40 protein-coding genes and 1 riboswitch are annotated in these 45903 nt (G+C 68.3%); of the genes, 22 read left to right on the forward strand and 18 right to left on the reverse strand.

Annotated elements, in window-relative coordinates; translation table 11 throughout:
* The coding region (locus ACWDUA_RS19540; protein WP_449752667.1) for a hypothetical protein at nt 1-307 on the reverse strand (307 nt) is incomplete at its 3' end.
* A gap of 127 nt (nt 308-434) precedes the next feature.
* Between ACWDUA_RS19540 and ACWDUA_RS19545 the strand changes: the two genes are divergently transcribed.
* Both ACWDUA_RS19545 and ACWDUA_RS19550 read left to right on the forward strand, forming a co-directional pair.
* Nucleotides 435-1175 carry a hypothetical protein gene (locus ACWDUA_RS19545; protein WP_449752704.1) on the forward strand — a complete coding sequence of 247 codons (741 nt, stop codon included), beginning with the start codon at nt 435-437 and terminating at the stop codon, nt 1173-1175.
* Nucleotides 1175-2866: a DNA polymerase Y family protein gene (locus tag ACWDUA_RS19550; RefSeq protein WP_449752668.1), complete on the forward strand. Its 1692-nt coding sequence runs from the start codon at nt 1175-1177 to the stop codon at nt 2864-2866. The genes ACWDUA_RS19545 and ACWDUA_RS19550 overlap by 1 nt, the downstream gene beginning before the upstream one ends.
* Nucleotides 2867-2886: 20 nt before the next feature.
* Here the strand turns inward: ACWDUA_RS19550 and ACWDUA_RS19555 are convergent, their stop codons facing one another.
* Nucleotides 2887-4074 carry an alanine racemase gene (locus ACWDUA_RS19555; RefSeq protein ID WP_449752669.1) on the reverse strand — a complete coding sequence of 396 codons (1188 nt, stop codon included), beginning with the start codon at nt 4072-4074 and terminating at the stop codon, nt 2887-2889.
* Between the two features lie 251 nt (nt 4075-4325).
* Here ACWDUA_RS19555 and ACWDUA_RS19560 point away from each other — a divergent pair, with 251 nt between their 5' ends.
* The 3 genes from ACWDUA_RS19560 to ACWDUA_RS19570 all read left to right on the forward strand — a co-directional run bounded on the left by ACWDUA_RS19560 (nt 4326) and on the right by ACWDUA_RS19570 (nt 9306).
* Nucleotides 4326-5738 carry an nSTAND1 domain-containing NTPase gene (locus ACWDUA_RS19560; protein WP_449752670.1) on the forward strand — a complete coding sequence of 471 codons (1413 nt, stop codon included), beginning with the start codon at nt 4326-4328 and terminating at the stop codon, nt 5736-5738.
* Between the two features lie 67 nt (nt 5739-5805).
* On the forward strand, nt 5806-9063 hold the full coding sequence (locus ACWDUA_RS19565; RefSeq protein ID WP_449752671.1) for an error-prone DNA polymerase: 3258 nt from the start codon (nt 5806-5808) through the stop codon (nt 9061-9063).
* A gap of 15 nt (nt 9064-9078) precedes the next feature.
* Nucleotides 9079-9306, forward strand: a complete 228-nt coding sequence (locus ACWDUA_RS19570) for a DUF167 domain-containing protein (RefSeq protein WP_449752672.1) — start codon at nt 9079-9081, stop codon at nt 9304-9306.
* Nucleotides 9307-9414: 108 nt separating this feature from the next.
* On the opposite strand, the gene ACWDUA_RS19575 is transcribed toward ACWDUA_RS19570, so the two are convergent.
* The gene (locus ACWDUA_RS19575; protein WP_449752673.1) at nt 9415-9879 is read right to left on the reverse strand and encodes a tRNA (cytidine(34)-2'-O)-methyltransferase; all 465 of its coding nucleotides are present in this window, start codon (nt 9877-9879) and stop codon (nt 9415-9417) included.
* A 251-nt stretch (nt 9880-10130) separates the two neighbouring features.
* On the reverse strand, nt 10131-11087 hold the full coding sequence (locus tag ACWDUA_RS19580) for a serine/threonine dehydratase (protein ID WP_449752674.1): 957 nt from the start codon (nt 11085-11087) through the stop codon (nt 10131-10133).
* Nucleotides 11088-11157: 70 nt separating this feature from the next.
* On the opposite strand from ACWDUA_RS19580, the gene ACWDUA_RS19585 reads away from it, so the two are divergent.
* The 3 genes from ACWDUA_RS19585 (at nt 11158) to ACWDUA_RS19595 (ending at nt 14061) form a co-directional block, all read left to right on the forward strand.
* Nucleotides 11158-12021 carry a bifunctional methylenetetrahydrofolate dehydrogenase/methenyltetrahydrofolate cyclohydrolase gene (locus tag ACWDUA_RS19585; RefSeq protein ID WP_449752675.1) on the forward strand — a complete coding sequence of 288 codons (864 nt, stop codon included), beginning with the start codon at nt 11158-11160 and terminating at the stop codon, nt 12019-12021.
* A gap of 77 nt (nt 12022-12098) precedes the next feature.
* Entirely contained in the window at nt 12099-12431 is a 333-nt protein-coding gene (locus tag ACWDUA_RS19590) for a DUF3017 domain-containing protein (RefSeq protein WP_449752705.1), read from the forward strand.
* Nucleotides 12432-12540: 109 nt separating this feature from the next.
* Entirely contained in the window at nt 12541-14061 is a 1521-nt protein-coding gene (locus tag ACWDUA_RS19595; RefSeq protein ID WP_449752676.1) for an Hsp70 family protein, read from the forward strand.
* A 101-nt stretch (nt 14062-14162) separates the two neighbouring features.
* Here ACWDUA_RS19595 and metX read toward each other — a convergent pair whose 3' ends face one another.
* Both metX and ACWDUA_RS19605 read right to left on the reverse strand, forming a co-directional pair.
* Nucleotides 14163-15311, reverse strand: coding sequence for a homoserine O-acetyltransferase MetX (gene metX / locus ACWDUA_RS19600; protein ID WP_449752677.1), 1149 nt, complete (start codon nt 15309-15311; stop codon nt 14163-14165).
* An 18-nt stretch (nt 15312-15329) separates the two neighbouring features.
* Nucleotides 15330-16640 carry a bifunctional o-acetylhomoserine/o-acetylserine sulfhydrylase gene (locus tag ACWDUA_RS19605; RefSeq protein ID WP_449752678.1) on the reverse strand — a complete coding sequence of 437 codons (1311 nt, stop codon included), beginning with the start codon at nt 16638-16640 and terminating at the stop codon, nt 15330-15332.
* Nucleotides 16641-16702: 62 nt separating this feature from the next.
* Nucleotides 16703-16824: riboswitch (SAM riboswitch) on the reverse strand.
* 379 nt (nt 16825-17203) lie between these two features.
* Here ACWDUA_RS19605 and ACWDUA_RS19610 point away from each other — a divergent pair.
* Nucleotides 17204-18481 carry an MFS transporter gene (locus ACWDUA_RS19610; RefSeq protein ID WP_449752679.1) on the forward strand — a complete coding sequence of 426 codons (1278 nt, stop codon included), beginning with the start codon at nt 17204-17206 and terminating at the stop codon, nt 18479-18481.
* 66 nt (nt 18482-18547) lie between these two features.
* Here ACWDUA_RS19610 and bfr read toward each other — a convergent pair whose 3' ends face one another.
* A complete protein-coding gene (gene bfr, locus ACWDUA_RS19615; protein WP_449752680.1) occupies nt 18548-19033 on the reverse strand; it encodes a bacterioferritin in 486 nt (161 codons plus the stop codon).
* A gap of 100 nt (nt 19034-19133) precedes the next feature.
* Nucleotides 19134-19316 carry a (2Fe-2S)-binding protein gene (locus ACWDUA_RS19620; RefSeq protein WP_449752681.1) on the reverse strand — a complete coding sequence of 61 codons (183 nt, stop codon included), beginning with the start codon at nt 19314-19316 and terminating at the stop codon, nt 19134-19136.
* Between the two features lie 147 nt (nt 19317-19463).
* On the opposite strand from ACWDUA_RS19620, the gene ACWDUA_RS19625 reads away from it, so the two are divergent.
* From ACWDUA_RS19625 to ACWDUA_RS19635, 3 genes are read left to right on the forward strand one after another with little or no spacing between them, the layout of a single operon-like run.
* A complete protein-coding gene (locus ACWDUA_RS19625) occupies nt 19464-20309 on the forward strand; it encodes an exodeoxyribonuclease III (RefSeq protein WP_449752682.1) in 846 nt (281 codons plus the stop codon).
* 23 nt (nt 20310-20332) lie between these two features.
* A complete protein-coding gene (trpS, locus tag ACWDUA_RS19630; protein ID WP_449752683.1) occupies nt 20333-21376 on the forward strand; it encodes a tryptophan--tRNA ligase in 1044 nt (347 codons plus the stop codon).
* Between the two features lie 14 nt (nt 21377-21390).
* Complete coding sequence (locus tag ACWDUA_RS19635) at nt 21391-22452, forward strand: YhjD/YihY/BrkB family envelope integrity protein (RefSeq protein WP_449752684.1); 1062 nt, start codon at nt 21391-21393, stop codon at nt 22450-22452.
* An 18-nt stretch (nt 22453-22470) separates the two neighbouring features.
* Here ACWDUA_RS19635 and ACWDUA_RS19640 read toward each other — a convergent pair whose 3' ends face one another.
* Both ACWDUA_RS19640 and ACWDUA_RS19645 read right to left on the reverse strand, forming a co-directional pair.
* Nucleotides 22471-23736 (reverse strand): serine hydrolase, encoded by a 1266-nt coding sequence (locus ACWDUA_RS19640; RefSeq protein ID WP_449752685.1) that lies wholly within the window; start codon nt 23734-23736, stop codon nt 22471-22473.
* 60 nt (nt 23737-23796) lie between these two features.
* Nucleotides 23797-24309: a hypothetical protein gene (locus ACWDUA_RS19645; RefSeq protein ID WP_449752686.1), complete on the reverse strand. Its 513-nt coding sequence runs from the start codon at nt 24307-24309 to the stop codon at nt 23797-23799.
* A 201-nt stretch (nt 24310-24510) separates the two neighbouring features.
* Between ACWDUA_RS19645 and ACWDUA_RS19650 the strand changes: the two genes are divergently transcribed.
* Genes ACWDUA_RS19650 through ACWDUA_RS19665 form a run of 4 tightly spaced genes read left to right on the forward strand, consistent with a single transcriptional unit; the run spans nt 24511 to nt 30414 of the window.
* Complete coding sequence (locus ACWDUA_RS19650; RefSeq protein WP_449752687.1) at nt 24511-26280, forward strand: amidohydrolase; 1770 nt, start codon at nt 24511-24513, stop codon at nt 26278-26280.
* Complete coding sequence (locus ACWDUA_RS19655; protein ID WP_449752688.1) at nt 26277-27392, forward strand: ABC transporter ATP-binding protein; 1116 nt, start codon at nt 26277-26279, stop codon at nt 27390-27392. The genes ACWDUA_RS19650 and ACWDUA_RS19655 overlap by 4 nt, the downstream gene beginning before the upstream one ends.
* Entirely contained in the window at nt 27389-28564 is a 1176-nt protein-coding gene (locus ACWDUA_RS19660; RefSeq protein ID WP_449752689.1) for a polyamine ABC transporter substrate-binding protein, read from the forward strand. The genes ACWDUA_RS19655 and ACWDUA_RS19660 overlap by 4 nt, the downstream gene beginning before the upstream one ends.
* Nucleotides 28561-30414: an ABC transporter permease subunit gene (locus ACWDUA_RS19665; RefSeq protein WP_449752690.1), complete on the forward strand. Its 1854-nt coding sequence runs from the start codon at nt 28561-28563 to the stop codon at nt 30412-30414. The genes ACWDUA_RS19660 and ACWDUA_RS19665 overlap by 4 nt, the downstream gene beginning before the upstream one ends.
* Nucleotides 30415-30645: 231 nt before the next feature.
* Here the strand turns inward: ACWDUA_RS19665 and ACWDUA_RS19670 are convergent, their stop codons facing one another.
* Nucleotides 30646-32016 carry an aspartate aminotransferase family protein gene (locus ACWDUA_RS19670; RefSeq protein ID WP_449752691.1) on the reverse strand — a complete coding sequence of 457 codons (1371 nt, stop codon included), beginning with the start codon at nt 32014-32016 and terminating at the stop codon, nt 30646-30648.
* On the reverse strand, nt 32013-32474 hold the full coding sequence (locus ACWDUA_RS19675) for an Lrp/AsnC family transcriptional regulator (protein ID WP_449752692.1): 462 nt from the start codon (nt 32472-32474) through the stop codon (nt 32013-32015). Before ACWDUA_RS19675 ends, ACWDUA_RS19670 begins: the two co-directional genes overlap by 4 nt.
* Before the next feature lie 110 nt (nt 32475-32584).
* Between ACWDUA_RS19675 and ACWDUA_RS19680 the strand changes: the two genes are divergently transcribed.
* Complete coding sequence (locus ACWDUA_RS19680) at nt 32585-34102, forward strand: gamma-aminobutyraldehyde dehydrogenase (protein WP_449752693.1); 1518 nt, start codon at nt 32585-32587, stop codon at nt 34100-34102.
* Complete coding sequence (locus tag ACWDUA_RS19685) at nt 34099-35514, forward strand: NAD(P)/FAD-dependent oxidoreductase (RefSeq protein ID WP_449752694.1); 1416 nt, start codon at nt 34099-34101, stop codon at nt 35512-35514. Before ACWDUA_RS19680 ends, ACWDUA_RS19685 begins: the two co-directional genes overlap by 4 nt.
* 162 nt (nt 35515-35676) lie before the next feature.
* Here ACWDUA_RS19685 and ACWDUA_RS19690 read toward each other — a convergent pair whose 3' ends face one another.
* The 4 genes from ACWDUA_RS19690 to sdhC are packed head-to-tail and all read right to left on the reverse strand — an operon-like array spanning nt 35677 to nt 39125.
* Entirely contained in the window at nt 35677-36465 is a 789-nt protein-coding gene (locus tag ACWDUA_RS19690) for a succinate dehydrogenase iron-sulfur subunit (RefSeq protein ID WP_449752695.1), read from the reverse strand.
* A complete protein-coding gene (gene sdhA / locus ACWDUA_RS19695) occupies nt 36465-38219 on the reverse strand; it encodes a succinate dehydrogenase flavoprotein subunit (RefSeq protein WP_449752696.1) in 1755 nt (584 codons plus the stop codon). The genes ACWDUA_RS19690 and sdhA overlap by 1 nt, the downstream gene beginning before the upstream one ends.
* Before the next feature lie 33 nt (nt 38220-38252).
* On the reverse strand, nt 38253-38705 hold the full coding sequence (locus ACWDUA_RS19700) for a succinate dehydrogenase hydrophobic membrane anchor subunit (protein WP_020793412.1): 453 nt from the start codon (nt 38703-38705) through the stop codon (nt 38253-38255).
* A gap of 12 nt (nt 38706-38717) precedes the next feature.
* Nucleotides 38718-39125, reverse strand: a complete 408-nt coding sequence (gene sdhC / locus ACWDUA_RS19705) for a succinate dehydrogenase, cytochrome b556 subunit (RefSeq protein WP_449752697.1) — start codon at nt 39123-39125, stop codon at nt 38718-38720.
* A gap of 224 nt (nt 39126-39349) precedes the next feature.
* On the opposite strand from sdhC, the gene ACWDUA_RS19710 reads away from it, so the two are divergent.
* Genes ACWDUA_RS19710 through ACWDUA_RS19720 form a run of 3 tightly spaced genes read left to right on the forward strand, consistent with a single transcriptional unit; the run spans nt 39350 to nt 42206 of the window.
* A complete protein-coding gene (locus ACWDUA_RS19710; RefSeq protein ID WP_449752698.1) occupies nt 39350-39766 on the forward strand; it encodes a cytidine deaminase in 417 nt (138 codons plus the stop codon).
* On the forward strand, nt 39763-41079 hold the full coding sequence (locus ACWDUA_RS19715) for a thymidine phosphorylase (RefSeq protein ID WP_449752699.1): 1317 nt from the start codon (nt 39763-39765) through the stop codon (nt 41077-41079). The genes ACWDUA_RS19710 and ACWDUA_RS19715 overlap by 4 nt, the downstream gene beginning before the upstream one ends.
* On the forward strand, nt 41076-42206 hold the full coding sequence (locus ACWDUA_RS19720; protein WP_449752700.1) for an adenosine deaminase: 1131 nt from the start codon (nt 41076-41078) through the stop codon (nt 42204-42206). Before ACWDUA_RS19715 ends, ACWDUA_RS19720 begins: the two co-directional genes overlap by 4 nt.
* Nucleotides 42207-42239: 33 nt before the next feature.
* Here the strand turns inward: ACWDUA_RS19720 and ACWDUA_RS19725 are convergent, their stop codons facing one another.
* Nucleotides 42240-42890, reverse strand: a complete 651-nt coding sequence (locus ACWDUA_RS19725; protein ID WP_449752701.1) for a TetR/AcrR family transcriptional regulator — start codon at nt 42888-42890, stop codon at nt 42240-42242.
* A gap of 78 nt (nt 42891-42968) precedes the next feature.
* Between ACWDUA_RS19725 and ACWDUA_RS19730 the strand changes: the two genes are divergently transcribed.
* Nucleotides 42969-44351: an MFS transporter gene (locus tag ACWDUA_RS19730; protein ID WP_449752702.1), complete on the forward strand. Its 1383-nt coding sequence runs from the start codon at nt 42969-42971 to the stop codon at nt 44349-44351.
* 27 nt (nt 44352-44378) lie between these two features.
* Here ACWDUA_RS19730 and ACWDUA_RS19735 read toward each other — a convergent pair whose 3' ends face one another.
* Nucleotides 44379-45653 carry a primosomal protein gene (locus ACWDUA_RS19735; protein ID WP_449752703.1) on the reverse strand — a complete coding sequence of 425 codons (1275 nt, stop codon included), beginning with the start codon at nt 45651-45653 and terminating at the stop codon, nt 44379-44381.
* Nucleotides 45654-45903 lie beyond the last annotated feature (250 nt).

Below are 45903 nucleotides of genomic sequence, written 5' to 3' on the forward strand. Positions count from 1 at the left end.
GGGGTCGGTTGTCGTGGTTGCGTTTGCGAGGTCGCTTGCGGAGATCTCGACACGTCTTGTCGCTGCGCTCCTCGTCGGCTCGATCGTCGTGGGGTTCGCCTCTGCGCTTCTCGTCGGCTCGATCATCGTGGGTGCATCCCGCCTCGGTGACCGGTGTGGTTGCGGTTTGTCGGAGGCCGGGCGTAGCATTTTCGCTATCGAAAAAGTGTTCGAGAATCCCGATCTCGGGAGGCTCGGAATGCCTTTCGGGGGCGCAGCGACTTCCCGGCTCGCCAGACATGTCGGTGCTGGTCAGAAGGGGTGTCATGGGTGTTGTGTCCATGGGCGGTGCGGACCGCCCGCGCGGGGGGTTCACGGACCGTCGGGATGTTCGGGACGATGCGGAATCGGCGGGTGCGGACCGTGCCGATACGCTCGCCCGGTTGCGTCGCCGGATGGCGGTCATGTCGGGGATGCCCGACCGCGCCGACGCCGATCGGCCGGAGGCCGGCGTGCTCCCGGTCCCGGAGGAACTGTCGGACCTGCTGCCGCAGAAGGGGATCGCACGCGGAACGATCGTCGGCTGCACCGGGGCGCGCTCACTGCTGACCGCGCTGATCGCCGCGGCGACCCGGGCGGGATGTCAGGTCGGCATCGTCGGCCTGCCCCGGCTCAACCTGCTCGCCGCCGCCGAGATGGGAGCCGACCTCGACCGGATCGCGGTCGTCACCGACCCGGGGATCGACCCGGTGGAGGTGGCCGCGGTACTGCTGGACGGGATGGACCTGGTGGTGCTGGGATTGCGCGGGGTCACCGTGCCGCGGTCCCGATGCGCGACGGTGAGCGGTCGTGTCCGTCGTCAGTCGTCGTCGCTGCTGGTGGTCGACGGGACATGGCCGGGTGCGCAGACGCAACTGTCGGCGCAGGTGCTCGGGTACCGACACCGTCCACGAACCGGGGACGCCGATCTCACCACCGCGGCCAGCGGACACGGCCGGGTGGCGGGGATGCGGTTGCAGGTGACCGCCGAGGGCGGTGGGCGTCGTCGCCGGACCGTCGAGATCGACCTGATCGCCCCGGAATTCGGTGAGGAGAACCGGCTTCGTATGCTGCGCCTGGATTCGATCGGGGCGCGGCGGGCCATCCCGGTCGGGGCGATCGCCGACACCGATGACGATGTGGCGGTGGCGAACTGATGGCCGGTACCCGAATGGGGGACACGACTCGACGGGTGGCCGCCCTGTGGTGCCCCGACTGGCCGGCGGCCGCGGCCGCGGCGGACGCGGATCTGCCACCCGGGCACCCGATCGCGGTGCTCTCGGCCAACCGGGTGATCGCCTGTTCGGCGCCCGCCCGGGTGGCCGGGATCCGTCGCGGGATGCGCAAACGCCAGGCGCAGTCGTTGTGCCCGGAGATGACGGTGGTGACCGCCGACGACCATCGCGACGGCCGGATGTTCGAGCCGGTGGCCTCGGCCGTCGCCGACCTGGCCCCGACGATGGAGGTGCTGCGTCCGGGACTGCTGGTGATACCGGCCTCCGGTGCCGCCCGGTTCCACGGGGGTGAGGAGGTCTTCGCCGAGCAGCTCGTCGACCGGATCGCTGTGTCCGGCATGGAATCCCAGGTGGGGATCGCCGACCAACTGTTCACCGCGGTCCTCGCCGCACACCGCGGAGAGCTGGTCCCGGCGGGCGGCGATCGTGACCATCTCGCCGCTCTGCCGATCGCCGAGCTCGCCGCCGAACCGTCGCTGTGCGGACCCGGCCGGGACGACCTGGTGGATCTGCTGCGGCGCCTCGGGCTGACCAGCATCGGTGCGTTCGCGGCGTTGTCGGCGACCGAGGTGGGTACCCGATTCGGTGCCGATGCGAGTGCGGCACACCGGCAGGCGCGCGGGGAGCCGGGCCGTCCACCGTCGGCGCAGGCATTGCCCGCGGACCTGTCGGTGGAGCAGATCTGCGACCCGCCGATCGACCGGATCGATGCGGCAGCATTCGCCGGACGCCGACTCGCGGAGGTGCTGCACCGGCACCTCCGCGCGCGGTCGGTGGCCTGTACCATCCTCACCGTCGAGGCGATCACCGAACTCGGACAACGACATTCGCGAACCTGGCGATGTGCTCAGCCACTCACCCCGGCGGCCACCGCCGACCGTGTCCGTTGGCAACTCGAGGGCTGGATGACCGGTGGCCGTTCCCGGACCGACCGCGCACGCCCGGACTCGCCCATCGGGATGCTACGACTGGTCCCCGCCGAGGTGGTCGACGCCGGTGCGCTCCAGCAGACGCTGACCGCACCCGAACTGCCCGGTGGCGCCGAACTGTCCGAGCGGGCTCGTCGCTCGATGGAACGGGTCCAGGGCCTGCTCGGCGGGGACGCGGTACGCATCCCGGTACGCAGTGGCGGGCGTGGCCCGTTCGACCAGATCACCCTGGTCGCACTCGACGAGGAACCGACGCCCGAGCAGGACCCGGCCGCGCCCTGGCCCGGCCGGGTCCCGCATCCGGTGCCCACGGTGATCAGCGAGTCCCCGATCGAACTGGTCGATCTGTCCGGGCAGCCGGTCCGGGTCACCGACCGCGGGGCGTTCACCACCGAACCGACCACCGTCCGCCTTCCCGACCGCCGCGGCGGCTGGGAACTACGGTGGTGGGCCGGGCCCTGGCCGACAGGCATGGAGACGGGGCCGACAGGCATGGAGACGGGGCCGACAGGCATGGAGACGGGGCCGACAGGCATGGAGACGGGGCCGACAGGTATGGAGACGGGTACCGGGGGTGCCGCCTCACCGATCAGTGCGCGGGCACAGGTCCTGCTCGACGACTCCCGGGCATTGCTGTTGGCGTATCGGTCCGGCGGCTGGATGGTGGAGGGGATCTATGAGTGAGCCACGTCGGTTCGGTGACCTCACCGATTGGCGCATCTGGCGGCCACCCGCCAGACCGACACCGGTTCCGGTGCGGCGTCGGCCACCGGGACACCGGGGACGGGCGAGTCGAGCACGAGGACATCCGCGAGATTGACCGCGCTGCACACGTGGTTGGGGATCACGGTGATCACCGCCCCCGGTTCCGGGAGCTCCCCGTCCGCGAGGTCGACCGGATACTCGATCACCGCGTGATGCTCGGACAGCGCGACGATCACCGCGTCGGGAACATCGGGCACCCGTCCGAAACCGGAGGCCCACGCGGGTCGGTCGGCGCCGAGGACCTTGCTCCCGGCGTCGACGACGACCCGATGTCCGGTGCGATGGACCACCGTGGTGACCGCGGTGAGCGCCACCTCCGAGACATCGCATGTCCCGAGCTCGACCTGCTGGGCGTCCTGGAACGGGTAGACCCCGGGCCTCAGCTCGGTGAGTACCCCGGCATCGGCGAACCGGGCGGTCGGAGTGGAGCCGCCGCTGATCACCGTGGGCTCGATACCGCGAGCTCTCAGGGCATCGGCCGCGACGCCCAGGGCGTGCGCCTCCTGGGCGGCGGCCACCTCGCGGGCCGGGCCGGGACCGTAACCGTGTCCGGGGAAGGTGAACACGCCCACCACGTCGAGTCCGGCGTCGACGGCCGCCCCGGCGACCACACCGGCCTGCTCCGGGACCACCCCGGTGCGGTGTTGGCCGGAGTCGACCTCGACCACGACCGTCACCGGGTGGAACGTGCCGGTCTCGACGGCGAGCCGGGTGGCGCCGACCTCGGCACCGAGCCGCACGGCGGCGGCGGCCGAATCGATCCCCACCCGCACGGCGACGTCACGGGCGAGTGCACGCAACCGTGCACCCTTGTGTGGGGTCACCCACACCGGATAGGCGAGAAACAGGTCGCGGCAACCGATGTCGGCCGCGGCCGCTGCGAACACCTCCGCCTCACCGATCGTCGCCACGGTCAGACCCACTGCACCATGATCGATCTGGAGTCGGGCGAGTTCGAGACACTTGTGGGTCTTGGCATGTGGGCGCAGATCGACACCGAGCCGGGATGCACGCACGGCCATCGCGGCGAGATTGGCCTCGAGACGATCGGTCGCGACCTGAAGGTACGGGGTATCGGTGACGGTGATGTCGGGTGCCGGGGTACCGGGTGCCAGGGGGTCGGGCATGGCGGCTCCTGCCTGTCGGGGAACGTCTTCGGTGGCGGTGGCGGTGGCGGTGTCGGTGTCGGAATCGACCGTCCGGATCCGTTGTCGATTTCATTGTCCGAGTCCTCTGTGTTCACCGCCCGTTCATCGTGTGCTCGGACACAACGCCGCGCGAAAGCGATGGGCGCCGGGTACCTTGATCGTGCGATCAGGAAGCACGATCGTGCGATTACACCAAACGCGAGTCGGGGGACGGCGTGACAACTGAAATGATGGGAAGTCTGCGGACCGAGTTCGCAGAACGATTCGAACGGCTGTATCGGGCGGCGGGTTCGCCGCCGGCGCGCATCGTCTGCGCGCGGGCCAACGAGGAACTCGCGCGCAGCGGCCTGCGATGGTCGGTGTCGCCGCAACGGGTCTCCGACTGGCGACGCTGCCGCACCACGCCGGCGAGGTTCGAGGTGTTCGCACCCGTGCTGAACATCCTGGTGCTCGCCGCGCGCAGCCGGATCGGTGCCACCGACGAACAATTGCTGGACGTGCAGGCGTGGGAGACGCTGTGGCAGGAGATCCAGCGGGACGAACCGCGCGCCGCGTCGGTCCGCACATCCACCACCGTGCAGGTGTGCCCGTATCGCGGGCTGGGGGTGATGACCGAGGCCGACCATGGCGCCTACGGCGGACGCACGCAGGAGCGCGACGAACTGTCCCGGCGTGTCACCGAGATGGCCGGCACCGGGCGACTGGTCGTGCTGACCGGGGCGACCGGGAGCGGTAAGTCCTCGTTCATCCGGGCCGGATTCGGTGGCACCATCGCCGGCCGTCCGATGGTGGGCGGGATCGCCGACCCGCGTCGGACGATGACCGGGTCGCCGAGTCGTCCGGCGGTGGTCGTGGTCGACCAGTTCGAGCGTCTGCTCGTCGATCCGCGTGCGGCCGAGGCATCGGCGGCGTGGCTCGCCGACTGCGCCCGCCGACCGGGGGTGACCGCCGTGGTGGTGCTGCGCTCGGACCGGATCGGCTGTGCGAGCGCCATCGCCCGATTACAGGATGGCTTGGCGCACAACCGGGTCGACCTCGGTGAGCCGTCGGTGCGGGATGTGGTCGAGGCGATCACCGCCCCTGCCGGACACGCCGGCCTGACCATCGGTGACGGGTTGGAACAGCTCATCCGAGCCGATCTCGGTCTGCGCCCGGGACTGGGTCTGCACGCTGCCGCTGCGCCGCTGCCATTGCTGTCGTGGGCATTGCAGCATGCCTGGCTCGACCGTGAACGGAACACGCTGACCGTGGCGGGATACGAACGGTCCGGTGGCATCACGGGCGCGATCGTCCATCTCGCCGAGCAGTGCTGGGCCGGGATGTCGGAATCCGACCGCGGGCTCTGCCGGGACCTGATGCTGCGGTTGGTGGTCCGTCGCTCGGACGGTGTCGTGGTGGGTGGTGGTGTCGCGGTGCCGGATCTTCTGGGCACGGCCGGTGATCCCGGCCGGGCGGTGCTGTCCCGGCTGGTCGACGCCCGGGTCCTGATCGCCGACGCCGACGGCGTGCGTCCGTCGCACGACGCAGTGTTCTCCGAGTGGGAACGGATGCGCGACTGGCAGGCCGCTTGCCATGTCGGGGTCGAGGTGTCGCGCGCCGAGCGCACGGCGCCGGTCCGGTTGCCGGCGGCCATGGTGAGCTGACCAGGCGTATTCGGTCGGGTGGTGACCGACCCGCCCCATCGTCGAACATGTGTTCTATGATGGTGGGGTGGGCTGGAATCAGGGACCACCGACCTGGTCGGAGATGGAACGAGTGCTCTCCGGGCGCTCCCGGCAATCGGGACGGCCCGGGGAGTTCTTCGGCCCCGGAGACGGTGGCGACTCGCCGGCGTGGTCGCGCAAACGGGGTCCCTATGTGGCACCCGAGGTGCGGTCGCAGGTCTCGTCGGTGGCCTATGCCGAGTTGCACGCCCACAGTGCGTACAGCTTCCTCGACGGTGCGTCGATGCCCGAGGAGATGGTTGCCGAGGCTCGGCGGCTCGACCTCTCGGCGCTCTCCATCACCGACCACGACGGTTTCTACGGAGTGGTTCGATTCGCCGAGGCGGCCAGGGAATTCGGGATGCCGACGGTGTTCGGCGCGGAACTGTCGCTCGAACCCGACGTCGCCCGGACAGGGGTGCGTGACCCGGCCGGTGATCACCTGCTGGTGCTCGCCCGCGACAGTGAGGGGTACCGGCGGTTGTCGCGGACGATCGCCGACGCGCACATGGCCGGCGGCGAGAAGGGATTGCTGCGGTATCACCCGGACCGCCTGGCCGAGGGGGCCGGACACTGGCTGGTGCTCACCGGGTGCCGCAAGGGGGCGGTGCGGCGTGCCCTGGATCGCGGTGGACGCCCGGCGGCCGAGCGGGCCCTGACCGACCTCGTCGAACGGTACGGGCGCGACGGGGTGGCGGTGGAACTGATCGCCCAGGGGCTGCCCGACGACGACGAGCGCAACGCCGTCCTGGCCTGCCTGGCGGTGCGCCTGGGTCTGCCGACGGTGGCGACCACCGGTGCGCATTTCGCCGGACCGTCGCGGCGGCGGCTCGCGCTGGCGATGGCCGCGGTGCGTGCCCGCACCGACATCGACACCATCACCGGCTGGATGCCCGCGGTGGCCGGGGCGCATCTGCGCAGCGGCGACGAGATGACCAGACTGTTGCCCGCGCATCCCGACGCGATCGACAACGCGGTGCAGATCGCCGCCGACTGCGCCTTCGAACTCGGTCTGATCGCGCCGCGACTGCCACCGTTCGACGTGCCCGAGGGGCACACCGAGAACACCTGGCTGCGGCATCTGACGATGCTGCGCGCCGCCGACCGCTATGGCCCGCCGTCCGGGCATCCGCAGGCCTACCGGCAGATCGAGCACGAACTCGCGATCATCTCGACCCTGGACTTCCCGGGGTACTTCCTGGTGGTCACCGACATCGTCGACTTCTGCAAGCGCAACGACATCCTGTGCCAGGGGCGGGGGAGCGCGGCCAACTCGGCGGTCTGTTACGCGCTGGGCATCACCAACGTCGACCCGGTCGCCAACGAGTTGCTGTTCGAACGCTTCCTCTCGCCAGAGCGTGACGGTCCCCCCGACATCGACGTCGACATCGAATCCGATCGTCGCGAGGAGGCCATCCAGTACGTCTACCGCCACTACGGACGCGAGTACAGTGCGCAGGTCGCCAATGTGATCACCTACCGTCGCCGATCCTCGGTGCGCGACATGGCCCGTGCCCTCGGCTATGCCACCGGCCAGCAGGACGCGTGGAGTCGCAACCCCGACGACGCACCCGCCGACGTCACCGAACTCGCCGGTGAGATCGGCGGGATGCCGAGACATCTGGGCATCCACTCCGGCGGGATGGTGATCTGCGACCGGCCGATCGCCGACGTGTGCCCCACCGAGTGGGCCCGGATGGCCGACCGCAGTGTGCTGCAGTGGGACAAGGACGACTGTGCCGCAATCGGATTGGTGAAGTTCGATCTGCTCGGACTGGGCATGCTCTCGGCGCTGCACCACGCGATCGACCTCCTCGCCGAGCACAAGGGTCTCGAGGTGGACCTGGCCACCCTCGATCTGACCGAGGAGGCGGTGTACGAGATGCTGTGCCGCGCCGACTCGGTGGGCGTGTTCCAGGTGGAATCGCGTGCGCAGATGGCCACCCTGCCGCGGCTGCGGCCCCGTTGCTTCTACGACCTGGTGGTGGAGGTGGCGCTGATCCGGCCCGGCCCGATCCAGGGCGGATCGGTGCATCCCTACATCCGGCGCCGCAACGGAACCGAACCGGTCACCGTCGAACACCCGTCGATGCTCCCCGCGCTCGACCGGACCCTGGGCATCCCGCTGTTCCAGGAACAGCTCATGCAACTGGCCGTCGACGTCGCCGGATTCGATGCCGCCGAGGCCGATCAGCTGCGCCGGGCGATGGGATCCAAACGTTCCCCGGAGAAGATGCAACGGCTGCGACAACGGTTCTACGACGGGATGGCAGCCACCAACCAGATCACCGGCGCGGTGGCCGACCGGATCTACGAGAAGATGGCAGCCTTCGCGAATTTCGGCTTCCCGGAGAGTCATTCGCAGAGCTTCGCATCACTGGTGTTCTATTCGGCGTGGTTCAAACTGCATCATCCGGCGGCGTTCTGCGCGGCGCTGCTGCGAGCACAGCCGATGGGGTTCTACTCGCCGCAGTCGTTGGTGGCCGATGCCCGCCGGCACGGGGTGGCGGTGCACCGACCGGATATCAACCGATCCGTGGCCCAGGCGACCCTGGAGAACGCCGGAACCGAGGTGCGTCTGGGTCTTGCCGCGGTCCGCGGGGTGGGCGACGAGGTGGCGGCACGCATCGTCACCGCGCGGGAGGCCGCCGGTGACTACACCTCGATCACCGATCTGGCGCGGCGGGCCGAGCTGACCACGAGACAACTCGAGGGTCTGGCCGGCGCCGGTGCCTTCGATGGTCTCGGACTGAGCCGGCGGCAGGCACTCTGGGAGGCCGGTGCGGCGTCGTCGGCCCGCGCCGGGCACCTGGACCTGGAACCGGCCGGGACCACCCCGACGCTACCCGGGCTCTCCGACGTCGAGCTCGCCGCCACCGATGCGTGGGCCACCGGGATCACCCCGACGTCGTATCCCACCCAGTACCTGCGGCCGCGGCTCGATGCGCTCGGCGTGGTCCCGGCGGACCGGTTGTTGTCGGTGCCGGATGGCTCCCGGGTCCTGGTGGGCGGGGCGGTCACCCATCGTCAACGACCGGCCACGGCGTCCGGGGTGACCTTCATCAATCTGGAGGACGAGACGGGGATGGTCAACGTGGTCTGTTCGGTGGGATTGTGGACGAAGTACCGTGACCTGGCACACTCGGCATCTGCGTTACTGGTCCGGGGAAAGGTCCAGAATGCCGAGGGAGCGGTCACTGTGGTGGCAGATAGATTGCAGCGCATGGACCTTCGCGTGGGAACGCGATCCCGGGACTGGCACTGAGAAGTGGAGGAGACAATGCCGCAGCAGGTGGTCGTGACGGCCAAGCCGAGCAGCCGCAAGGGACCGCTGGTGGAGACCGGGCCGGATGGTGCGATCACCATCTACGTCCGTGAGCCGGCCACCGAGGGCAAGGCCAACAAGGCCGTGGCCGAACAGCTCGCGAAACATCTCGGGGTGCCCAAGAGCAAGGTGGCCCTCGTCGGCGGGGCGACCTCGCGCACCAAACGTTTCCGGGTCGGATAGCCCCCGGTCGGACCGGCGGTGAGGTCGGGACAAGGGCCGACACAAGGCGGCTGACGGACGGGGGGCTGACGGACGGGTCGGGTAGGTGACTGCCCATGATCTCCGGCGTCAGACCGCTCCGTCGAACCCGTGCTGTCGCCACGCCTCGTAGACCGCGATGCTGGCCGAGTTGGCGAGATTGTGCGAGCGTCGTCCGGCCAGCATCGGGATGCGAACACGGTCGGTGACCCGAGGGTCGTCGAGCACCTCCGGCGGCAGACCGGTGGGTTCGGGACCGAACAGCAGGACGTCACCGGGCCGATAGGCGATGTCGGCGTAGGAGTGCTCGGCATGCGCGGTGAATGCGAACACCCGCTCCGGGCGTACCGCGTCCCACGCCGTCGCGAGGTCGGGATGAACTGTGACCGTGGCCATCTCGTGATAGTCGAGACCCGCGCGCTTGACCTGGGTGTCGGACATGGAGAAGCCGAGCGGTTCGATCAGGTGCAGTTCGCATCCGGTGTTGGCGGCCAGCCGGATGGCATTGCCGGTGTTCGGCGGGATGCACGGCTGATAGAACATGATGCGGAACAACGGAACTCACCTCGGTGGCTTGTGGACTCGGGGCTTGTGGACTCGGTGGTTTGTGGACTCGGGGCGGTCATGACGATCGCCGGGAGATGTGGACGCAAGTGAACGTACTCGCCGACCGGTCGCCGACAGCGCGCGACTCCCACACCGCCTGGCATCCGCCACGGTGCAGATCCGACGTCGGTCTGAATCCGGGGATTCTCGGATGCCGCGAGCGGCGCGTGTCCTCCCGGCCCCGATCACGGTGTGGCTCCTCACAGATCATCGAGGCGGGTGTTGGCCCCGCACAACACGATCGCCAGGGTCGTCCCCGGTACCGGCTGCACCCGGCCGGTGGTGACCGCCGCCACGGCGGTCGCGGTGCCGTGCTCGACGACGATCCGGAACCGCTCCCAGAGCATCGACCGCGCGGCGACGATCTGTTCGTCGGAGACCACCACGGAGGTGACCGGACGATCGGCGATACTCGCCCAGCAGATCGCCCCGACCCGGGTGGCGCCCAGGGAGTCCGCGGCGATGCCCTCCGGATCCACCGGGACCGGATGCCCGGCCGCCAGTGCCGCGTGCAGACACGATGCCGCCTCGGGTTCGGCCCCGACCAGATGATCGCCGGTGCGCAGGGTGGCCGACATGCCGCCCAGCAGCCCGCCGCCACCGACACACACGACGGTGGTGAGCGGGCCGTGGACCTGTTCGGACAGCTCGAGCCCGATGGTCCCGGCGCCGGCCACGATCTCCGGGAGGTCGTAGGCGTGCAGGAGCAGCGCTCCCGACGCCGCGGCCATCTCGGTCGCGGCGTCGGCGGCGTCCTGGTAGCGGTCGCCGATCAGGTGCACCGCCGCGCCGAGGGCACGCAGCGCGGCCACCTTGACCGGCGGCGCGGACTCGGGGACCACCACCGAGCAACTGGTGTCGGCGATCCGGGCCGCCCACGCGGCACCGATCGCGGCATTCCCCCCGGAGGCGACCAGTACGCCGGCATCGGTGAGCCGGCCCGCGGTGCGTGCCGCGATCACCGCGTTGACGCTTCCGCGCGCCTTGAAACATCCGCCGAGCTGGGTGTACTCGAGCTTGAAGACCACCTCGACCGGGCCGTCGGTGGTGTCGAGCGACGTCCGCCACACCGGGGTGTGCCGAACCAGTCCGGCGATCCGTTCCCGCGCGGCGAGCACGTCGGCGGGTGTGACCGGATGGCTGTGCGAGGCGCCCATGACGTCACAGTACGCACGGACACGGGGAACGGGGGCCCATGCGTCGAGCGCGGGATGAAAGAATGTCGGGGTGAGCGCAACACGACTCGATGGCAAGGCGACCCGCGACGAGATCTTCACCGACCTGGCGGTGCGGGTCGAGAAACTCCGGGCGGCGGGGATCACGCCCGGTCTGGGGACGATCCTCGTCGGCGACGATCCCGGGTCGCATTCCTATGTGAAGGGCAAGCACGCCGATTGTGCACGCATCGGTGTGGCGTCCATCCGCAAGGACCTGCCCGCCGACGCCACCACCGAGCAGCTCGACGCCGCGATCGACGAGCTCAACGCCGATCCGGCCTGCACCGGTTACATCGTGCAGCTGCCGCTGCCCCGGCACCTCGACGAGAACGCGGCGCTCGAACGGATCGCGCCGGAGAAGGACGCCGACGGCCTGCACCCGATCAACCTCGGTCGCCTCGTGCTGGGCAAGGAATCGACCCTCCCGTGCACGCCGCGAGGTGTGATCCACCTGCTGCGCCGCTACGACATCCCGATCGCCGGCGCCCGTGTGACCGTCATCGGCCGCGGTGTGACCATCGGCCGGCCGATCGGGCTGCTGCTCACCCGGCGCAGTGAGAACGCCACCGTCACCCTGTGCCACACCGGAACCCGTGACCTGGCCGCCGAGGTGTCGCGGGCCGACATCGTCATCGCCGCAGCCGGGGTCCCGCACCTGGTGACCGCCGACATGGTCAAGCCGGGTGCAGCCGTCATCGACGTGGGCGTCAGCCGGACCGAGGACGGCCTCGTCGGCGACGTCGCGCCGGATGTGTGGGAGGTGGCCGGGCATGTCTCGCCCAATCCCGGTGGCGTCGGGCCGCTCACCCGGGCGTTCCTGCTGGTGAACGTGGTGGAACGGGCCGAGGCCCAGCTCGCCGCCCAGGGGCGATGATCGCCGGGACGCGCATGTCGGACGAGAACCCGGGACCGGACGAGAACCCGGGACCGGACGAGATGCCCGAGGCCGAGATGTCGGGGTTCGGGGCGATCTCGGGAGATGACGCCACCACGGAGCAGCCCGGTGGCGTCCTGCGGGCCTGCCTGGTGCAGATCCCGTACCTCCTGGTGATGCTGTGCGTGGTCGTCGCCGCGGCCCTGGTGCTGTTCGACCGATGGCGGCGCGGAGCGTTCGTCTTCGGTTCGGCCATGCTGCTCGGTGCGGCCCTTCGTGGCGTGCTACCCCCCTCTCAGGTGGGACTACTCCAGGTCAGAGGTCGTTTGTTCGATGTGGCGACGATGGCGTCGGTCGGTGCCCTGATGCTCTGGCTGGCCACCTCCATCGACCCGTTGGGAACGGATTGATCACGAAATTGCGTAGACTGGTCCACAGATCGTGACCTTTGCGGTCGACGAGTGCATCGGCGGTCCGTGTGGCGTCGGGTTCTCTTTCGGGGGTCGTTAGCAACACTAAGTGGGGATCGTCATCAGTTCGGAGTTCGAGACCAGCGTTCACGCCGCCGGCGACGACATGACGTCGTTGGGCGTCTCGTCAGGCGACGGGATGATCCACTACGCCTTGCTCACCAGCGACGAGTCCGGCCGTCACGCCGTCGAGTCCCGCGTGATCGACGTGGACCCGTCCGACGGCCTCGATCCGGTCGGCCGGGTCAACGCGGGCATCGACCTCGTCCTCGACGCCGCGCGCACCGCCGGCGTCCGCGTCGGTCCGATCGGGGTGTCCGCGCGGACGGCCACCCAACGCCGTCGGCTGGGATCGACCGGCACCGGGCCCCGCCGCCAGATCCACCTCGTCTCCGACGCCGAGGCCGTCACCGCGTTCCTGACCGGTACCGGACAGATCGAACGGTTCGGAGCGGTCCTGGTGGCCGACTGTGGCGACACCGGTATGTCCCTGTACACCGTCGAACCGGCGGCCGGTCAGATCTCCGCCGACGCCCGCACCGACGTCCTGAGTGGCCGTGCGCTCGACGAGGCGCTCGCCGATCGGGTCGCACAGCGTTCCGACCTCACCGGTACACAGACGCGTCGTGGACGTGCCTCGCTGGTCGGCGCCTGCCGGACCGCCAAGGAGGAGACCTCCGGGCCGGACACGGTCGGCGCCGCACCCTCGGGTGTGCCCAACGGCGTCCGGTTGACCGATGCGATGGTGGAACAGGTCGCGCGCCCGATGGTCGAGCAGGCCCGGACCGTGATCGCCGACCACCTCGAACGCCTCCGGGCGACGGCCGGCCCCGAACCCGAGGCGCTGGTGCTGGTCGGGGGACTGGCCAATCTGCCCGTGCTGGCCGCACTCGGCGAGGACACCGGTCTCGAACTGATCCGACCCGACACCCCCGAACTCGCCGCCGCGACGGGTGCGGCACTGCTGGCCCGACGCTCCGGCGCCGGACGGGTGACCTTCATCGGTGGTCGTCGACGCAGCGGGTGGATGCCCCTGGCACCGGTCGCCGCCGTGATCGGCTTCTGCTGTGCGCTCCTGGTGACCGCGGTGGCTGTCGGTGCCACCCTGACATCGGACTCGGAGGATGCGGTTCCGTCGCCGACCAGCGTGGAATCAGAACGGTGGGTGGGAACGGTCGAGCCGGCCTGGACGACGACGGCGCACACCACCCGGATGTCGTCGGTGGATTCGCCGACCGAGACGCCGACGGTGACGACCTATCCGCCGAACGGGTGGACTCCCGGATGGGCCACCACCGAACTGCCCCTGCCGACGGCGGGGACCTCCACATGGACGCTCGGACCGAGCTCGACCCCGTCCACCGAGACCGCGGTGCCGGACATGCCGACGCGCCCGACCCGGCCGACGTGGACCATCCCGCCGAATCTGATTCCACCGGAACTGATCCCGAGCCTGGGTGTCCCGACCACGGCGCCCGGTGACATCGAGGAACCGTCGCCACGGCAGTCGCTGCTACCGCCCGCCGGCACACCGCCGGCCGAGGTCACGACGACCACTCCCGCCGGCTAGCCGGAACGCCCCCGTCGCCCGGCGAGAGCACTCCCGGCGCCCCGACAACACCGGCCGTGCACCTGTTGGTGCACGGCCGGTGTCGATGGTCGGGAGGTTGCTCAGGTGCGCGCGAGGTCCACGGTGCGCTTGAGCAGGTCGGCGACCGCATCGAACTCGGTCAGGAATCCGTCATGACCCTTGTCGGAGTTCACCACCTGCAGCCCGCCGACGCAGTTGCCGAGCAGATCGGCGATCTCGGCCTGTAGCCGCAGGGGATAGAGGCGATCGGAGTCGATGCCCGCCACGATCACCGGAACGGTACACCCGCGCAGGGCGGCGGCCACGCCACCACGTCCACGGCCGACATCGTGGTGGTTGAGCACGTTGCTGAGCACCACATAGCTACCCGGGTCGAACCGCTCGGTGAGCTTCTCGGCCTGGTGCTCGAGGTAGCTTTGCACCGCGTATCGTCCACCGGTGAGCGGATTCTCTTGCCCCTGAGGGTGATTGGCGAACCGCTCGTCGAGTTCGACCTCGTGCCGATAGGTCAGGTGCGCGATCCGCCGGGCGATCCCCATGCCCGCGACCGGCGCGCGACCGGTGCCGTGGTAATCGCCGCCCTGCCAGTCGGGATCGGAGGTGATCGCGGCGATCTGGGTGGTCTGGGTACCGATCTGATCGGCGGTGGCGCGGGCGCCCACGGCGAGAACCAGCGCACTGCGGACACGGTCGGGATACTCCACGGCCCATTCGAGCGCGCGGGCGCCACCCATCGAACCGCCGACCACCGCGCCGATACTGCGAATCCCCAGGGCCTCGAGGAGCGCCGCCTCCGCGCGCACCTGATCGAGCACGGTGATCTCCGGGAATCGTGAGCCCCACGGCCGTCCGTCGGCATCCAGGGATGCCGGGCCGGTCGATCCGCGGCATCCGCCGAGGACGTTGGCCGAGATGACGCACCACTCGTCGGTGTCCACCGCACAGCCCGGACCGATCAATCCGTCCCACCAGCCGGGCGACGGGTGCTCGGCGTCGGCCGCACCGGTCACATGGGAGTCACCGGTGAGTGCATGTAGCGCCAGGATCACGTTGTCGCGGGACGGCGACAACGTCCCCCAGCGCTGGAACGCCAGGGTGACGTCGTCGAGCCGGTACCCGCTGTCGAGCACCATCGGCCCGAGGCGGACGCTGACCATCCGCCCGTCCGGGACCGTCTCCCAGTCGGGTTGACGCGCCTGCGACGCCTTCGGGTCGATCGTTACCGACACTGGTTATGCGCTCCTCAACTACTTCGCTGCCGCGAAACCCTGGTCCAGGTCGGCCAGGATGTCGTCGATACCCTCGATACCCACGGCCAGGCGGACCAGACCGGGGCTCACACCGGCGGCCAACTGCTCCTCCGGGGTCAGCTGGCTGTGTGTGGTGGACGCCGGGTGGATCACCAGCGACCGGACGTCGCCGATGTTGGCGACATGGCTGTGCAGGGTCAATGCCTCGACGAACCGCTTGCCCGCGTCCACGCCGCCGGCGATCTCGAACCCGATGATCGCACCCTGACCCTTCGGCGCGAGCTGCCGGCCCCGCTCGTACCACGGCGACGACGTCAGGCCGGCGTAGGCCACCGACTCCACCTGCGGATGGTCGACGAGGTACTGCGCCACCTTCTGTGCGTTGGCGACGTGCCGCTCGACCCGCAGGCTCAGCGTCTCCAGGCCCTGGGCGAGCAGGAAGGCGTTGAACGGGGAGATCGCGGCACCGGTGTCACGCAGCAGCTGCACGCGGGCCTTGAGTGCATACGCCGGGGCGCCGAGATCGGCGAAGACCGCACCGTGGTAGCTCGGGTCCGGGGTGGTGAAGCCGGGGAACAGGTCCTGACCGTCCCGCTGGACACGCCAGTCGAACGTTCCGCCGTCGATGATCACGCCGCCGATCGCGGTGCCGTGGCCGCCGATGTACTTGGTGGCCGAATGCACCACGATGTCGGCACCGTGGGCCAGCGGGTTGAGCAGGTACGGGGTGGCGACGGTGTTGTCGACGATCAGCGGGACACCGTTGCGATGGGCCACCTCGGAGATGCCCGGGATGTCGAGGATCTCGTTGTTCGGGTTGGAGATCGACTCGCCGTAGAAGGCACGGGTGTTGTCACGCACGGCGGCCTGCCACGAGTCGAGGTCCTCGGGATCCTCGACGAAGGTCACCTCGACGCCGAACTTCGGCAGGGTGTAGTGCAGCAGATTGTAGGTGCCGCCGTAGAGACGGGGGCTGGCCACCACGTGGCCGCCGTTCTCCACGATGTTGAGGATCGCGTAGGTCTCGGCGGCCTGGCCGGAGGCGACCAGCAGGGCGGCGACGCCACCCTCGAGGGCGGCGAGGCGCTGCTCGACGACGTCCTGGGTGGGGTTCATGATCCGGGTGTAGATGTTGCCCGGCTCGGCCAGCCCGAAGAGGTTCGCGGCATGCTGTGTGTCGTTGAAGACGTACGAGGTGGTCTGGTAGATCGGCAGCGCGCGAGCATTGGTCGTACCGTCGGCGGTCTGGCCGGCGTGGATCTGCTTGGTCTCGAAACTCCACTCGCCACCGTTGGCTGCGTCAGACATGGGTATAGATCACTTTCTGCGGTCGGCAGGGTCGTGAAGACCCTGGTGGGGTCCGACCTTCGGACCCGCGCTTGCCGGGGATGCGTGCGACGCGATCCCCAACCCGGTCATCACCCGGAGCACCCCACCGCGGTTGGAGGGTTGCCGATCAGCAAGCCGGGGCTGTGCGCTGATACTCATGACCTGGCGTCAAGGGTATAACACGGTCACAACTCGTTGAGAACCCTCCTGCTCGCGCCGATCGCAATGCTGGTGGCGGCCGACTCCTGCTGTCGCGCGTGTCACGGAACGGGGCGGTGAGGGAAACGGGGCGGTGAGGGAAACGGGGCGGTGAGGGAAACGGGGCGGTGACGACCTGGCATCCCGCCTCTCCGGATTCACGATCCCGGATCCCGGGATCTCTCGGCCGATGGGGATGGCCATGAACCACAGAACACGAACCGGCGTCACCGCCCGCGTCGGAGCGCACGGGACCGGTGGCCGCGGACCCGAACCCGAGCTTGTGAAGTAGTTCACCAGCCGACCGGGGAATCGTCGGCACCCGTGGGGTGGTTGGTGCACAGGTGTCGCACACCCCAGCCCGCTCCCACACGGACCGCACACGCACGGTTCCGGCGCCCACGACACCCGGCTCGACGTCCGTCCGGTGGGCGATCATCGCCCTGGCCCTCGGCGGCTTCGGTATCGGTACCACCGAGTTCGTCTCGATGGGGCTGTTGCCCAACATCGCCGAGGCCATGGATGTGTCCGAACCCACTGCCGGATGGGTGATCTCGGCATACGCCCTCGGGGTCGTGGTGGGCGCACCGCTGATCGCCGCACTCACCGCCCGCATGTCCCGGCGGACCCTGCTGATCGGACTGATGGTGGCATTCACCGTCGGAAACCTCGCCACCGTGCTGGCCCCGAACTTCGCGTTGCTGCTCGCGGCCCGGTTCGTCGCCGGCCTGCCCCACGGGGCCTACTTCGGTGTTGCAGCCCTGGTCGCCGCGCACCTCGCCGGCCCACAGCGTCGTGCCAAGGCGGTCGGCCAGGTGATGCTCGGACTGTCTGTCGCCAACGTCGCCGGAGTGCCGGCCGCGGCCTGGCTGGGCGAGCATTCCGGTTGGCGCAGCGCATTTCTCATCGTCGTGGCAGTGGGCGTGCTCACCGTCGGCGCCCTCATCCGCAACCTCGGGTCGCTCTCGGACATGCGCGTGACCAACCCGATGACCGAACTCGGCGCACTGCGCCGCGGGCAGGTGTGGTTCACCCTTCTGATCGGCACCGTCGGATTCGGCGGGATGTTCGCCTTCTACACCTACCTCAACACCGCGCTCACCAGTCTCTCCGGTATCGGCGTGGGGGCGGTCCCGTTCGCGCTGATGCTGTTCGGCCTCGGCATGGTGGCGGGCAATGTGGTCGGGGGGATCGCCGCCGACCGAAACGTGCCGCTGTCCATCCTGATCGGGTTGGTCGGCACCGCCGTGGTCCTACTGGCCTTTGCGGGATCCGTCCAATTCGCCTGGGCGGCACTGTTTCTGACCTTCTTCGTCGGCGTCGCCGCCACCGTGATGATCCCCGCCCTGCAGACCAGGTTGATGGACGTCGCCGAGGATGCGCAGACGCTGGCTGCAGCACTGAATCACTCGGCCCTCAACCTGGCCAACGCCATGGGGGCCTGGCTCGGCGGCGTGGTGATCGCCGCCGGATGGGGCTATCGCGCGCCGTCGATCGTGGGTGCGGGACTCGCCGTTGCCGGCATCGTGGTGCTGATGGTCGCCCTCACCGTGCAGCCCGGTGGCCTGCGCACGCTACGGCCCCGCCGAGAAACCGACACCGCGACCCCGATCGAGGTGTAGGACCCGGACCGGGATCGCGACGGTATCGAGTCAGTCGGCTCAGCCGACGGTATCGAGTCTGTCGGCTCAGCCGACGTCGGGCGGCGTGGCGATCGTCTTGGTGAGGTAGAGCTGCTCACCGAGTCGATCGAGGAGTTCGAGCTGTGTCTCGAGATAGTCGATGTGATGCTCCTCGTCGCCGAGGATCTCCTCGAAGAGCTTCGCCGAGGTGATGTCACCCTTGCTCCGGCACATCGCGATACCCGGCTTGAGTCGGTCGACCACCTCGATCTCGATCGCCAGATCGGACTCGAACTGCTCTCGCAGCGACTGACCGATCCGGAGCGGCAAGATCTTCTGGTAGTTGGGGAGGCCTTCGAGGAACAGGATTCGGTCGGTCAGGATCTCCGCGTGGTGCATCTCTTCGATGGACTCCGCGCGGGTCTTGCCCGCCAACTCCGTCAGACCCCAGTTGGCCTGCATCTTCGAGTGCAGGAAGTACTGGTTGATCGCCGTGAGTTCACTCGTCAGCTGCTCGTTGAGCAGTGCAATGACCTCATCATCTCCACGCATGCCGAACTCCGTTCGCCTGTGTCTTGATGTGCGAACGGTAACATCGATGCCGACGTCGCGCCCGGACTTCCGTCCTCAGACATCGGTTCTCGGTGTCGGGTCAGGCTGCGCTGGTGGCGGTGGCATTCCTCTCGGCGACGATCGCGTGGAGACGCTCGAGGCAGGTGCCACATCCCTCACCGGCGCCACACTTGTCGCTGATGGCGTCGACGGTGCGCGCTCCGGAATCGCAGTGCTCGTGCACTTCGTCCTCGGTGACCGCGCGGCAGATACAAACGAACATGACCTCACCTCACAACTGCTCTTAGGTGAGCATTACATAAAACATGGCGCATTGTCCAAGGTGTGCCTAACCTTGGATCTGGTCCAGAAAGCACCCCGGAACGGGTCCAGAAGACCTTGTCGGAACCGACCCGTACCCTCGTCATCTGTGTCCACCACGATCACCACCGTCAACGTCAACGGCATCCGTGCCGCCGTCAAGCCGCGCTCCGAGGTCAACCCGGGAATGCTGGCCTGGCTCGACGGGACCGACTCCGACATCGTCCTGATGCAGGAGGTCCGCGCGAGCGAGAAGCAGGCGCGCGAGGCACTGAAACCGGCTCTCGACGCCGGGTGGCACCTCGTCATGTCGGAATCGGCGGTCAAGGGGCATGCCGGGGTGGGGGTCCTCAGCCGCGTCGAACCACAGGGCGTCCGCGTCGGCTTCGGCAGCGACGAGTTCGACGCCACCGGGCGTTACCTCGAAGCCGATGTCGAGACGGCATTCGGCGCGCTCACCGTAGCGAGCCTGTATCTGCCCAAGGGGGCGGCCGCGCCCACCGACACCTCGACCGGGAAAGAGGCCGAGAAGTTCGAGGAGAAGAAGCGCTTCCTCGACGAGTTCGGTGCGCACATGACGTCGCTCGCACGTCGTCGTCGGCATCTGATGATCGGTGGCGACTGGAACATCGCGCACGCCGAGGCCGACATCAAGAACTGGAAGGGCAACCTGCGCAGCCCGGGGTTCCTGCCGCATGAGCGGGAATGGGTCACCGCGCGTGTCGACGATGGCTGGACCGACGTCGTCCGCGCCCTGCATCCCGGGCTCGACGGCCCGTACAGCTGGTGGTCGTGGCGCGGCAAGGCCTTCGACAACGACTCCGGATGGCGGATCGACTATCAGCTGACCAACCGGTCACTCGCGGCCCGCGCGACGAAGGCGTTCGTCGACCGCGCCGACACCTACGACCGCCGGTGGTCAGACCATGCACCGGTCACCGTCGTCTACGACTGAGCGGGTCTGGAAGACTGGAATCCATGAGTGAGCCAACCGCGACCCCCGCGGCCACGCCGCGCAAGCGCGTGCTGTCGGGGATCCAGCCGACGAGTGATTCCTTCCATCTCGGGAACTACCTCGGTGCGGTGCGGCAGTGGGTGGAGTTGCAAGAGGACTTCGACGCCTTCTACTTCATCCCCGACATGCATGCGCTCACCGTCGAGTTCGACCCGAAGACCCTTGCCCAGCGCACCCGCACCTCGGTGGCGCAGCTGTTGGCGGTCGGTGTCGACCCCGACCACGCCACCGTCTACGTGCAGTCGCACATTCCCGAGATCGCCCAGCTGACCTGGGTCCTGCAGTGCATCACCGGATTCGGTGAGGCGAGCCGGATGACCCAGTTCAAGGACAAGACCGCGAAGAAGGGCACCGACGCCGCGGGGGTCGGACTGTTCACCTATCCGGTCCTGATGGCCGCCGACATCCTGGCCTTCGAGGTCGACTACGTGCCGGTGGGCGAGGACCAGCGTCAGCATCTCGAACTGACCCGTGATCTCGCGCAGCGCTTCAACAACCGGTTCGGCACGTCCTTCGTGGTGCCCCAGGCGCACATCGTCAGGGAGTTCGCCAAGATCTACGACCTGCAGAACCCCACGGCCAAGATGAGCAAGTCGGCGGAGACCGACAAGGGGCTGATCAACCTGCTCGACGACCCGAAGCGCTCGGCCAAGAAGATCCGGTCGGCGGTCACCGACACCGACACCGTGATCGCATTCGACCGGGAGAACAAGCCCGGGGTGAGCAACCTGCTGACCATCCAGTCGGCGCTGACCGGGGTGGGTGTGGACGATCTGGTGGCCAAATACGAGGGCAAGGGCTACGGCGACCTGAAGGTCGAGACCGCCGAGATCCTCGCCGATTTCGTCACGCCACTGCGCGGGCGGGTCGCCGGTTATCTCGACGATCCGGCAGAACTGGACGCGATCCTCGCCCGCGGTGCGGAACGGGCGCGCGAGGTGGCGGCGGCGACACTGGACTCGGTGTACGACAAGGTCGGGTTCCTCCGGCCGGCGACGGGCAAATAGGACACACTCTCCTCATGGGCGCCGTGATCGATCGCATCAAGGCCGTCATCGCATGGGCGACTGCGCTGTTCGCCGACCTGCGCAGACGATGGCACTGGCTCGACCATCTGCTGGCGATGCAGGAGCGGTACACCAACCGACGCGGGAACCTGTACGCGGCGAGTATCAGTTTCAACGGCATCCTCGCCCTGGTCCCGATCATCATGGTGGCGTTCGCGATCGCCGCCTTCGTGCTGGCCAGCCGGCCCGAGGTGATCGACCAGATCAAGGACGCGGTGGTCAAGGAACTACCCGGCGCGATGGGGACCCAGGTCGAGCAGGTCATCGATTCCGCGATCGACTCCCGGACCACGGTCGGTGTGGTGGGCCTGGCCGGTGCGGCGTTGACCGGGATCGGCTGGATCTCCGGGGTACGCAACGGCATGACCGAGATGTTCGGCGGTCGGAAGAGCAGGAACGTCGTGGTGTCCAAGGGCACCGACCTGCTGACCTTCGCCCTGCTCGGGATCGCGTTCGCGGTGACCATGGCCCTGACCGCGCTGGGCAACCAGGGCAGCCTGCTGCGCAAGATCCTGGAATGGGCCGGTGTCGGCGAGGCGTCGTGGGCTCCGTCGGTGCTGCGGTTCGCCGCCATCGTCGTGTCGATCACCGCGAGTTGGCTGCTGTTCAGTTTCATCCTGTCGCGGTTGCCGCTGGTGCCGCTGCCGATCGTCAACACGATGCGTGCCGGGCTGGTCACCGCGATCGCCTTCGAGATCGTCAAGAACCTCGGAGGCATCTATCTGCGGTCGGTGCTCGGCAGTCCGGCCGGCGTCGCCTTCGGCCCGATCCTGGGTGTGATGGTGTTCGCGTACCTGGCCTCACGGATCATTCTCTATGCCACCGCGTGGTGTGCCACCGACCCGATCAACGAGCCGTACCAGGTGGTCGACGAGGTGGACGAGGGGCCGGGGGCGCCGGTCACCGTCCGTCCGGTGGTCGAGGTCAACCCGGCGCCGCGCGTCGGGATGGTGGCCGGTGCCGCGGCCGTCGGCGCGGTGGCCGGTGCGCTCGTCGACCGGCTCCGGCGGCGCTGACCTGTCCCACGAGGCTGATCAGCCCCGCCGTCGGCCGGTGAGTCGGGTCGCGACCGCCAGGAGTGCGAGGATCGCCAGGGCGGCGAGGAGTGCGATCAGGATCCGCACCGAGGTCGAGGTGCCGTCGTCGGTGTGCGACGACGCGGACGCATGCTCGGGGGCCGCGTCCGGCCCGGCTGTGCGGGTGGCCGCCGGGGTGGACACCAGCTGTCCCACCGAGGTGCCTGCGGGTGCGGCGAATCCGTAGTCGAGCAGAGAACCGGCCTGTGTCCAGTAGCTGTCGTCGGCGGTGGACAAGCCGTACATCTGGACGATCACCACGGTGCGTCCGTTGCGTTCGGCGGCGCCGACGAAGGTCTTCAGGGCGTCGTCGGTATACCCGGTCTTTCCGCCGAGGATGCCTGGATATCCTTCCAGGAGAAGATGATTCGATGTCTGCATCTCGTAGCCGGGATGCGGGGTGTCACTGACGACGTCCGACCGCGGCGGATAGCCGGGGAAGTGGTAGGTGGATGCGGCGATGATCTCGCGAAATGTCGGGTGACTCATCGCGGCCCGGAAGACGAGGGCGAGGTCGTAGGGGGAGGTGCTCATCCCGGCGGCGTCGAGTCCGGACGGGGTGGCGGCCCTGGTGTCGAGGGCGTGCAGATCGTGGGCCAGTGTGTTCATCTTGGCCAGGGTCGTCTCGACGCCGCCGAGCTGCCGGGCGAGCGCCATCGCGCAGTCGTTGCCGGACACCACGAGCAGTCCGGAGACCATGTCCCGGACGGTGTAGTGCCCCTCGGGTCCCATCCCGCAGGAGTCGCCCTCGGCGCTCCAGTCCTCGGCGGTGGCGGTGACCGGGGCGTCGAGGTCGAGTTCGTCGAGTGCGACGAGCGCCAGCAGCACCTTGATCGTCGACGCCGGGCGGTAGCGTCCGTGCGGATCCTTGGCCGCGATCACCGCGCCGCTGTCCATGTCGGCGATCAGCCAGCCCGCCGAGGTGAGGCGATCGGGGACCGGCCCGGCGGCCGGGTCGGAGATCACGCCGCAGCCGGCGAGCCGTGCACCACCGACCGCCGGATTCGATACCGGCAGTGCGGTGGGTGTCGGCGAGCCCGGGGCGACGACCTCGGAGGCGTCGACCGCCGGTGCCGGCGCGGTGCGATATGGGCAGTGGTCGGTGACCGGCGTGGGCGGACCGGGAGCCGCGGTGGCGGTGGCGGGAAACAGCGTTGCCGCAGCCACACAGACGCCCGCCACCAGCCCCCGGAACCGTCGCCGGTGGTGCGGGCGCGGATTCACCGGTCGGACACTACCAGCGGTCACGGGGGTGGTCCGGGTGTGGTGATGAGGGTGAGCGCGTCACAGGCAGATCGCCGTGGCATGCGGCCCGTCCCGGCTGTCCTCGACGATCAGTTTCTCGCCCACGAAGACCGCGCATCCCGCGTGCTCGCCGTCGGCGACGAAGACGACGGCCGGACGAGGGTCGCCAGAGGTGGCGGTGTAGGTCAACGATCCCGACCACAGCCCGGATCGGGGGTCGCGCAGGGTCAGCGGTAGATCGTGCTGGCTGCGGCGGGCCCCGGTGGCATCGAGCCAGACGGCGCTGCCGGTCTCGGTGTCGGAGGTCAGCACGAGGGTGACCGTCGGTGGTGGGTCGGCGTCGGCGTGAACCGGCATCGGCACGATCACGGCGGGCACGATCAGGGCGGGGACGAGTAGGGCGGGGACGAGTAGAGCGCGGACCACCAGGGCCGGAACGAGGACGGCAGGAACAGGGAGGGCGGGAGTGCGGAGGGCGGGAACAGGGAGGGCGGGAATGCGGAGGGCGGGAACGCGGAGGGCGGGGACACGGGACGCACGGAGACGATGCATGGTCCATAGGACGCAGCGCACCCGCCGTACGGTTCCGTCGGATGAGCGATCGGACCCGGCGTCGTCGACGAGGGCCCGGCGAGGTGCTTCCCGCGCAGGGGATCGCCGCAGGGGCCGATCGGTGACGCGCGGTGGCGTCGGGCGTCACAAACGCGTCCGCATTGTTGCGGGAAAATTAAGAATCAGTCGCCTAGATGGAAGATGGCCGCGGAATTAGCGACGATCGATCTGTTGGGCGGAGGAAATCATCATAGATCCCGGGTGGGGGATCACCGAGGTGATGGAAGGGACTTCAGAAACGTGAGGAGAACGCTGGCGGACACCGTGTTCCACTCGGGGCCGGTGTTCGACGGTCGGCGGCTGTTGGACGGCATCTCGGTAGGGGTGTCGGCGGGCCGGATCGTGTCCGTCGGTCCGGATGACGAGGTACGGGCGGCGCTACCCGCGGCGGCGGACCTCGACCTCGAGGGAAGGCTGCTGCTCCCCGGGTTCACCGATGCGCATGTGCATGCGCTCTCGGCCGGGGTGGACCGCAACGCGTGCGACCTCACCGGATCGGCCGACGCCGCAGACGGTCTGGCGCGCGTGGCGGCATACGCGTCCCGCCACGAGGGCCCCTGGATCGTCGGTTCTGGGTGGTCGATGAGCCACTTCGTCGGCGGCGCTCCGACCGTGCAGACATTGGACGAGGTGGTGCCCGACCGCCCAGCGTTCCTGCTGAACCGCGATCATCATGGCGCCTGGGTGAATTCGCGTGCGCTGGCGGTGGCCGGCATCGACGCCGCGACCCCGGATCCGGTGGATGGTCGTATCGAGCGCGACGCCCGGGGCGCTCCGACCGGGACCCTGCACGAGGGTGCGATGGCGTTGGTGTCCCGGCTCGTCCCGCCGGCGACGCCCGCCGAACAGCTCGCCGGGCTCGCCACGGCGCAGCAGTACCTGCATTCGCTCGGGATCACCGGCTGGCAGGAGGCGATCGTCGGCGACTATCCCGGAATGGGCGACCTCGCCGAGATCTATGCCGGTGCCCGCGACGACGGCATGCTGACCGCGGACGTGGTCGGGGCGTCGTGGTTGCCGCGGGCGGCGACCGTCGACGACGTCGCCTCTCTCGTCGCCGACTTCGTGGCCCGCCGCGCCGCGACGGCGGGCGGCCGATGGAGCATGCACGCGGTCAAGATCATGGTCGACGGGGTCGTCGAGAATCGCACGGCACATCTGTCGGACCCGTACTGTTCGGAGACCGCCGGCATCGGCTGTGTGTGCACGCCGTCGGGCGCCCGCGGACTGGCCTACTTCGATCCCGAGATGCTCGCGGAGTCGGTGATCGCCTGTGACGCCGCAGGCCTCGATGTACATTTCCACGCCATCGGGGACGCTGCGGTGACCGCGGCACTCGACGCGGTGCAGGCCGCACGGCGCGCCAACGGAATCACCGGTGCCCGACACCACATCGCTCACCTGCAGTTGGTCCGACCCGCCGACATCGAACGATTCGTGCGGCTCGGGGTGGCCGTCAACATGCAGGCGCTGTGGGCGTGTGCCGACGCGGAGATGACCGACCTGGTCCTCCCGGCGGTCGGCGAGCACCGATACCGATGGCACTATCCGTTCGGTTCGCTGGCGCGCACCGGTGCGGTCCTGGCCATGGGAAGTGACTGGCCGGTGTCGACACCCGATCCGTGGGCGGCAATCTCGGTGGCGGTCAACAGAATCCCGCCGGGTGGGCACGACGAGCCACTGCTGCCGACGGAATCCCTCGACCTGCCGACCGCGCTTGCCGCCTACACGAGCGGGTCTGCGTGGCTCAACCGTCGCGCCCGGGCCGGGACCATCCGGATCGGGGCCGGCGCCGACCTCGTCATCGCCGACCGCAATCCCTTCGACCGACCACCGGCCGAGATCTGGCGCACCGGAACCGACCTCGTCATCGCCGACGGAACCATCGTCTACGAAAGGGCACACCCATGACCGCTGTTGCGGACTCCCTCCCACCCGCGACGCAGACCCGCCGCGGAGCCGTATCGCTCCGCGGGATCACCAAGGTCTACGACAACGGCCATGTCGCCGTCGCCGGAATCGACGTCGACATCGCTGCCGGTGAATTCGTGTCCCTGCTCGGACCTTCCGGCTGTGGCAAGACGACCCTGTTGCGGATGCTGGCCGGATTCGAACGGCCCACCGCGGGGGACATCCTGCTCGACGGGCGCTCGATCATCGACGCCCCGCCGGAACGGCGCCCGATCAACACGGTCTTCCAGTCGTATGCGCTGTTCCCGCACATGACCGTCGCGCAGAACGTGGGTTTCGGTCTGCGACAACGCAAGGTGGGCAAGAAAGAGATCGGCGTCCGGGTCGCCGAGGCGCTCGGACTCGTGCAGATGACCCGATTCGCCGATCGGAAGCCGTCGATGCTCTCCGGCGGTCAGCAGCAGCGGGTGGCATTGGCGCGCGCATTGGCCAACCGGCCCGATGTGCTGCTGCTCGACGAACCGATGAGTGCGCTGGACCGGAAGCTGCGGGAAGAGATGCAGGTCGAGCTCAAGCTGCTGCAGAAGGAACTGGGCACCACCTTCGTGTTCGTCACCCACGACCAGGAGGAGGCCCTCGCGATGAGTGACCGCATCGTGGTGATCAACGAGGGTCACATCGCGCAGATCGGCGACGGCCGGGCGATCTACGCCGAGCCGGTCGACCACTTCGTCGCCGACTTCATCGGCAAGCAGACCTTTTTCGATGTGACCGGTGGCGTCGACGACCACGGCCGGATCCAGACCACCGACGGAGCATTCCGGGTGGGCAACTCGATCGACGGGCTCACCGGCGACCTGGTGGTCTCGGTGCGTCCGGAGTCGATCTGGTTCGCCGAGAACCAGAAAGACCTCGACGACGCCGACAACCTGATCAGCGGAACCGCATCCGGCATCTCCTTCCTCGGTGACGTCATGCAGGTCGTGGTGACCACGGCTGCGGGCACCGAGATCATGGTGCGCGGTGCCACGCGCAACTTCCCGCCGTTGACCGAGGGTCAGCAGGTGACCTGCACCTTCGACGGCCTCGACACCCGGGTGTACGGCAAGTGAGCGCGCGCAGTCGGTCCGACGCCGCTGTGCGGGCACTGGTGCCGCAACAATCGGTGTCGCGGATCACCCGACGCAGCTTTCTCGCCGGAATCGCCGTGGTCGCGGCCGGTGCCACGGTCTCCGCCTGTGGTGCGGGCCGGAAGGTGGCCGCGTCGGCACCCCTGACCGGCGAGATCGAGGACCAGCTGAACTACTACAGCTGGGGCGACTACGAGGACCCGACCGACCTCGACGAGTTCCGGAGCAGGTTCGGGGTGGGCCTGCAGGTCGATTCGTTCGGCTCCAACGAGGAGATGATCGCCAAACTCGCCGCGGCCCGCGGAACCTCGGGATACGACATCGTCGTTCCCACCGGGGTGTACATCCCGCAGATGGTCGAGCACGACCTGCTCGACGAACTCGACCATTCCAGGATCCCCAATCTGGCCAATCTGGAGGAGGAGTTCTTCAACCCGTCCTGGAATCCCCACTCGCGCTTCGGTGCCTGTAAGAACTGGGGCACAACGGGGTTCATGTACAAGAAGTCGCTCACCGACACCACGCCCACCACCTGGGGCGACTTCATCGCCCTGGCGCAGGGACCCGCGCGCGGCAAGGTCAGTGTGCTCGAGGACCCGTGGGAAGTGGTCTCGATCGGTATGGGGGCGTTGAACATCGACCCCAACACCACCCGGCGGGCCGATCTGGACCGGGCCCGCGCCCTGTTGGTCGACCGGCTCGCGCCGACCGTACAGGGCTACAACTCGTCGATCACCTCGGTGGTTCCCGGTGGTGCGTACTCCCTGCTCCAGGCGTGGAACGGTGATGCCCGGGTCGCGCTGATGAGTATCGACAACCCCGACGACTGGGAGTTCGTGTTCCCGCTCCCGACGGCCAATCTGTTCGTCGACAACTTCGCGATCGTCCGCGGTACGCAACATCCGGCCGCCGCCCACGCATTCATCAACTACATGCTCGATCCCGAGATCTCCTTCCGCGAGATGGAGTACATCGGTTATCCGACCGGGATCACAGGGCTCTACGAGCGGGGCAAGGCCGCCGACCTCGACTATGCCGAGATCTTGTTCCCGTCGGGCGACATCATCGAACGGCTGGTCAGCTCCGCTGTCGACTCGGCGACCCAGGAACGCACCGAGATTCTGAATCAGATGCAGGCGAGGAGCGCACGATGACCATGACCGCCGACACCCCACGCCACGCGGTGCCCGACGTCGACGATCCGATACCAACTCCCAGAGCTCCTCTGCGGCAACGGATCTTCGGGGCCGGCGGACTCACCTTCCCGGCGTGGGCGTATCTGGTCTTCTTCTTCGTGGTCCCGCTGGCACTGGTCGTCTGGTACAGCTTCGGCTACAAGCCGGACCAGTTCACCACCTATGCCACCGACAGACTGAGCCTGGATCAGTATTCGACGGCCTTCGGACCCGACTATCGGTCCACGTTCTGGAACACCCTCGGTATCGCCACCATCGGCGTGGTGTTGGCCCTGCTGATCGGTATCCCGTTCGCGTACTGGCTCGCGGTCAAGGCCGACCCGCGGCGGCGGGCGCTCTACCTGGCGCTCATCATCGTCCCGTACTTCACCAATTTCCTGGTGCGGACCATCGGCTGGCAGATCACGTTGTCGCCCACCGGCTGGTTGTCGGGTCTGATGCAGTCGATGGGCATGGGGGAGTTGGGGATTCTCTACACCCGGACCGCGGTGCAGCTCGGTGTGGTCTACAACTACCTGCCGATGATGATCCTGCCGTTGTACGTGGCGATGGACCGTGCCGGTCTCTCGCTGCGTGAGGCCAGCCGAGACCTCGGCGCCAACCGATGGACGACGTTCTTCCGGGTGACGCTGCCGTTGGCGTCTCCGGGGATCGCGTCCGGTGCGATCCTGGTGTTCATCCCGCTGATGGGTGACTACGTGACACCGTCGGTACTCGGCGGGGCCAAGGGAACCATGATCGGTCAGATGATCGCCTCGCAGTTCTCCGCGGCACAGAACTGGGCGCTCGGCGCCGCGATGACGGTGTCGTTGATGCTGATCGTGTTGCTCACCGTGGTCATCGTCGGTGTCGTCGTCAAGGGGTGTGTCACCCTGCTCGACCGTCGGATCCTCGATGTCACGCTGCCCACCGGCCGACCGCCGGCGACCCCGGGGCCGCTGCCGCCGTTGAACATGAGTCCCAGCCGGTTCCGGGCCGATTGGTACAGCCGTGCCATCCGTGCCTGGGCGGTCGCGGTCTATCTGTTCCTGTTCCTGCCCATCATGGTGATCGTGGTGTACTCCTTCAACACCGGACGGTTGCTGGCCTCCTTCGACGGGTTCGGGTTCAGCGCGTACTCCGATGCGCTGTCCAACGACACGATCTTGCGGTCGGTGCGGGTGACCATGGAGGTCGGGATCCTGTCCGCGCTGCTCGCCACGCTGCTCGGCTCGTGTGCGGGTATCGCGATCGGGATGACCCGGCGCCCACGCTGGTGGTCGATCGGGTTGCTGGGACTGTTGGCCGTCACCCTGGTGGCCCCCGACATCGCCGACGCGGTGGCGTTCCTGCCCTGGTATGTCACCCTCGGCGTGGACTGGGGCCTGACCCCGTTCAACAACGGGCTCGTCCGACTGGTCGTCTCACACACGGTGGTGTCGATGGTGGTGGTGACCTTCATCGTGCGGGCCAGGATCTCCTCCCTGGATCCGGCGCTGGAGGAGGCCGCCGCCGACCTCTACGCCTCGCCGCTCGCCCGACTGCGTCATGTGATCCTGCCCGCCGCCTTGCCCGGGATCTTCGCGGGGATGATGCTGGCCTTCACCTTCAGTCTCGACGACGTGGTGATCTCGACGTTCGTCCAGCAACCGGGATACACCCCGTGGCCGGTCTACGTCTTCTCCAACGTTCGCGTGGCGTTGCGACCGGAGATCGCCGCCATGTCGACCTTGATGGTGCTGGTGACCCTCGCGGTGCTCGCCGTGTCGGCGTTGGTCCTGCGTCGGTCGGGGGAGGACAGCACGTCCATCGGCAAGATGCTCGGCTGACACCGGGCGCGTCGTCCGGCCGACCCACACGATCCCGGTACGCACGCCCCCACACGCACGCCCCCACACGCACGCCCCCACACGCACGCCCCCACACGCACGCCCCCACACGCACGCCCCCACACGCACACCCCCGACAGCGACATCCCCCCACAGCGACATCCCCCCACAGACGAAGGGCCCGGCCGTCCGGCCGGGCCCTTCGTCGGTGGGGGTGTGCGGTGATCGTGCTCAGATCAGGGTGTACGCCTCGGTCAGCACCGACCGCAGGATCTGCTCCATCTCGTCGAACTCCGCCTGGCCCGCGATGAGCGGGGGTGCGAGCTGCACCACCGGGTCGCCGCGATCGTCGGCACGGCAGTACAACCCGTTCTCGAACAGGGCCGAGGAGAGGAAGCCGCGCAGGATGCGCTCGGATTCCGCCTCGTCGAAGGACTCCTTGGTGGCCTTGTCCTTCACCAGTTCGATGCCGTAGAAGTATCCTTCCCCGCGCACGTCACCGACGATCGGGAGGTCGAGCAGCTTCTCCAGCGTCGACCGGAACAGCGGGGCGTTGGTCTTGACGTGATCGTTGAGGCCCTCGCGTTCGAAGATGTCCAGGTTGGCCAGCGCGACCGCCGCCGACACCGGATGGCCGCCGAAGGTGTATCCGTGCATGAACGTCGTCGAGCCGTCGTTGAAGGGCTCGAAGAGTCGCTCGCCGGCGATCATCGCCCCGATCGGCGAATATCCCGAGGTCATGCCCTTGGCGCAGGTGATGATGTCCGGCTGGTAGCCGAAGTCCTCGCACGCGAACATCGAGCCGATGCGGCCGAAGGCGCAGATCACCTCGTCGGAGACCAGCAGGACGTCGTACTCGTCGCAGATCTCGCGGACACGCTCGAAGTACCCGGGAGGAGGAGGGAAGCACCCGCCTGAATTCTGGACGGGTTCGAGGAAGACCGCGGCCACAGTGTCGGGACCCTCGAACTCGATCGCCTCGGCGATCCGGTCGGCGGCCCATCGGCCGAACTTCTTGGGGTCGGTATCCATCCCGTCGGGCGCGCGGTAGATGTTGGTGTTCGGTGCGCGGAATCCGCCCGGGGTCAGCGGTTCGAAGACCTGCTTGAGGGCCGGGACACCGGTGATCGACAGTGCCCCCTGCGGAGTGCCGTGATAGGCGATGGACCGCGAGATCACCTTGTGCTTCATGGGCTTGCCGGTCAGCTTGAAGAACTGCTTGGCCAGTTTCCAGGCGCTCTCGACCGCCTCTCCGCCACCGGTGGTGAAAAAGACCCGATTGAGGTCACCAGGGGCATGTGCCGCGAGCCGTTCGGCGAGTTCGATGGCGGGCGGCGTCGCATAGGACCAGACCGGGAAGAAGGCGAGTTCCTTGGCCTGGCGCGCGGCGGCCTCGGCCAGCTCGGTCCGCCCGTGCCCGGCCTGCACCACGAACAGGCCGGCGAGCCCGTCGAGGTAGCTGCGACCACGGTCGTCGAAGATTCGCATCCCCTCACCGCGGGTGATGACCGGCGGGGTGACTCCCGTGCCGTGGCGCGAGAAGTGTCCCCAGAGGTGGGCGCTGGCGCGCTCGCCGAGGCCGGGCTGTGCTGTTGCAGTCATCTGGTACCCCAATTGTATTGCTGTTTCACAAGTTTCAGGTAGACGAGGGTCTCGGTTGCGGTCACCTCGGGATGTGTCCGCACGGTGCGATTGAGAATGGCGAGGAGATGGTCGTCGTCCTCGCACACGACCTCGATCATGATGTCGAACGAGCCTGCGGTCAGCACCACGTAGTCGATCTCGGTGTTCTCGGCGAGAGCTGCGGCGAGGGCCTCGGTGTCTCCGGTACATCGAATCCCGATGAGCGCCTGCCGGGAGAACCCCAGCTTGAGGGGATCGGTGACCGCCACGATCTGGAGCAGGCCGCTCTCGCTGAGCTTCTGCACGCGGTTGCGCACCGCGGCCTCGGAGAGACCGACCTCCTTGCCGATGGAGGCATAGGAGCTGCGTCCATCCGCCTGCAGCAACTCGATGATCTTCTTGGCGGTGTCGTCAAGGTGGGGGATGGTTTCGGACACACGGTGATGATGGCGGAATCCGCAGTAGTTTTCAACTTGGACTGACGAATTCGGACTCGAAATGCCACTTCAAGTCGCGAATCCGTATTCACGTCGGTACGATCTCGGGCGTGTCGAAAACTGAGATCACCGCCTGCTGGGTCGACGGCGCGCCCGCGCCGGGCGCGGGGGCCGAGCACGTCGTCATCAACCCGGCGACCGGCGAGCCGGTCGCGAAGATGCAGCTGGCCACCGAGGGGCAGGTCGACGAGGCCGTCGCATCGGCCCGGCACGCCCAGCAGGGCTGGGGACGGGTGACCCCCGCCGAGCGGTCGGCCGTTCTCCACGCCCTTGCCGACGCCCTGGAGTCACACGCCGAGGAGCTCGCGCAGGAAGAGATGTCGCAGACCGGCAAGCCCATCCGCCTGGCCCGCGAGTTCGACGTTCCCGGGAGCATCGACAACGTGCGGTTCTTCGCCGGTGCGGCGCGCAACCTCGAGGGCAAGGCGGCGGCCGAGTACTCCGGAGACCACACCTCGTCGATCCGGCGTGAGCCGATGGGCGTGGTCGGATCGATCGCCCCCTGGAACTACCCGTTGCAGATGGCGGTGTGGAAGGTCCTGCCCGCGCTGGCGGCAGGGTGTGCGGTGGTGCTGAAGCCGGCCGAACTGACCCCGTTGACCACGCTGACCCTGGCCCGACTGGCGAGCGGGGCAGGTGTACCCGACGGTGTGCTCAACATCGTCGTCGGGACGGGTGCGGAGGTCGGCGCCGCGATCGCCGGACATCCCGGGGTGGACATGGTGACCTTCACCGGGTCCACCGCGGTCGGTCGGACGGTGATGTCGCAGGCCGCACGGCACGGTACGCGGGTACAGCTCGAGCTGGGCGGCAAGGCGCCGTTCGTCGTCTTCGACGATGCCGATCTCGACGCCGCGATCCAGGGTGCGGTGGCAGCCGCACTCGTCAACGGCGGCCAGGACTGTACCGCTGCGACGCGCGCCATCGTGGCCCGCGAACTCTACGACGACTTCGTCGCCGGCGTGGCGGAGGTGATGGGGTCGGTGGTCGTGGGTGACCCGACCGACCCCGGCACCGACCTGGGTTCGTTGATCTCGATGCCGCACCGCGCGAAGGTGGCGGGGATGGTCGACCGTGCCCGCGCGGCGGGGGCGCGGATCGTCACCGGCGGCGTGGTGCCGGAGGGGTCGGGTGCGTTCTATCCGCCCACCCTGATCGCCGACGTCGCCGAATCCTCGGAGATCTATCGCGACGAGGTGTTCGGGCCGGTGCTGACCGTCTCGTCGTTCACCGATGACGACGACGCCATCCGGCGTGCCAACGACACGATGTACGGCCTGGCGGCCTCGGCGTGGACGCGCGATGTGTACCGGGCCCAACGCGCATCCCGCGATATCCGTGCCGGATGCGTCTGGATCAACGACCACATCCCGATCATCAGTGAGATGCCGCACGGCGGGGTCGGGGCGTCGGGATTCGGCAAGGACATGTCGACGTACTCGCTCGAGGAGTATCTCGCCATCAAGCACGTGATGAGCGACATCACCGGCCTCGCCGAAAAGCCATGGCATCGTACGGTGTTCAGTGATCCGACGGTGTCGGGCGCGGAGTCCGGGGGTGGCCGGTGAGCTGGGCCGGGACGCCGGGGGCCCGCGCGGTGGAGATGGTCGCGCAGGCCTCGCCGGTCCCGTTCTGGCTCGATCGCGGCCGGCGGCCGGCACCCCGGGCACGGCTGTCCGGCGAGGTCGACGCCGACCTGTTGGTCGTCGGTGGGGGCTTCACCGGACTGTGGTCGGCGGTGACCGCGGCCGAACGCGATCCCGGACGCCGGATCGTCCTGGTCGAGCGTGACCGGATCGCCGAGCACGCCTCCGGTCGCAACGGCGGGTTCTGCGCGGCGAGTATCACCCACGGAGTGGGCAACGGCGTCGACCGGTTCACCGACGAGATGGCCGAACTCCATCGGCTCGGGGTCGCGACCCTCGACGAGATCGAGGCGGCGATGGACCGACTCGGCATCGAGGCCGACGCCGAGCGTACGGGCGAACTCGACATCGCGAACTTCGCGTGGCAGATCGAGGGACTCCGGGAGACCGCTTCGCAGGCAACGCTGTTCGGCGCCGACATCGGGCTGCTGACCGAACCACAGGCCCGCGAACGGGTGAACTCACCGATGGTCCGGGGCGCCACCTTCGACCCCGATGTGATCATGCTCGACCCGGCGAAGCTGGCCTGGGGATTGGCCGAGGCCGCCGAACGGCTCGGGGTGACCATCTACGAGGGCACCGAGGTCACTGCGCTCGGTGAGGTGGACGGGGCGATGCGCGCCGACACCGGCTACGGTGCCGTGGTGGCCGACAAAGTGGTCCTGGCCACCTCGGCGAGCCCGTCGTTGCTGCGACGGCTACGCCCCTACACGGTGCCGGTGTGGGACTACGCGCTGATGACCGAGCCGCTGACCGACGAGCAACTCGCCTCGGTGGGGTGGGCCGGACGCGAAGGACTGGCCGACACGGGGCCGCGATTCCACTACTTCCGGCTCACCGCGGACAACCGGATTCTGTTCGGTGGCTGGGATGCGTTGTACCACGCCGGTTCCGCGAGCCACCGCGGCCACGAGTTCGAGCCGCACGAATTCGCCCTGCTGGCCGAGCACCTGCTGCAGTTCTTCCCGCAGCTCGAGGGAATCCGGGCCACGCACACCTGGGGCGGGGTCATCGACACCTGCTCCCGGTTCTGTGCGTTCTGGGACATCGCGCACCGCGGCCGGGTCGTCACCGCGGTGGGGTTCACCGGCCTCGGCGTGGGGGCCTCGCACTTCGCGGCGGCCACCGCGTTGGATCTTCTCGACGGCCTCGACACCGAACGCACCCGGCTGGAGATGGTGCGGTCCAAGCCGCTGCCGTTCCCGCCGGAACCGCTCAAGTGGATCGGTATCACCGCGACGCGCCACGCCATGGCGCGCAGCGAACGTCGGGAGGGCAGACGCGGGCTGTGGCTGTCGGTGATGGACCGGGTCGGACTGGGCTTCGACAGCTGAAGGGGGCTTCGACGGCCGAACGGCCGGGTTGCGGTGCAACCCGGCCGTTCGTCATGATCCGGCCCGCGCAGGACCGACGTCGACCGGCGGAACAGGGCACGAACAAGCCCGCCGCCCAGAACGGGCGACGGGCTTGAACGGGCTGCAGAGAGAGACTATGGGTCAGCGCGAGAACATCAGCGCGCGCTTGACCTCCTGGATCGCCTGCGTGACCTGGATGCCGCGAGGGCAGGCGTCGGTGCAGTTGAAGGTGGTGCGGCAGCGCCACACACCGTCGATGTCGTTGAGGATGTCCAGACGCTCCACGGCACCCTCGTCACGGCTGTCGAAGATGAAGCGGTGCGCGTTGACGATCGCGGCGGGGCCGTAGTAGCTGCCCTCGTTCCAGAACACCGGGCAGCTCGTGGTGCAGCACGCACACAGGATGCACTTGGTGGTGTCGTCGAAGCGGGCGCGGTCGGTCTGGCTCTGGATGCGCTCCCGGGTCGGCTCGTTGCCACTGGTGATCAGGAACGGCTTGATCGCCCGGTAGGCGTCGAAGAACGGCTCCATGTTCACCACCAGGTCCTTCTCCACCGGGAGACCCTTGATGGGCTCGATGGTGATGGTGATGTCCTTGGACCGGTCCTTCGGCAGCAGGTCCTTCATCAGGAGCTTGCAGGCCAGGCGGTTGACGCCGTTGATCCGCATCGCGTCCGAGCCGCACACGCCGTGGGCGCAACTGCGGCGGAAGGTCAGCGTGCCGTCGAGGTAACCCTTGACGTAGAGCAGCAGGTTGAGCAGGCGGTCGGTCGGCAGGGCCGGGACGCGGAAGCTCTCGAACCCCTGGGCGTCGGGGTTCTCCGGGTTGAACCGGTAGATCTTCAGCGTCACCATCGTCGCCTCGGCGGGGACGGGCGGCAGCGGCGGCTCGTCGGACGCGGGAGCCGGGTTGTCCATGATCGCTGTCATCAGTACTTACGCTCCATCGGCTCGTAGCGGGTCTGGATCACCGGCTTGTAGTCCAACTCGATGTCCGAGATGAGGTCGGCACCCTTCTTGTACGCCATGGTGTGGCGCATGAAGTTCACGTCATCGCGGGTCGGGTAGTCCTCGCGGGCGTGTCCGCCGCGCGATTCCTTGCGGTTGAGCGCACCGACGACGGTGACCTCGGCCATCTCGAGCAGGAAGCCCAGCTCGATGGCCTCGAGGAGATCGGAGTTGAAGCGCTTGCCCTTGTCGTGGACGCGGACGTGGTTGTAGCGCTCCTTGAGGGCGTGGACGTCGCTGAGCGCCTGCTTGAGCGTCTCCTCGGTACGGAACACCGATGCATTGGCGTCCATCGAGGCCTGCAGCTCGGTGCGGATGTCGGCGACGCGCTCGTGGCCGTGTTCGGAGAGGATGGTCTCCAGCCAGGAGTCGACCATCGCGGTCGGGGCCTCGGGCAGGTCGGTGAAGTCCACCGAGTTGGCGTAGTCCGCGGCGGCGATGCCGGAGCGGCGGCCGAACACGTTGATGTCGAGCAGCGAGTTGGTGCCCAGGCGGTTGGCGCCGTGCACCGACACGCAGGCGCACTCGCCGGCGGCGTACAGTCCGTGCACGATCTCGGTGTTGTTGCGCAGCACCTGACCCTCGATGGTGGTCGGGATGCCGCCCATCACGTAGTGACAGGTCGGGAACACCGGCACCCACTCGGTCACCGGGTCCACACCGAGGTAGGTGCGGGCGAACTCGGTGATGTCGGGGAGCTTCTCGTTGAGGACGTCCTCGCCGAGGTGGGTCACGTCGATGTAGACGTAGTCCTTGTTGGGGCCGGCCCCGCGGCCCTCGAGCACCTCGAGCACCATCGACCGGGCCACGATGTCGCGCGGTGCGAGGTCCTTGATGGTGGGGGCGTAGCGTTCCATGAAGCGCTCGCCGTCGACGTTGCGTAGGATGCCGCCCTCACCGCGGACCGCCTCGGAGATGAGGATGCCCAGGCCGGCCAGACCGGTCGGATGGAACTGGTGGAACTCCATGTCCTCCAAGGGGAGTCCCTTGCGGAACACGATGCCCATGCCGTCACCGGTGAGGGTGTGGGCGTTGGAGGTGGTCTTGTACATACGTCCCGAGCCGCCGGTCGCGAAGATGATCGACTTGGCGTGGAAGACGTGCAGTTCGCCGGTGGCCAGCTCGTAGGCGACGATTCCGGTGGCGACCGCCTCGCCGGCCTCGTTCTCGCTCAGGCACAGATCCAGCGCGTAGTACTCGTTGAAGAACTCGACGTCGTGCTTGACGCAGTTCTGGTACAGAGTCTGCAGGATCATGTGGCCGGTGCGGTCGGCGGCGTAGCAGGCGCGGCGCACCGGCGACTTGCCGTGGTCGCGCGTGTGCCCGCCGAAGCGCCGCTGGTCGATCTTGCCCTCGGGCGTCCGGTTGAACGGCAGGCCCATCTTCTCGAGGTCCAGCACGGCGTCGATGGCCTCTTTGGCCATGATCTCGACGGCGTCCTGGTCGGCGAGGTAGTCGCCACCCTTGACGGTGTCAAAGGTGTGCCACTCCCAGTTGTCCTCCTCGACGTTCGCCAGTGCGGCGCACATGCCGCCCTGGGCGGCGCCGGTGTGGCTGCGAGTGGGGTAGAGCTTGGTGAGGACCGCGGTGCGGGCGCGGGGCGCGGCCTCGATGGCGGCACGCATACCGGCACCACCGGCACCCACGATCACGACGTCGTAGCGGTGTTCCTGCATGTGAATTGGTCTCCCTCAGTCGACGCGGATGTCTCAGTCGACGCTGTTGACGTCAAAGGTCAGCAGGACATAGGTGCCCAGGACCAGGACGATGATCATCGAAATGCCGAGCAGGACGTTCAGCCAGAACCGGGTGGAGTCCTTGCGCGTGTAGTCGGCGATGACGGTGCGCACACCGTTGCCGCCGTGCAGCTGGGCCAGCCAGAGCATCAGCAGATCCCACACCTGCCAGAACGGCTCTTTCCAGCGGGCGGCGACGAACGAGGCGTCGATGCGGTGCACGCCGTCGTCCCAGGCCAGCATGATGAACATGTGGCCGATGGTGAGGATGATCAGGGCGAGGCCCGAGAAGCGCATGAACAGCCAGGCGTACTTCTCGAAGTTGCCGCCCTTGCGGGCACGGGGAGCGCGCGGATTGTCCAGGCTGGCCGGACGGTCGTACTGGGTTCCCAGTGTCTTGGCGATGTTCGCCGAAGAGGTGGTCATCGGTGAGATCTCCTAGAGCGAGTGGGTGAACAGGATCTGCAGCAGACGGATCGCGCCGGCGGCGAAGACGATCACGAAGAGCGTCAGGATCACCCACAGCAGCACGCGCTGGTACTTGGCGCCCTTGGACCAGAAGTCCACGAGGATGATGCGCACACCGTTGAATGCGTGGTAAAGCACCGCGGCCACCAGCGCGATCTCCATGAGACCGATGAGCGGGGTCTTGTAGGTGTCGATGACCTCGGTGTACTTGTTCGGGTCGACCCGGATCACCGCGGTGTCCAGGACGTGGACGAACAGGAAGAAGAAGATGGTGACACCGGTGATGCGGTGGAGCACCCACGACCACATTCCTGGGTCGCCTCGATACAGGGATCGTTTACGCACCGGCTCCGGGGCGGTTTCGGTCGGGGTGCTCATTGCGAATTTGGCCTCCAACATCGTCGATGGACGTAGTGGGCCACCATTTGGAGGCTCCACCAAGGACCCATGACAAGAGACTTTAAACCTATGCTGTCGGCAGTCATAAATTGCCCGAACAGATTTGGGCGACAAGAGATTCCGACTTAGGGTTGCCTTACCATTCTTACTCGCGCGCGTGAGGTTACGGACATGCGCCCTCTCGAGGATGCCAGGAGTTGCAGGTGGATGCCACAGTGGATTGGAAGGTCTTGCGCGGCAAGGCAAATGCGATGATTGAACGGGCGTACGCACGCTATTCGCACTACCCGGTGGGAGCTGCCGGCGTGACCCACGAGGGTGACATCGTCGTCGGATGCAATGTGGAGAATGTCTCATATGGCCTCGGGATCTGCGCGGAGGTCGCACTCGTCGCCGCACTCGTCTCCGGCGGCGGGCGCCGGCTGTGGGCGGTCAGTGTGTGTGACTCGCGAGGCCAGGTCCTGATGCCGTGCGGACGGTGTCGTCAGGTGCTCTACGAACACGGTGGCCCGGGGTTGCTGATCGACCATCGCGACGGACCACGCCCCCTGTCGACGCTGCTGCCCGACGCCTTCGGGCCCGACGACATCGCGGTCGGCCGGATCGGGGAGGGGCGATGACCGCGGGCAGCCTCGACCCGGTGTCGGTGATCGTCGCCAAACGGGACGGACACGCCCTCGACGACGCACAGATCGCGTGGGCGGTGGACGCCTACACCAGGGGTGAGATGGCCCCGGAGCAGATGTCGGCGCTGCTGATGGCGATCCTGCTGCGGGGGATGGATCGCCGGGAGATCGCCACCTGGACCCGGGCGATGATCGACAGCGGGTCGCGGATGGATTTCTCCGGGCTGCGTCGCGACGGACGGGTGCTGGCCACCGTCGACAAGCACTCCACCGGCGGCGTGGGCGACAAGATCACCTTGCCGCTGGCGCCGCTGGTGGCCTCGTTCGGGGTGGCGGTACCGCAGCTGTCCGGACGTGGGCTCGGGCACACCGGGGGCACTCTCGACAAGCTCGAGGCGATCGCGGGCTGGCGTGCCGACGTCCCGATCGACGCGATGACGGCGCAACTGGAGTCGGTGGGCGCGGTGGTGTGTGCGGCCAACCCCGACCTGGCCCCGGCCGACCGGCTGCTCTACGCACTGCGTGACGTCACCGGGACGGTCGAGTCGATCCCGATGCTGGCGAGTTCGATCATGAGCAAGAAGATCGCCGAGGGCACCGGGGCGCTCGTGCTCGATGTCAAGGTGGGATCGGGTGCGTTCCTGCCCGAGATCGAGCGAGCCCGGGAACTGGCCGACACCATGGTCGAACTCGGTGAGCGTGCCGGGGTCGCGACCAGCGCCCTGTTGACCGACATGGACCAGCCGCTCGGGCGCGCCGCGGGCAACGCCGTCGAGGTGGCCGAGTCGGTCGAGGTGCTCGCCGGTGGAGGACCGGCCGACGTGGTGGAGCTGACCATCGCCCTCGCCGCGGAGATGCTCGGCCTGGCCGGGCGGCCCGACGCCGATCCGGCCGCGCATCTGGCCGATGGCCGTGCGATGGACACCTGGCGCGCGATGATCGTCGCCCAGGGTGGCGATCCCGACGCGCCGCTGCCGCGCGCCCGCCACACCGACACCGTCACGGCCACGACGGCCGGCCGGGTGCGGCGGGTCGACGCCCGGGCCGTCGGCGATGCCGCATGGCGACTCGGCGCCGGACGCTCCCGCCCGGGGGCGAGCGTGCAGGCCGAGGCGGGGGTCAACGTGCACGTCGTCACCGGCGACGAGGTGCGCCCGGGAACCCCGCTGTTCACCCTGCACACCCAGACCCCGGAACGGTTCGACGCCGCTCGTTCGGCCCTGATCGGTGCCGTCGAACTTGCCGACCCGACATCCGAACCGGTTGCCGCGCCACGCGTGATCGAACGGGTTAGGTTCGGGGAATGACGTCGATGCCGCCGCGGTCACCGCTCGATCCCGCCGCCCTGTTGCTCGCCCCCAAGGTGCTCCTGCACGATCACCTCGACGGCGGCCTGCGCCCGTCGACGGTGCTCGAGCTGGCCCGCGACAGCGGGTACGAGGAGCTGCCGGCCGACGATGCCGACGACCTGGCGCGCTGGTTCCGGGAGGCCGCCGACAGCGGTTCGCTCGAGCGGTACCTGGAGACCTTCGCGCACACGGTCGGGGTGATGCAGACCGTCGACGCCCTCGAACGTGTCGCGCGGGAGTGCGTCGAGGACCTCGCGGCCGACGGTGTGGTGTACGCGGAGGTGCGGTACGCGCCGGAACAGCACCTCGAGCGCGGACTGGGTCTCGACGAGGTCGTGGAGGCCGTTCTGCGGGGATTCGCCGAGGGTGAGGCGATCGCCGCGGCGTCGGGCCGGACCATCATGGTGCGGTGTCTGGTCACCGCGATGCGCCATGCCGCACGGTCACGTGAGATCGCCGAACTCGCGGTGCGCTACCGCGACCGCGGCGTGGTGGGTTTCGACATCGCCGGCGCCGAGGCCGGACACCCGCCGTCACGGCATCTCGACGCGTTCGAGTACATGCGGGCCAACTGTGCGCCGTTCACCATCCATGCGGGTGAGGCGTTCGGGCTGCCGTCGATCCACGAGGCGATCGGCTTCTGCGGTACCGACCGGCTCGGGCACGGGGTGCGGGTGATCGACGACATCACCCTGGCCCCGGGATCGCGTCCCGACGCCCACGAGTTCCCCGGTGCCGAACTCGGGCTGATCGCGAACATCGTGCGCGACAAGCGGATTCCACTCGAATTGTGCCCGAGCTCCAATGTGCAGACCGGTGCGGTGGCATCGCTGGCCGAGCATCCGTTCAACGTGCTCGCCACGCTGCGGTTCCGGGTGACGGTCAACACCGACAACCGATTGATGTCCGACACCACCATGAGTCGTGAGTTCGCCAAGCTCGCCGACCAGTTCGGATACGGCTGGGCCGATTTCGAGCGATTCACGGTGAACGCCATGAAGTCGGCGTTCATCCACTTCGACGAGCGGCTGGCCGTCATCGACAACATCATCAAGCCCGGGTACGCGGTTCTGCTCGAGGGCTGAGGGGGCTGGAGGGGCGGTCCGCCCACGCACCGATCAGGCCACGTAGGCGCGCAGGAACACCTCGACGCCATGGCGGACGGCGGTACGGGCGCGCTCGTCGCTGATCGCGGTGGTGCCGAGATCGGTGAGGGTGGGCAGTTCCGCGGTGATCAGCGCGAGGAACTGCCGTGCGGCGAGCACCGGGTCGTCGATCCGGAGCCGTCCGGCGTTGCCGACCATTGCCAGGCGGCCGGCGAGCCCGTCGACGATGGGTGTGGTGACGCGTTCGGTGACCAGCCGGTAGATCTGTGGGTCCCGGCCGATCTCGGCGTGGATCTGCTGGTTCAGTGACACCGCGCAGGGACTGCGTTGGCATGTGACGAGTTGTTCGGCGAGTCCGATCAGTCCCTCGCGCCATTCGATGCACTGTGGATCCCATTCGCCGAGTGCTGCCAGCGATGCGGCGTTGACCTGCGCGGCGGAGTTCGCGATGGACTCCCGGAACAGCGTCTCCTTGTTGCCGAAATGGCTGTACACGGTGGGTTTGGACACCTGGGCGCGGCCGGCGATCGCGTCGATGCTGGCGCGCTCGTAGCCGATCTCGGCGAAGATCTCGGCCGCGGCGTCGAGGATCGAGGCGCGTTTGAGCTCGCCGCGGGTGGTCTGCCGCGGCGGGGAGGTCGCCGCGGTCTTCTCGGTCGGCATGGGAACCAGCCTACCGTTGCGCCTTGACTGATTCGGACCTTTGACTGAACTATACGGTGTAGTTCACCATTGTTTCCCATGACGGAAGATCTGAGGGAGATCGGTTCGGCATCCGCCTCGTCGGACGGTCCGGACAACCGTGTGATCGTGGTGGTCGCCACCGCGGCCCTGATGGCCGTCGTCGACGGCACCATCGTGAGCGCCTCGCTGATGAGCATCGCCGCCGATCTCGGGTCGACCATCGAGGTCGCTGCCTGGTTCACCGCCGCCTATCTGGTGGCAGCGGGGATCACCATGCCCCTATCGGGGTGGGTCGTCGACCGGGTCGGGGCCCGTCGGACCCTGCTGGCCGCGCTGACCCTGTTCGTCATCGGCTCGGTACTCTGCGGGTTCGCCACCGGGGCGGGGCAGCTGGTGGCGTTCCGGCTGTTCCAGGGATTCGGGGGAGGCCTGCTCGAACCCACCGCACTGACCATCGCCGCGACCGCGGCCGGACCGGCGCGGATGGGTCGTGTGATGGGAGCGGTCAGTGGTGTGATCAATGTGGCGCCGGTGCTCGGACCGCTGGCAGGCGGTGCGCTCTCCGGTGCGGGCCACTGGGAGTGGATCTTTTGGATCAACGTCCCGCTGGGGCTGGCGGTTCTGGTCGGCGCGGTGGTGCTGATCGATCCGGACACCCCGGTGCACGACGATGTGCAGCGGCCCGATCTCGTCGGAATGGTGTTGCTGCCCAGTGGATTTGCTGCTCTACTCCTCGGTGTGGAGCGGGTCGCCGACGACATCGCGATGGTGTTGCTCGTCGCCGCCGGTGCGCTCGGGCTGGCCGCCTACGCCGTGCGGGCCCTGCGGACATCGCGGCCGTCGGTGCTCGATCTGCGGCTTCTTGCTATCCCGGGATTCCGGGCCGGCCTCGGCGCGATGGCCGGGGTCGGCTTCCTGATGTACTTCCAACTCGTCGGGCTGGCGCTGCTCGCCCAGCAACGCTACGGCCTGCACTCGCTGGGCGCCGGCCTGCTCGTCTCCGTCCTGGGGGTGGGCATCCTCATCTCGATGACCGCCTCTGGATCGGGGTCCGATCGCATCGGCGCACGGGTGATCGTCACCACTGCGGCGTCGACGGCCGCGCTGATCGCGACCGGGATCGCACTGGTCATGGTCTTGTCGGACCCACCGGTGGCGGTGGTGGCCGCCGGGGTGTTCGTGTTCGGTCTGTCATTCGGCGCGGTGGCCGCGCCGTCGTTCACCAGTGTCTACCGGACCGTTCCGGCCGAACGGATCGGCCACGCCACGCCGTCACTGTTCGTGACCGTCCAGCTCTGCGCCGCGGCGGGGGCGGCGACGGCCGCCGCGCTCGTCACCCGGATCGGTGCCACCGAGGCGGTCGCCGTGGGTTACGGACTGGGTGCCGTGCTGATGGGACTGGCGGCGTCGCTCGCCCGTCGTCTACCCGGACGTCGATGACCTCGATGTGCGGGTAGACGACCCGGGTCAGCGCTTCTTGGTCAGCCGGTCCTCGAAGTCGTGGACGAGGGCACGCCACGCCTCGGACTCGTTCTCGAACGGCGCGCTCGGTGCCAGCCGCTTGGGATCGGGATTGATCGCGTAGTCGACGAACCAGCCCAGCGGGGTGTTGGCCCCGAGTGCCTCGCTCACCGAGTCGTCGTCGGCGTAATCGGCTGCGTCGGTGAGCAATTCGACCGCCAGTTCGAGCTGGTTGCGGTCGATGCGGCGCGGCCCGTCGGCGATGTCCTCGGCCAGGCCGGGGAGCACGTAGACGTTGTCGTCGATGACGTCGAACTCCAGGGAGCCGTCGGTGGCGGCCACCTGGACCTCCTCGAAGGTCGACACCCGGGCCAGATCGTGCGAGGAGTCGTCGGACAGGAACTTCGCCAACGTCCGGGGCGAGCTGAAGACGAAGATCCTTCCGTCCGCACCGAGGAACACCGGGTCGTCGCCGAGGTAGCAGCGCAACGACAGGTACTCCCCGTCACCGGTCACGATCCGGATCGGGTCGATACCGACCGACGCCCAGAAATCGTCGTCGTCGAGATCGTCGTCCTCGTCGTCGGAGTCGTCCTCGGTCTCATCGGTGTCCTCGTCGTCCTCGGACTGCTCACCGACCAGGTCGAGGTCCTCCTCCGGCTCGTCCTCGTCCTCGGCCGACGCCGCGGCCTCGAGTTCGGCCTCGGCGGTGGTCACCGCGTCGGCGTCGGCGGTCGGGGTGCTGATCACGCCGTCGATGGCGTCGAGCACGTCGTCCCAGTGCTTGGCGATCAGGCGGCCGATCCGGACCCACAGGTCGGTGCCGTCGCGACCCTCGAAGTTGCGGGTACCGGTGGTGACCGCACCCAGGATCGGGTTGCCGTTGAAGAACTTGGTGATGACGGTCAGCTCGCACACCTCGCCGAGGATGCGCACGATCTCGAGGGCGTCCTCGAGCTCGGCGATGACCTCGGGCGAGGGATCCTCGGCGGCCAGCTCGGGCACGCCGACGAGGTCGTAGGTGCGTCGCTCGTCGGGGACGAGTTCGTCGGCCGCGAGGCTCTTGACCGTTTCCCACGCCGGATGCTCGGCGAGGTCGTTGTCGTCGTCGGTGCGGATGAACGCGACCAGTTCGGCGACCCCGGGGAAGACGTAGAGATCCTCGTCCAGGCCGAGGAATGCCTCCCACTCGTCGTCACCCTCGCGCCAGCGGGGGGCCCACAGGGTATAGGTGTTTCCGTCCGTGAGTCCGAGCTCGATGGGGACGATGTCTCCGGCCATGACGACACAGCCTACTGACCGAGACTGTGAACGGGGGTACTGGGCCCGCGACGATTCGGTGAACTGTTCGCCGACCCCTTCATCGCGGCCGGAAGAAGCCCTGGAAACCCTGGCCTGCGTTGGTCGTACGCAGGGTGGACACCTGCACCGGGTCGCCGGCCTCGGCAGAGTGTGCGCGGGGGTTCATCTCGATTCGTTAGTTCGGCAAAACAACAGGGACCCGGTCCCCACGCAAAGAGAAGCCCCCAAC

Source organism: Gordonia sp. NPDC003376 (assembly GCF_053589235.1).

Excerpts from the sequence above, each read along its gene's own strand:
- ACWDUA_RS19545 (WP_449752704.1), top strand. The coding sequence starts at position 435 with ATGGCGGTCATGTCGGGGATGCCCGACCGCGCCGACGCCGATCGGCCG.
- ACWDUA_RS19550 (WP_449752668.1), top strand. The coding sequence starts at position 1,175 with ATGGCCGGTACCCGAATGGGGGACACGACTCGACGGGTGGCCGCCCTG.
- ACWDUA_RS19555 (WP_449752669.1), bottom strand. The coding sequence starts at position 4,074 with ATGCCCGACCCCCTGGCACCCGGTACCCCGGCACCCGACATCACCGTC.
- ACWDUA_RS19560 (WP_449752670.1), top strand. The coding sequence starts at position 4,326 with ATGGGAAGTCTGCGGACCGAGTTCGCAGAACGATTCGAACGGCTGTAT.
- ACWDUA_RS19570 (WP_449752672.1), top strand. The coding sequence starts at position 9,079 with ATGCCGCAGCAGGTGGTCGTGACGGCCAAGCCGAGCAGCCGCAAGGGA.
- ACWDUA_RS19580 (WP_449752674.1), bottom strand. The coding sequence starts at position 11,087 with ATGGGCGCCTCGCACAGCCATCCGGTCACACCCGCCGACGTGCTCGCC.
- ACWDUA_RS19590 (WP_449752705.1), top strand. The coding sequence starts at position 12,099 with ATGTCGGGGTTCGGGGCGATCTCGGGAGATGACGCCACCACGGAGCAG.
- ACWDUA_RS19605 (WP_449752678.1), bottom strand. The coding sequence starts at position 16,640 with ATGTCTGACGCAGCCAACGGTGGCGAGTGGAGTTTCGAGACCAAGCAG.
- bfr (WP_449752680.1), bottom strand. The coding sequence starts at position 19,033 with ATGCGTGGAGATGATGAGGTCATTGCACTGCTCAACGAGCAGCTGACG.
- ACWDUA_RS19620 (WP_449752681.1), bottom strand. The coding sequence starts at position 19,316 with ATGTTCGTTTGTATCTGCCGCGCGGTCACCGAGGACGAAGTGCACGAG.
- trpS (WP_449752683.1), top strand. The coding sequence starts at position 20,333 with ATGAGTGAGCCAACCGCGACCCCCGCGGCCACGCCGCGCAAGCGCGTG.
- ACWDUA_RS19635 (WP_449752684.1), top strand. The coding sequence starts at position 21,391 with ATGGGCGCCGTGATCGATCGCATCAAGGCCGTCATCGCATGGGCGACT.
- ACWDUA_RS19645 (WP_449752686.1), bottom strand. The coding sequence starts at position 24,309 with ATGCATCGTCTCCGTGCGTCCCGTGTCCCCGCCCTCCGCGTTCCCGCC.
- ACWDUA_RS19650 (WP_449752687.1), top strand. The coding sequence starts at position 24,511 with ATGGCCGCGGAATTAGCGACGATCGATCTGTTGGGCGGAGGAAATCAT.
- ACWDUA_RS19655 (WP_449752688.1), top strand. The coding sequence starts at position 26,277 with ATGACCGCTGTTGCGGACTCCCTCCCACCCGCGACGCAGACCCGCCGC.
- ACWDUA_RS19665 (WP_449752690.1), top strand. The coding sequence starts at position 28,561 with ATGACCATGACCGCCGACACCCCACGCCACGCGGTGCCCGACGTCGAC.
- ACWDUA_RS19670 (WP_449752691.1), bottom strand. The coding sequence starts at position 32,016 with ATGACTGCAACAGCACAGCCCGGCCTCGGCGAGCGCGCCAGCGCCCAC.
- ACWDUA_RS19690 (WP_449752695.1), bottom strand. The coding sequence starts at position 36,465 with ATGACAGCGATCATGGACAACCCGGCTCCCGCGTCCGACGAGCCGCCG.
- sdhA (WP_449752696.1), bottom strand. The coding sequence starts at position 38,219 with ATGCAGGAACACCGCTACGACGTCGTGATCGTGGGTGCCGGTGGTGCC.
- ACWDUA_RS19700 (WP_020793412.1), bottom strand. The coding sequence starts at position 38,705 with ATGACCACCTCTTCGGCGAACATCGCCAAGACACTGGGAACCCAGTAC.
- sdhC (WP_449752697.1), bottom strand. The coding sequence starts at position 39,125 with ATGAGCACCCCGACCGAAACCGCCCCGGAGCCGGTGCGTAAACGATCC.
- ACWDUA_RS19715 (WP_449752699.1), top strand. The coding sequence starts at position 39,763 with ATGACCGCGGGCAGCCTCGACCCGGTGTCGGTGATCGTCGCCAAACGG.
- ACWDUA_RS19720 (WP_449752700.1), top strand. The coding sequence starts at position 41,076 with ATGACGTCGATGCCGCCGCGGTCACCGCTCGATCCCGCCGCCCTGTTG.
- ACWDUA_RS19725 (WP_449752701.1), bottom strand. The coding sequence starts at position 42,890 with ATGCCGACCGAGAAGACCGCGGCGACCTCCCCGCCGCGGCAGACCACC.
- ACWDUA_RS19730 (WP_449752702.1), top strand. The coding sequence starts at position 42,969 with ATGACGGAAGATCTGAGGGAGATCGGTTCGGCATCCGCCTCGTCGGAC.
- ACWDUA_RS19735 (WP_449752703.1), bottom strand. The coding sequence starts at position 45,653 with ATGGCCGGAGACATCGTCCCCATCGAGCTCGGACTCACGGACGGAAAC.